Origin of the sequence: Marinobacter sp. MDS2 (genome assembly GCF_030718085.1) — a bacterium.
Taxonomy (GTDB): domain Bacteria; phylum Pseudomonadota; class Gammaproteobacteria; order Pseudomonadales; family Oleiphilaceae; genus Marinobacter.
Window position 1 is genome coordinate 57672 of sequence record NZ_JAVAJF010000001.1, and the last position, 55980, is coordinate 113651.

At 52.5% G+C, this 55980-nt stretch carries 56 protein-coding genes, 1 tRNA gene, 1 pseudogene and 1 riboswitch (2 of these 59 running past the window's edge); of the genes and pseudogenes, 33 read left to right on the plus strand and 25 right to left on the minus strand.

Annotated features, from left to right (window positions below; all coding sequences use genetic code 11):
- Both Q9245_RS00250 and Q9245_RS00255 read right to left on the minus strand, forming a co-directional pair.
- On the minus strand, positions 1 to 154 hold the start of the coding sequence (locus Q9245_RS00250) for a beta-ketoacyl-ACP synthase III (protein WP_305895283.1). It extends 815 nt beyond the left edge of the window; 154 of the gene's 969 nt are visible here — the first part of the coding sequence; it begins with the start codon at positions 152 to 154; its stop codon lies off the left edge, out of view.
- An 81-nt stretch (positions 155 to 235) separates the two neighbouring features.
- Positions 236 to 1291, minus strand: a complete 1056-nt coding sequence (locus Q9245_RS00255) for an NAD(P)-dependent alcohol dehydrogenase (RefSeq protein ID WP_305895284.1) — start codon at positions 1289 to 1291, stop codon at positions 236 to 238.
- A gap of 118 nt (positions 1292 to 1409) precedes the next feature.
- Here Q9245_RS00255 and Q9245_RS00260 point away from each other — a divergent pair, with 118 nt between their 5' ends.
- Together Q9245_RS00260 and Q9245_RS00265 are read left to right on the plus strand one after the other, a co-directional pair.
- Positions 1410 to 1991, plus strand: coding sequence for a hypothetical protein (locus tag Q9245_RS00260; RefSeq protein WP_305895285.1), 582 nt, complete (start codon positions 1410 to 1412; stop codon positions 1989 to 1991).
- A gap of 117 nt (positions 1992 to 2108) precedes the next feature.
- On the plus strand, positions 2109 to 3578 hold the full coding sequence (locus tag Q9245_RS00265; RefSeq protein ID WP_305895286.1) for a malate:quinone oxidoreductase: 1470 nt from the start codon (positions 2109 to 2111) through the stop codon (positions 3576 to 3578).
- 39 nt (positions 3579 to 3617) lie between these two features.
- Here Q9245_RS00265 and Q9245_RS00270 read toward each other — a convergent pair whose 3' ends face one another.
- Together Q9245_RS00270 and Q9245_RS00275 are read right to left on the minus strand one after the other, a co-directional pair.
- A complete protein-coding gene (locus Q9245_RS00270) occupies positions 3618 to 4946 on the minus strand; it encodes an ATP-binding protein (protein ID WP_305895287.1) in 1329 nt (442 codons plus the stop codon).
- Positions 4933 to 5598 carry a response regulator transcription factor gene (locus Q9245_RS00275; protein ID WP_305895288.1) on the minus strand — a complete coding sequence of 222 codons (666 nt, stop codon included), beginning with the start codon at positions 5596 to 5598 and terminating at the stop codon, positions 4933 to 4935. Before Q9245_RS00275 ends, Q9245_RS00270 begins: the two co-directional genes overlap by 14 nt.
- A gap of 170 nt (positions 5599 to 5768) precedes the next feature.
- Between Q9245_RS00275 and Q9245_RS00280 the strand changes: the two genes are divergently transcribed.
- The 3 genes from Q9245_RS00280 to Q9245_RS00290 are packed head-to-tail and all read left to right on the plus strand — an operon-like array spanning position 5769 to position 8793.
- Positions 5769 to 6296 carry a cupredoxin domain-containing protein gene (locus Q9245_RS00280; protein WP_305895289.1) on the plus strand — a complete coding sequence of 176 codons (528 nt, stop codon included), beginning with the start codon at positions 5769 to 5771 and terminating at the stop codon, positions 6294 to 6296.
- A gap of 41 nt (positions 6297 to 6337) precedes the next feature.
- Entirely contained in the window at positions 6338 to 8047 is a 1710-nt protein-coding gene (locus Q9245_RS00285) for a copper resistance system multicopper oxidase (RefSeq protein ID WP_305895290.1), read from the plus strand.
- Positions 8048 to 8094: 47 nt separating this feature from the next.
- A complete protein-coding gene (locus Q9245_RS00290; protein ID WP_305897138.1) occupies positions 8095 to 8793 on the plus strand; it encodes a copper resistance protein B in 699 nt (232 codons plus the stop codon).
- 7 nt (positions 8794 to 8800) lie between these two features.
- Here the strand turns inward: Q9245_RS00290 and Q9245_RS00295 are convergent, their stop codons facing one another.
- Positions 8801 to 10072, minus strand: a complete 1272-nt coding sequence (locus tag Q9245_RS00295; RefSeq protein ID WP_305895291.1) for a tyrosine-type recombinase/integrase — start codon at positions 10070 to 10072, stop codon at positions 8801 to 8803.
- Between the two features lie 242 nt (positions 10073 to 10314).
- Between Q9245_RS00295 and Q9245_RS00300 the strand changes: the two genes are divergently transcribed.
- Positions 10315 to 12030 carry a YdiU family protein gene (locus Q9245_RS00300; RefSeq protein WP_305895292.1) on the plus strand — a complete coding sequence of 572 codons (1716 nt, stop codon included), beginning with the start codon at positions 10315 to 10317 and terminating at the stop codon, positions 12028 to 12030.
- A gap of 82 nt (positions 12031 to 12112) precedes the next feature.
- On the opposite strand, the pseudogene Q9245_RS00305 reads toward Q9245_RS00300, so the two are convergent.
- Positions 12113 to 12376: pseudogene (locus Q9245_RS00305) on the minus strand (MFS sugar transporter); the annotation flags it as partial.
- 135 nt (positions 12377 to 12511) lie between these two features.
- Between Q9245_RS00305 and Q9245_RS00310 the strand changes: the two are divergent.
- The 3 genes from Q9245_RS00310 (at position 12512) to Q9245_RS00320 (ending at position 14492) form a co-directional block, all read left to right on the plus strand.
- Positions 12512 to 13153, plus strand: a complete 642-nt coding sequence (locus Q9245_RS00310; protein ID WP_305895293.1) for an AraC family transcriptional regulator — start codon at positions 12512 to 12514, stop codon at positions 13151 to 13153.
- A gap of 85 nt (positions 13154 to 13238) precedes the next feature.
- Positions 13239 to 14138, plus strand: coding sequence for a DMT family transporter (locus tag Q9245_RS00315; RefSeq protein ID WP_305895294.1), 900 nt, complete (start codon positions 13239 to 13241; stop codon positions 14136 to 14138).
- Between the two features lie 21 nt (positions 14139 to 14159).
- Positions 14160 to 14492, plus strand: a complete 333-nt coding sequence (locus Q9245_RS00320; RefSeq protein WP_305895295.1) for a tRNA-binding protein — start codon at positions 14160 to 14162, stop codon at positions 14490 to 14492.
- A gap of 53 nt (positions 14493 to 14545) precedes the next feature.
- On the opposite strand, the gene Q9245_RS00325 is transcribed toward Q9245_RS00320, so the two are convergent.
- Complete coding sequence (locus Q9245_RS00325; RefSeq protein ID WP_305895296.1) at positions 14546 to 15421, minus strand: LysR substrate-binding domain-containing protein; 876 nt, start codon at positions 15419 to 15421, stop codon at positions 14546 to 14548.
- A 118-nt stretch (positions 15422 to 15539) separates the two neighbouring features.
- Between Q9245_RS00325 and Q9245_RS00330 the strand changes: the two genes are divergently transcribed.
- Positions 15540 to 15806 (plus strand): DUF6552 family protein, encoded by a 267-nt coding sequence (locus Q9245_RS00330; RefSeq protein WP_305895297.1) that lies wholly within the window; start codon positions 15540 to 15542, stop codon positions 15804 to 15806.
- Between the two features lie 641 nt (positions 15807 to 16447).
- Here Q9245_RS00330 and Q9245_RS00335 read toward each other — a convergent pair.
- From Q9245_RS00335 to Q9245_RS00350, 4 genes are all read right to left on the minus strand, one after another.
- The gene (locus Q9245_RS00335) at positions 16448 to 16897 is read right to left on the minus strand and encodes a DUF1499 domain-containing protein (RefSeq protein WP_305895298.1); all 450 of its coding nucleotides are present in this window, start codon (positions 16895 to 16897) and stop codon (positions 16448 to 16450) included.
- Between the two features lie 183 nt (positions 16898 to 17080).
- A complete protein-coding gene (locus Q9245_RS00340) occupies positions 17081 to 17821 on the minus strand; it encodes an RNA polymerase sigma factor (protein ID WP_305895299.1) in 741 nt (246 codons plus the stop codon).
- The gene (locus Q9245_RS00345; RefSeq protein ID WP_305895300.1) at positions 17818 to 18261 is read right to left on the minus strand and encodes a plastocyanin/azurin family copper-binding protein; all 444 of its coding nucleotides are present in this window, start codon (positions 18259 to 18261) and stop codon (positions 17818 to 17820) included. Before Q9245_RS00345 ends, Q9245_RS00340 begins: the two co-directional genes overlap by 4 nt.
- A gap of 86 nt (positions 18262 to 18347) precedes the next feature.
- Positions 18348 to 18761, minus strand: a complete 414-nt coding sequence (locus tag Q9245_RS00350; protein ID WP_305895301.1) for a hypothetical protein — start codon at positions 18759 to 18761, stop codon at positions 18348 to 18350.
- Positions 18762 to 18871: 110 nt separating this feature from the next.
- Positions 18872 to 19010: riboswitch (yybP-ykoY riboswitch) on the plus strand.
- A 38-nt stretch (positions 19011 to 19048) separates the two neighbouring features.
- On the opposite strand from Q9245_RS00350, the gene Q9245_RS00355 reads away from it, so the two are divergent.
- Entirely contained in the window at positions 19049 to 19606 is a 558-nt protein-coding gene (locus Q9245_RS00355; protein ID WP_305895302.1) for a manganese efflux pump MntP family protein, read from the plus strand.
- Between the two features lie 13 nt (positions 19607 to 19619).
- Here Q9245_RS00355 and Q9245_RS00360 read toward each other — a convergent pair whose 3' ends face one another.
- Positions 19620 to 20477, minus strand: coding sequence for a DMT family transporter (locus Q9245_RS00360; RefSeq protein ID WP_305897139.1), 858 nt, complete (start codon positions 20475 to 20477; stop codon positions 19620 to 19622).
- 287 nt (positions 20478 to 20764) lie between these two features.
- On the opposite strand from Q9245_RS00360, the gene Q9245_RS00365 reads away from it, so the two are divergent.
- Genes Q9245_RS00365 through Q9245_RS00385 form a run of 5 tightly spaced genes read left to right on the plus strand, consistent with a single transcriptional unit; the run spans position 20765 to position 26688 of the window.
- The gene (locus Q9245_RS00365) at positions 20765 to 22873 is read left to right on the plus strand and encodes a TonB-dependent siderophore receptor (protein ID WP_305895303.1); all 2109 of its coding nucleotides are present in this window, start codon (positions 20765 to 20767) and stop codon (positions 22871 to 22873) included.
- Positions 22873 to 23799 carry an ABC transporter substrate-binding protein gene (locus Q9245_RS00370; RefSeq protein WP_305895304.1) on the plus strand — a complete coding sequence of 309 codons (927 nt, stop codon included), beginning with the start codon at positions 22873 to 22875 and terminating at the stop codon, positions 23797 to 23799. The genes Q9245_RS00365 and Q9245_RS00370 overlap by 1 nt, the downstream gene beginning before the upstream one ends.
- The gene (locus tag Q9245_RS00375; protein WP_305895305.1) at positions 23799 to 24800 is read left to right on the plus strand and encodes an iron ABC transporter permease; all 1002 of its coding nucleotides are present in this window, start codon (positions 23799 to 23801) and stop codon (positions 24798 to 24800) included. The genes Q9245_RS00370 and Q9245_RS00375 overlap by 1 nt, the downstream gene beginning before the upstream one ends.
- A 4-nt stretch (positions 24801 to 24804) precedes the next feature.
- Positions 24805 to 25851, plus strand: coding sequence for an iron ABC transporter permease (locus Q9245_RS00380; RefSeq protein WP_305895306.1), 1047 nt, complete (start codon positions 24805 to 24807; stop codon positions 25849 to 25851).
- 6 nt (positions 25852 to 25857) lie between these two features.
- A complete protein-coding gene (locus Q9245_RS00385) occupies positions 25858 to 26688 on the plus strand; it encodes an ABC transporter ATP-binding protein (RefSeq protein WP_305895307.1) in 831 nt (276 codons plus the stop codon).
- Positions 26689 to 26739: 51 nt separating this feature from the next.
- On the opposite strand, the gene Q9245_RS00390 is transcribed toward Q9245_RS00385, so the two are convergent.
- Entirely contained in the window at positions 26740 to 27291 is a 552-nt protein-coding gene (locus tag Q9245_RS00390) for a porin family protein (RefSeq protein WP_305895308.1), read from the minus strand.
- Between the two features lie 242 nt (positions 27292 to 27533).
- Between Q9245_RS00390 and Q9245_RS00395 the strand changes: the two genes are divergently transcribed.
- Positions 27534 to 28952, plus strand: coding sequence for a TrkH family potassium uptake protein (locus Q9245_RS00395; protein WP_305895309.1), 1419 nt, complete (start codon positions 27534 to 27536; stop codon positions 28950 to 28952).
- 22 nt (positions 28953 to 28974) lie between these two features.
- On the opposite strand, the gene Q9245_RS00400 is transcribed toward Q9245_RS00395, so the two are convergent.
- A complete protein-coding gene (locus tag Q9245_RS00400) occupies positions 28975 to 30180 on the minus strand; it encodes a 1-acyl-sn-glycerol-3-phosphate acyltransferase (protein ID WP_305895310.1) in 1206 nt (401 codons plus the stop codon).
- 171 nt (positions 30181 to 30351) lie between these two features.
- Between Q9245_RS00400 and recQ the strand changes: the two genes are divergently transcribed.
- On the plus strand, positions 30352 to 32220 hold the full coding sequence (gene recQ / locus Q9245_RS00405) for a DNA helicase RecQ (protein WP_305895311.1): 1869 nt from the start codon (positions 30352 to 30354) through the stop codon (positions 32218 to 32220).
- Here the strand turns inward: recQ and Q9245_RS00410 are convergent.
- Positions 32211 to 32765: a YiiD C-terminal domain-containing protein gene (locus Q9245_RS00410; RefSeq protein WP_305895312.1), complete on the minus strand. Its 555-nt coding sequence runs from the start codon at positions 32763 to 32765 to the stop codon at positions 32211 to 32213. The genes recQ and Q9245_RS00410 overlap by 10 nt on opposite strands.
- Before the next feature lie 172 nt (positions 32766 to 32937).
- On the opposite strand from Q9245_RS00410, the gene Q9245_RS00415 reads away from it, so the two are divergent.
- Positions 32938 to 33867 carry a hypothetical protein gene (locus Q9245_RS00415; protein WP_305895313.1) on the plus strand — a complete coding sequence of 310 codons (930 nt, stop codon included), beginning with the start codon at positions 32938 to 32940 and terminating at the stop codon, positions 33865 to 33867.
- Between the two features lie 43 nt (positions 33868 to 33910).
- Here Q9245_RS00415 and Q9245_RS00420 read toward each other — a convergent pair whose 3' ends face one another.
- The gene (locus tag Q9245_RS00420) at positions 33911 to 35800 is read right to left on the minus strand and encodes a methyl-accepting chemotaxis protein (protein WP_305895314.1); all 1890 of its coding nucleotides are present in this window, start codon (positions 35798 to 35800) and stop codon (positions 33911 to 33913) included.
- Between the two features lie 187 nt (positions 35801 to 35987).
- Here Q9245_RS00420 and Q9245_RS00425 point away from each other — a divergent pair, with 187 nt between their 5' ends.
- From Q9245_RS00425 to Q9245_RS00435, 3 genes are all read left to right on the plus strand, one after another.
- The gene (locus tag Q9245_RS00425; RefSeq protein ID WP_305895315.1) at positions 35988 to 37526 is read left to right on the plus strand and encodes a bifunctional GNAT family N-acetyltransferase/carbon-nitrogen hydrolase family protein; all 1539 of its coding nucleotides are present in this window, start codon (positions 35988 to 35990) and stop codon (positions 37524 to 37526) included.
- Between the two features lie 212 nt (positions 37527 to 37738).
- A complete protein-coding gene (locus Q9245_RS00430; protein ID WP_348425030.1) occupies positions 37739 to 38026 on the plus strand; it encodes a hypothetical protein in 288 nt (95 codons plus the stop codon).
- 41 nt (positions 38027 to 38067) lie between these two features.
- Positions 38068 to 38700 (plus strand): helix-hairpin-helix domain-containing protein, encoded by a 633-nt coding sequence (locus Q9245_RS00435; RefSeq protein WP_305895317.1) that lies wholly within the window; start codon positions 38068 to 38070, stop codon positions 38698 to 38700.
- Here Q9245_RS00435 and senB read toward each other — a convergent pair.
- Positions 38697 to 39668 carry a selenoneine biosynthesis selenosugar synthase SenB gene (gene senB, locus Q9245_RS00440; RefSeq protein WP_305895318.1) on the minus strand — a complete coding sequence of 324 codons (972 nt, stop codon included), beginning with the start codon at positions 39666 to 39668 and terminating at the stop codon, positions 38697 to 38699. The genes Q9245_RS00435 and senB overlap by 4 nt on opposite strands.
- Positions 39669 to 39832: 164 nt before the next feature.
- On the opposite strand from senB, the gene Q9245_RS00445 reads away from it, so the two are divergent.
- The 4 genes from Q9245_RS00445 (at position 39833) to Q9245_RS00460 (ending at position 43586) form a co-directional block, all read left to right on the plus strand.
- A complete protein-coding gene (locus Q9245_RS00445) occupies positions 39833 to 40711 on the plus strand; it encodes a putative selenate ABC transporter substrate-binding protein (protein WP_305895319.1) in 879 nt (292 codons plus the stop codon).
- On the plus strand, positions 40711 to 41361 hold the full coding sequence (locus Q9245_RS00450; protein ID WP_305895320.1) for an ATP-binding cassette domain-containing protein: 651 nt from the start codon (positions 40711 to 40713) through the stop codon (positions 41359 to 41361). The genes Q9245_RS00445 and Q9245_RS00450 overlap by 1 nt, the downstream gene beginning before the upstream one ends.
- A 16-nt stretch (positions 41362 to 41377) precedes the next feature.
- A complete protein-coding gene (locus Q9245_RS00455; RefSeq protein WP_305897140.1) occupies positions 41378 to 42844 on the plus strand; it encodes an ABC transporter permease in 1467 nt (488 codons plus the stop codon).
- Positions 42845 to 43070: 226 nt separating this feature from the next.
- On the plus strand, positions 43071 to 43586 hold the full coding sequence (locus tag Q9245_RS00460) for a hypothetical protein (protein WP_305895321.1): 516 nt from the start codon (positions 43071 to 43073) through the stop codon (positions 43584 to 43586).
- Between the two features lie 51 nt (positions 43587 to 43637).
- Here the strand turns inward: Q9245_RS00460 and Q9245_RS00465 are convergent, their stop codons facing one another.
- Positions 43638 to 44054: a hypothetical protein gene (locus tag Q9245_RS00465; RefSeq protein WP_305895322.1), complete on the minus strand. Its 417-nt coding sequence runs from the start codon at positions 44052 to 44054 to the stop codon at positions 43638 to 43640.
- Positions 44055 to 44223: 169 nt separating this feature from the next.
- On the opposite strand from Q9245_RS00465, the gene Q9245_RS00470 reads away from it, so the two are divergent.
- From Q9245_RS00470 to Q9245_RS00480, 3 genes are read left to right on the plus strand one after another with little or no spacing between them, the layout of a single operon-like run.
- On the plus strand, positions 44224 to 45144 hold the full coding sequence (locus tag Q9245_RS00470; protein WP_305895323.1) for an ABC transporter ATP-binding protein: 921 nt from the start codon (positions 44224 to 44226) through the stop codon (positions 45142 to 45144).
- 24 nt (positions 45145 to 45168) lie between these two features.
- Positions 45169 to 45930, plus strand: a complete 762-nt coding sequence (locus Q9245_RS00475; protein WP_199007110.1) for an ABC transporter permease — start codon at positions 45169 to 45171, stop codon at positions 45928 to 45930.
- A complete protein-coding gene (locus tag Q9245_RS00480; protein WP_305895324.1) occupies positions 45927 to 46430 on the plus strand; it encodes a DUF192 domain-containing protein in 504 nt (167 codons plus the stop codon). The genes Q9245_RS00475 and Q9245_RS00480 overlap by 4 nt, the downstream gene beginning before the upstream one ends.
- Here the strand turns inward: Q9245_RS00480 and Q9245_RS00485 are convergent, their stop codons facing one another.
- Positions 46431 to 47213 carry an enoyl-CoA hydratase gene (locus Q9245_RS00485; RefSeq protein ID WP_305895325.1) on the minus strand — a complete coding sequence of 261 codons (783 nt, stop codon included), beginning with the start codon at positions 47211 to 47213 and terminating at the stop codon, positions 46431 to 46433. It lies immediately after the preceding gene.
- Positions 47214 to 47396: 183 nt separating this feature from the next.
- Here Q9245_RS00485 and Q9245_RS00490 point away from each other — a divergent pair, with 183 nt between their 5' ends.
- The 3 genes from Q9245_RS00490 (at position 47397) to Q9245_RS00500 (ending at position 51011) form a co-directional block, all read left to right on the plus strand.
- Positions 47397 to 48788 (plus strand): hypothetical protein, encoded by a 1392-nt coding sequence (locus Q9245_RS00490; protein ID WP_305895326.1) that lies wholly within the window; start codon positions 47397 to 47399, stop codon positions 48786 to 48788.
- Positions 48789 to 48796: 8 nt separating this feature from the next.
- A complete protein-coding gene (locus tag Q9245_RS00495; protein ID WP_305895327.1) occupies positions 48797 to 49972 on the plus strand; it encodes a GGDEF domain-containing protein in 1176 nt (391 codons plus the stop codon).
- A gap of 106 nt (positions 49973 to 50078) precedes the next feature.
- Entirely contained in the window at positions 50079 to 51011 is a 933-nt protein-coding gene (locus tag Q9245_RS00500) for a formate/nitrite transporter family protein (RefSeq protein WP_305895328.1), read from the plus strand.
- Between the two features lie 53 nt (positions 51012 to 51064).
- Here Q9245_RS00500 and Q9245_RS00505 read toward each other — a convergent pair whose 3' ends face one another.
- The 6 genes from Q9245_RS00505 to Q9245_RS00530 form a co-directional block, all read right to left on the minus strand.
- On the minus strand, positions 51065 to 51397 hold the full coding sequence (locus Q9245_RS00505) for a YnfA family protein (RefSeq protein WP_305895329.1): 333 nt from the start codon (positions 51395 to 51397) through the stop codon (positions 51065 to 51067).
- Positions 51398 to 51499: 102 nt separating this feature from the next.
- Complete coding sequence (locus Q9245_RS00510; protein WP_305895330.1) at positions 51500 to 51865, minus strand: glyoxalase superfamily protein; 366 nt, start codon at positions 51863 to 51865, stop codon at positions 51500 to 51502.
- A 106-nt stretch (positions 51866 to 51971) separates the two neighbouring features.
- On the minus strand, positions 51972 to 52460 hold the full coding sequence (locus tag Q9245_RS00515; protein ID WP_305895331.1) for a hypothetical protein: 489 nt from the start codon (positions 52458 to 52460) through the stop codon (positions 51972 to 51974).
- Between the two features lie 45 nt (positions 52461 to 52505).
- A complete protein-coding gene (locus Q9245_RS00520; RefSeq protein ID WP_305895332.1) occupies positions 52506 to 53339 on the minus strand; it encodes a hypothetical protein in 834 nt (277 codons plus the stop codon).
- Between the two features lie 422 nt (positions 53340 to 53761).
- Positions 53762 to 53848: transfer RNA gene (locus Q9245_RS00525), tRNA-Leu, on the minus strand.
- A gap of 106 nt (positions 53849 to 53954) precedes the next feature.
- The gene (locus tag Q9245_RS00530) at positions 53955 to 54581 is read right to left on the minus strand and encodes a class I SAM-dependent methyltransferase (RefSeq protein WP_305895333.1); all 627 of its coding nucleotides are present in this window, start codon (positions 54579 to 54581) and stop codon (positions 53955 to 53957) included.
- Between the two features lie 188 nt (positions 54582 to 54769).
- Here Q9245_RS00530 and Q9245_RS00535 point away from each other — a divergent pair, with 188 nt between their 5' ends.
- Positions 54770 to 55980, plus strand: partial view of a cytochrome ubiquinol oxidase subunit I gene (locus tag Q9245_RS00535; RefSeq protein WP_305895334.1) — the 5' portion only. Its footprint extends 235 nt past the window's final position; 1211 of the gene's 1446 nt are visible here — the first part of the coding sequence; it begins with the start codon at positions 54770 to 54772; the stop codon falls past the right edge of the window.

Here is a 55980-nt window from a genome sequence, read left to right on the forward strand (position 1 = left end):
TCGTTTGGCCGGGCAGGGCAATGTAACGTTGCTCGATACCGGTACGTTCGCGAATCCACTGGTCGGAGGTCTCTACCTTCTTTTCCAGATCGAGATTAGTGACAACGTTGTCCGGCAAGTAAGAGCCGGTTCCGGCGATGCGTGCGTAAGTCATGGGTGGCGTCCAAGGTCAAAAGCGATCATTAATGACCTCATGCTAACCTTGCGCCACCGGAATGGTTATTAGCGGTTCGTCTCAGCCCGATTTCAGGGTGTTCATGTCAATCACAAAGCGGTATTTCACATCGCCTTTCTTCATTCGCTCGTAAGCATCGTTAATGTTGCGAATATCCAGCATCTCCACATCGCAGCTGATGTCGTGCTCCGCACAGAAGTCCAGAACCTCCTGGGTTTCCGGCATTCCGCCGATTAAAGACCCGGCAATCACCCTCCGTTTAAGCAGCAATAGTCCAGCGTTTACCGGCGGCTCAATGGCGGAAAGAAGCCCCACAAGAATGTGGGTGCCATCGTGTTTCAGGCACTTCAGGTACGGGTTCAGGTCGTGGGCAACGGGAATCGTGTCGAGCAAGAAATCGAACGAATTTGACACCGCTTTCATCTGGCTGCGATCGGTTGAAACCACCACGTGGTCGGCACCTTGTTTTTTGGCTTCGGCGACTTTGCTTTCAGACCGGGTGAACAACGTCACTTCAGCTCCGAGCGCTTTGGCAAATTTTACGCCCATGTGCCCGAGACCGCCCATGCCGAGAACGCCCACCTTATGACCTTTGCCGACCTTGAAGTGCTTGAGGGGGGAGTAGGTGGTGACGCCGGCACACAGTATGGGAGCTGCGCTGGCCGCGTTCAGCTTTTCCGGAACGCGAACCACAAATCGTTCACTGACAATAATGTTGTCGGAATAGCCGCCCATGGTGACCGAACCGTCTTGGCGGTCGATGCCGCCATAGGTTGCGGTCATACCTTCATCGCAATACTGCTCAAGCCCGGAATCGCATGCCGAGCAGGTGCGGCAACTGTCAACCATGCAACCAACACCGACAAGATCGCCGGCTTTGTAGGACGTCACTTCAGAACCGACAGCGGAAACTCGTCCGATAATTTCATGGCCGGGGACCACTGGATATTGTGAGCCGCCCCAATCGTTCTCAACAACGTGAACATCGCTGTGACACACACCGCAGTAGTCAATTTCGATGGCAACATCGTCGTTTCGAAGAGAACGGCGCTCGAAATTGTAAGGTGCCAATCCGGAATCCGCCGATTGGGCCGCGTAGGCGCGTGTGTTAGCCATGAAAATCTCCTCATTAATTGTAAGTTTTTCTACCGAGCGCACGGTACTCGCATTCGAATATAGATACCGTCACATGTAACAGAATGTAATTTCACTCTATAGTTTCTTCAGGAATGAGATGATGAGAGCCCATCTGCCACCTATGACAACCAAATTTGCTGCGTTTTGCGCCGCCTGCACATTCATGCTGACCGGGTGTATGCCCGGAACCATCGCCACGACTGTCGGCACTGGATACGTGTATGAGCAAAAACAAGATCAGAAATATAAGCATGATGTAGAGCGGGCTGTCGATCAATACCAGCAAGATCACGCCAATTCGCCCTGTCAGCATGGCGAAGACCGCGTTATGGAACCGGCCATCAAGATCATCAAAGAACACCGTTTAACCGGTATGAACGAAGTAATTGAGCGTTTGGGTACGATCTACCAGGATCAAACACTGGCAGACAACGTCCGTGCCGGCGCGCTGTACAATATTGCCGTGTTGGAGTCCCGCCGAAAACCCGCCAACAAGGCCAAAGCCCGCGACCACTACAAGCAACTGTATGCCGAGTTCCCGAACGAATACCGTTGCATCTTCGAAGAGTCGCAGTGGCGGGATGAGATGATAAAAAAACAACTGTTGCTACCGGGGGAAAGCGTGGATTCGTTTCTGGAGGATGCCCGCCGAGATGCCGAGCGTCGCCGAATGCCGTAAATGTTCTTGAATGCCGGCACAACCTCCGCTGACCGGCAGGGCGAACGGTTCCGTGCTACTTTTGAAAGAGATGGCTGAAAAATCAAGCCTGTAAACTCAACTGTAGCGAGTGGAATTATGAACCTGATCATCATCGGTGCCGGCATTATGGGAACCACCCTTGCGGTGCTGGCCAAAGAGATGGTTCCCAATCTGGAAGTGACGATTCTTGAACGGCTAGATAGCCCGGGAGCAGGCAATTCCTGGGCTTTTAACAACGCCGGAACCGGGCACGAGGCAAATTGCGAGCTGAACTACACCCCGGTCGATGAAGAGGTTATCTCTGTTGAGAAAGCGTTGAAAATTCACGCTCAGTTTAATGTGGCCAAACAGTTTTGGGCCTATCTGGTTCGAAAAGGCGCCATCGACGATCCGACATCTTTCATCAATCCTACCAAGCATTGCACCATCGTTTCCGAACCCGCGATAGAGATGCTGAGACTGCGCTTCAAGGAAATGTCGGGCCATCATTTTTTCGAGCAGATGAAGTTCTCGGAAGACTTCGACGAAATCAAAAGCTGGATTCCCTTCACCATGGAAGGGAGATCCCGGGATGAAAAAATGGCCGCAACCGCCATTGAAACGGGTACCGACGTTAATTTCGGTGCGTTGACCGAACAAATCGCAGCCTACGCGGTGCGTGAGCTAGGTGTTCAAATTGAGTTTGGCACCCATGTACGACGAGTGCATAGAAGCCCGGCTGGCCAATGGTTAATCGAAGCGCAGAATGACGCGGGGCCAATTCAGCACAAGGCGGATGTGCTGTTTGTAGGAGCGGGCGGTGGTGCCTTCCCGATTCTCAAGAAAAGCCTGATGCCGTTCCGCAGCCGATTCACCGGGTTTCCAGTAGGTGGGCGTTTCCTGCAGGCACCGATCACATCGGAGCAAGCCCAACAATACCGCGCGAAAACCTACGGTAAAGCAGAAGTGGGCGCGCCTCCCATGTCCGTGCCGCACCTGGATTTGCGGTTGGTGGATGGCCAGCATTATCTGTTGTTTGGGCCTTTTGCTTCCTTTAAGCCAGTACTTGAGAAAGGCCGCGGCTTTTTCGATTACCTATCTTCGTTGCGGTTGCACGACATTCCCGGGCTTCTAAACGTCACTCTCGACCACTTTCCGTTAGTGAAGTATCTGGTATCCGAGAGCTTTAAAGGCAAGAAAAGCATGTTCGCCGAGCTTGAAAAGTTTGCGCCCGGGCTGGGTGACAAATTCGACTGGGCACCAATAGAGGCAGGTCAGCGCGTGCAAATAATTAAAGACGGCGCTCTGCAGATGGGAACAGAGATTATCGTTTCTACCGACAAAACCTACTCTACATTGCTGGGTGCGTCGCCGGGTGCGTCGGTTTCGCCAGAGGTTATGCTGCGCTGTTTGGAACGTTTATTTCCCTCACTTTGTGAAGAAGATGAGGCTGTTCGCAAGAAATCGGAAATATTCCCCGAGGACGACCTTGAAGTGCTGGCTCACAAACCGGATCGATATCGGGAAATTCGCGATTCGGTCAACCAGACACTGGGAATCATCGCACCAGAAACACAGGGAATTTAAGTGCCAACAGTCTAAGTCACGCGATGGGCGCTCAACGGGTTAAAACGTTACCCGTACCTGCAGGCCCGCTTGTGCGTTTGATGAGAAACTAATGTCACCGCTGTAGCGATCGACGATATCTCGAACAATAGCCAACCCCAAGCCATGGCCTGGGGTTTGTTCGTCCAACCTGAGGCCTCGTTTTCCGAGGTTAGCAAGCGCTTCTTCATGAACTCCTGGCCCGTCATCGGTCACCGATATATGTGGCCGTCCTTCGGGCTGTTCCAAAGAAAGCTCAACGAAACTTGTCGACCACTTTCCGGCATTATCCAGGAGGTTGCCCAAGATCTCGTTGAGATCGTGTTCCTCAATGGCCCATTGGCAACCCTCAGGTAGCGAGCTTGATAACTCAAACGACTTGTCCGGGTATAGCCGGCCCAGCATCCATAGCAAGTCCCGCGCTTGTTTTAGTGGATCAGCCCTTTTCCCGATTTGGGGGCCGGCGAATCGACTCCGGCGCATCTCCGCCTCAAGTTGAGTGTCGATGACGTCTAGACGGTTGGCCATCTGTTTTCGCAATTCCCGATCCATAGGGCGATCGGTATCTTCGAGGATTTGCCGAACGGCGGCGATCGGTGTTTTTACACTGTGAGACAGGTTGGCGAGAGCATCTCGTGATTTCTCAAGCCGCTGATCAAGGGAATCGAGTAGTTGGTTAAGTTGTTTCACTAGAGGGTCGAACTCTTCCGGGGCCTGCATCTCGATGCGTTTGATTTGGCCATCCTGGAGGCGAGTTAAAGCACTTTTGAGCTTGGTGACAGGGCGCATGGCCATATTGATACCAAGCCATATTACGGCGACTAACATCAGTATCAAGACAATAGAAACAACCGCAGTCCAAACGTGCAGTTCCATTTGACTGTGTTTCAACGACCCGAAATCTTCCGAAACAATCACAACAATCGGCATTTCATTAACCAAAAAAGCCTTTCGGTAGGCCAGCATATCCGAGGTCGCCTTAGACCCGTTATGGATCTGGACGCGAATTGCCCCACTTTCACTATGATCCAGTAATGGGGTTAAGATTGATTGCCAACTATCTGGCAATACGAGGGTTTTTGATGGTGTTTGGATAGCGAATGCATGATGAAATACGTCCTGAAAATAATCCCCGGTGTTTAGCAGGTTAACGTTGCCGTTTGTTCTTCGTATTTGATGCTCCAGAAAAGCCACTTCATCTCTAAGCCGATCTTCCACGAACTCCCGGGACATCCTGTCGAGTAAATATCCGTGAACAATCCAAGCAAGCGCCATCAGACTGATGCCCGCTGGCAGCAAACAAATGAGCAGGGTGTTTTTTACCGACAAAGGCTTCTCAAACAACGTCATTAAACAGATACCCCTGGCCGCGCCTCGTTAGGATGGAGTTGGCTCCCACGAGCTTTCTAAGCCTTCGAATGTATGCTTCGATAACGTTTTCATTTGGGGTGTCATTCAGACTGTAGAGCTGTTCCATTAACTGGTCTTTGGAATAGACTTGGCCCGGGCGACTCATCAGGCAGCGTAATAGCCGAAACTCGGTACCCGTTAGACTATGTTCGGTGCCGTCGGCCGTTTTTAGAATCTGGCGATTTTCATCGAGCTCCAAACGCCCGGCTTTGAGTGTGGAATCCACGCGACCTTCGCTGCGCCGTATGATCGCGTTCAGGCGGGCGACGAGCTCCTCCGTTTGGAAGGGTTTTCCGAGGTAGTCATCCGCACCTGCTTTCAGGCCGCTGACCTTGTCCTGCCAATCACCTCGAGCTGTAAGAATCAGCACCGGAAAGCTGACGTGGTTACCCCTCCAGGTTTTAAGGACTTCAAACCCATTCCCGTCTGGTAATCCAAGATCCAGTACCACTGCTCGATAATCCTCCTGCACACCCAAGCTTGTGGCATCTTTGGCGGTTTTCGCCCAATCGACACGAAATCCCGCTTTTTCGAGTTGGCCAATAAGTCCGTCGGCTAATAAATGATCATCTTCTACCAACAGTAGGCGCATGGCTTGAGTCTTACTCCGTGAGAATGGTTGGCCGAGAGTATGAGGCAGCTACCTGAATCGGGCCTGAATGGTAAAACATCTTCAATTTTCAGCAAGGATTCAGGTTGGTAAGGGACAGTATGAACGCATCAAGCCGCTTACCCTTCAACCCCCTTGAAAGGAGAATAGTTATGACTTTGGCAAAAAACATGATTTTGGTAACCGCCGTCGCATTGTCGGCGCCAGTCTTTGCAGGTGGGACACATAGTCATGGGCATGGATTCCCTGTCGGCGAACCGGGAGCAGCTGCGGAAGCCACTCGCACAATTACTGTCGAGCTGCACGATAACTACTACGAGCCGGAACAGATCGAGGTGAGTGCAGGGGAGACCGTTCGGTTCGTCTTGGAGAACAAGGGTAATTTGGTGCATGAGTTCAATATTGGCACACCATCCATGCACGAAGCGCATCAAGAAGAAATGATGATGATGGTCGAGCACGGTGTCATTCAGGGTGGCAAGCTAAATCACCACATGATGGAAATGGACATGGGAAATGGCCACACCATGAAGCATGACGACCCCAACAGCGCGCTGCTTGAGCCCGGGAAAAGCGGGGAGATCACTTGGACGTTCAATAAAGAAGGCAACATCGAGTTTGCCTGCAACGTACCCGGCCACTATCAGGCAGGGATGTATGGAGACGTGAAGTTCAAGTAAGTCGCCCGCTAATTTGCTAACGAATGTACGGAGTGTTTCCCATGAACAAACGCCTTTTGGCGGGGCTTTTAGGCCTTTTTCTCCCGGCGCTTCTGTGCGCTGGAGAATATAACCTGACAGTAGATCGTGTCACGATTGATACCGGTGATTTCGTGAAAAAGGGTATCGGATATAACGGCAAATCCCCAGGCCCGGTGCTGAGATTCAAAGAAGGGGAAAACGTTAAAATCAATGTCACGAACAATTTGGATGAAATGACCTCTATCCATTGGCATGGCCTTATTCTGCCTTTCCAGCAGGATGGCGTGCCGGGGATCAGTTTCCCGGGCATTAAAGCGGGCGAGACTTTTACCTACGAATTTCCTGTGGTGCAGGCCGGCACCTACTGGTTCCACAGTCACTCAGGCTTTCAGGAACCTGACGGCGCGTTCGGCTCGATCATTATTGAGCCAAAAGGGCGCGAGCCATTTCGCTATGACCGGGAATACGTTATCCAGTTAACGGACAAACACCCCCACACTGGAGACCGGATCATGCGCAATCTGAAAATGATGCCGGATTACTACAATCGTGAGCAGCAAACGGTTGGTGAATTTTTCAGCGATGCCAAGACGAACGGTCTGGCGAACACCATTAAGGACCGGATGGCTTGGGGAGACATGCGCATGATGAAGGCGGATGTCGAAGACGTTCAAGGGTTTACCGGCATGATTAATGGCAAGGGCCCGAACCAGAACTGGACCGGGCTGTTTGATCCGGGTGAGCGTGTCCGCTTGCGCTTCATTAACTCCTCTGCGATGACCTACTTTGACGTTCGTATTCCAGGATTGAACATGACCGTGGTTCAGGCCGATGGCAACAACGTGCAGCCGGTTAACGTGGACGAATTCCGCATCGGGGTTGCTGAGACCTACGATGTCATCGTTCGGCCGCGCGACGCGCAGGCTTATACGATTTTTGCCGAGTCCATGGGGCGATCTGGGTATGCTCGCGCAACGTTAGCCCCGAAAGAAGGAATGGAAGCGGCAGTTCCAACTATGCGGAAGCCAGCCCGACTCACTATGGCCGACATGGGTGGCATGCACGACATGGACCACGGAGATATGAATCATGGCGCCATGAGCGAGATGGATCACAGTGGGATGCCAGGCATGGATCATGGTTCGATGGCGACTATGGATCACTCCGCCCATGGCAGCAAGGACTCCGACAAGAAGAAACCAGACGATCCGTTCTACGCCAAAGGCAGCGGCATCATGCCTGAAGCCGCCAATGGCGGAAAGTTTCTGTCTTACGCAGATCTCAAGGCCCAAAAACCTTTGTATGAGGAACGCGAGCCAACCCGTGAGATTGAACTCCGCCTGACCGGCAATATGGAGCGTTATACCTGGAGCATCAACGGCGTTAAATACGAAGATGCGGACCCCATCCGGCTGCAATACGGCGAGCGTGTCCGGTTTAAGTTCGTCAACGAAACCATGATGACGCACCCGATGCACCTTCATGGTATGTGGTCCATCCTTGACGTTGGTGCAGGTCAATGGAACCCTGTTAAGCATACAGTGAGTGTTCAACCGGGCACGACTGTGTTCATGGAGACTGAAGTGGATGCACCGGGCCAATGGGCATTCCATTGCCATCTTTCGTACCACGCCGCTGCTGGTATGTTCCGGAAAGTCGTGGTGGAAGGCGCTCCGCAGTCCTCTCAGGCTTCCGCCGAGTTGGTGACGAACGAAGGAGGTGGCGCATGAGCTTTTCTCGCTTCTGGTTTACAGCTGGCTTCGTCGGCTCGGTACTAATGCCAGGTTTGGCTATCGCTCAGGGAATGATGGAAGACACCACGGAACGCAAACAGCCGCTCAAGATCTGGGGTATCCAGTTCGAAGAACTTGAATACCGCTACAGCGATGACGATGAAGAGCTCGGCGTCTGGAACGGTGATTTCTCTTACGGAACTGACGATCTGAAAGTCCGGTGGCTCACTAAGGGCGAGTACGCCATAGACGGACAAGCGTACGAAGGCTTGGAGAACCAACTGGTAGGTCAGATTCCAATCTCAACCTTTTTCGATGCTAAAGCGGGTGTTCGCTTTGATACGCCGGAAGGTCCTGATCGCACTTATGCCGTTTTGGGCGTTTCCGGACTGGCACCTCAATGGTTTGAGGTGGACGCAAACCTGTATGTCAGCGACGAAGGTGACACCTCTGCCGAGGTAGACGCCGAATACGAGCTGCTATTGACCAATTACTGGATTCTGGCTGCTACGCTCGATGCCACTATTGCCTTTAGCGAGGACCGGGAGATCGGTATCGGCAAGGGGCTGGTTTCCACGGAAACGGGCTTGAGGCTGAGCTATGATTTGATCGACCGATCTTTCTCTCCCTATTTAGGCGTTGTGCACGAGCGAAAGTATGGCGATTCGGCTGATTTCGCAGAATCGGCCGGCGGGAGAACCGAAGATTGGTTCGCGGTTGTAGGTGGTAGGATCTCTTTCTAACTTCGCCTTACACCCGTCGCTTTCGTCCAGCAAAACGCCGCATGGCCTGATCCGAATTAACGTATACCGATTCGGTAAAGGCCGCGCTGGCATGCCCAAGTTCTTCACTGATATGACGGATGTCGGCGCCCGCCTCAATCGCTTGGCTGGCACCGGTATGACGGAGATAGTGCGTTTCTGTCTTGATACTCTCAAGTTGGCGCGCTTCTTCCGTGCGGCCCTCGGCATCCAATCTTTCGACTGTGAGCATGATTGCCTGTTCATACACCCGCTGGATCTGGCGCTTACTCAAGGCGCCACCTTTGGCCGAGGGCAGAATAGGGTGGTTGTCGCCCTGAACTGGCATCGCCGTCAAGCATCCAAGGTGTTCCCGCCAGCGCCGCAGATAGGGCAGGTATTCGTCTGGCAGGGTAATCGTACGATCCTTGTCACCTTTACTGAACACGTAATAGGCCCAGTACTCTTCACCTTGCACGAACTTTCGTTTGAAATCGCCAAATACCGGCGTTCTGGTTGACCCATTCTGTCTTTGCCTTGGCGCCAATTCGCTTACCCGCAGAAATAACGATTTCATGGTGACGACAACAAACAGGTGACGTTCGTATTTCCGGTTTTCTTCAGCTGCCAACAGTAGCGACTCCAGTAGGTAAGCCCACTGCATATCCGAAAGCCGGCGAACATCGGTTTCTGTATCCACATCGTTGATGGTCTGAACCTTCTGATCTCGCTTGCGCATGCCGATCATCGGATTTTTCTGGATGTAGTCTTGTATCAGCAGATACTTGAAAAAGGTTTGCAGGGCCGTCTTGCTGGCATTAAGAGAGGCCTGCGTAATTGCGTATTTTGCGGGTTCGCCAGACGTTGTTTGCTTGGACAGCATCGCAAAAGGACGCCACTGCGAGTTGGGTAACCGTAGCCCCTGACGATCCTGGAACGCGGAATAGATTCCCGTGCTGATCCAGCTTTTGGGCGGCATGGTCAGGGTTTTGAAATACGCCGTCACCACGTCGGAATCTGTTTGTGCCAAGCTACGTTTTGAAGTAACCCAAAGATAATTCAGAAAGCGCTGCACCTCGGAACGGAAGCGAACGAAGGTGCCTGACACATCCGAATATTTCAGCAAAAATTGGCGGGTGATTTCATAGTCTGCACGCACCAATTCCTCTGAAACTCTCAAGGAATTAAAAAACTCGGGTATAGAGGGATGGCGATGGAAATCCCCCTGATCTTCCAGATTTTCGGCAGTATCGAAAAGCGGGTGGCCTGGAAATGATCGCATCTGGAGCCTGGTTGAATTCGTGTGGAAGCAATGGGAAGTCGTAATCTTTAAACTTCATTATTTAACAAATTACGCAATAATAAAAGCCACTTAGAAAATATATTTAAATCAAATTCTAGGAGTGAAGGAACGATTCCGGAGCTTCCTCGAAGCGCTCAATTTGGTGGATGCCGATACTCATGTTAGAAGGGACAGGTAGAATGCTCAGATTCCCGCCAACGTTTATTATCCAAGGAGCCTAAATGACAATGCGACGCCACGGTGATACATCCGCAATGGTATCAACGCTCGCCGATTTGGCACCGTTGGCGGACTATTCCTTTGTAGACACGATGAACCGCGACCCCGAAGGAAAAGAAAACGGCGCCGATCACGAGCCTCGGCAAGTGTTCTCTGGCCACTATGTTCCGGTTAAGCCTACGCCGATTGAACACCCCGAATACGTTGCTCACGGCAAAGAACTGTTTCAGGAACTTGGGTTAGCGAGCGATCTGGCGAAGTCTGAAGACTTCATGCGGATGTTCTCCGGGGATCTATCTCAGGTTCAGGAGCCGCTGCGCAACGTTGGATGGGCCTGTGGCTATGCACTTTCAATCTACGGTAATGAGTTTTACAGGCAATGCCCATTCCAGACCGGCAATGGTTACGGCGATGGCCGCGCGATTTCGGTGTTAGAGGCTGTTATCAACGGACAGCGCTGGGAAATGCAGTTGAAAGGGGGAGGGCGTACACCCTACTGCCGAGGTGCGGACGGCCGCGCCGTTCTGAGGTCCAGTGTAAGAGAGTTCCTGGCCCAAGAGCACATGCACGCCCTCGGCGTGCCCACCTCAAGATCTTTAAGCCTGTACGTATCTAAAAGCGAGACCGTTCGGCGGCCCTGGTATTCGCAAGGTTCCCGCTCCGTCGATCCCGATATTCTGGTGTCCGAACCCGTGGCCATCACCACCCGTGTAGCACCATCGTTCATTCGGGTGGGCCAGCTTGAGCTGTTTGGTCGTCGCGCCCGAAAGCAAGAACACCCTCGGGCGATGGAAGAGCTCGAAAAACTTGTCTTGCATCTGATTGAGCGGGAGTACGGCAACGAGATCGACCCGTCATTGCCTACTCGCGACAAGGTTGTTCTGCTTGCTCATGAGTTTCGCAGCCGACTGACGTCTCTTGTTGCGAACTGGGTTCGTGTTGGTTACTGCCAGGGCAACTTCAACAGCGACAACTGTGCGGCCGGTGGTTTCACGCTTGACTATGGCCCATTTGGCTTCTGCAATGTGTTTGATCCGCACTACCAACCCTGGACGGGCGGCGGTCAACACTTCGCGTTTCTGAATCAACCGGCAGCAGCAGAACGCAATTTTCATTCGTTTTGCGGCGCAATCCGGCCTTTACTGGAAGGGCATCCTGACTGTTTACGGCAGCTGGAGGAAATTCAACGTGATTTCCCAGAGGTCATGCAAACTCAAATGGAACACATGTGGGCGGCCAAACTTGGTCTTGAACGTTTTGATTCAGATCTGTTTTCTGAGCTGGCTAAGTTGATGGTGAAAACGCCTGTCGATTACACGATGTTCTTCCGAGAGCTTTCGTCGTTGCCAGAGAGCATTGAAGCACTGAAGAAAAGCTTCTACGCAAGCCAGGCCGATGCCGCAGATTCCCAAGCGCTAAACGATCGTTGGTCTGTGTGGTTCGAAAAATGGAACACGCTCATTGACTCCGATAATCGAGAGCAGCTCTCCAGTCACATGAAGCGGGTGAACCCTAAGTACAGCTTGAAAGACTGGTACGTGGTGCCCGCCTATCAGCAGGCGGCTGCGGGCGATTACACGTTGCTTCGAGAATTGCAGGATGTGATGACGCAGCCATACGCTGAGCAAACGGATGATATCGAAGCGAAATACTACCGACTAAAGCCATTGGAGCTTTTTGATGTCGGTGGATGGTCGCACTATAGCTGTTCATCGTGATTGGGTGGATAACTACAGAAGGCGCTAGAACGTCTTATACCACACATCAACGGGCCTCCTTTTCAGCAGGCCCGGGGTGGGGTCAGGCCGTAATCGGCTCGCGGTTATCCAGTGTTGAAGAAACCCGGGTCAGGAGCAGGGCGCTCAGTACAATTACCCCACCAATCCAGGGCGTGTTCATCAGCCCCATATCCTCGACCACGTGCCCACCGAGCCAGGCGCCGCCGGCAATACCGATGTTGAATGCAGCGATGTTCAGTCCGGATGCAACGTCAACGGAATGGGGCGTATAGCGCTCGGCGAGTTGAACCACGTAGACCTGCAGGCCGGGCACGTTGCCGAAGGCAAAGGTTCTGTGTGACTCTCCTGTGTTTCTGATTATACTGGTCGCATGAAGCACTCTGAGATCGGCTTGCACATACGAACGTACGATGATGAGGGGAAAAGTCACTCCCACGACCATCACCAACTGGTACTGCCCTTGGCAGGAACATTATCTCTGTCAGTAGATGCCAAGCAAGGCGAGGTTGCTCAGCGTCGAGCGGCAATCATACCCGCAGGAAGTGGCCATGGGTTCGCTGCGACCGACGATAACCAATTTTTGGTTGCAGACGTCCCCGAAGGCCTGGCCCCGGCGCTAGACAAGCTACCTTGTTTCGTAGACCTCGATCCAGCATTGCTCCATTACGTCCAGTTCCTTCACGCACAGCTCCAAAATGGGACTGAGTCGGATTTTACCCAGCATCAAATGCTGCTCCTGCTTATTCAGTTACTTCAGGAACGCCATGGAAGTCAATTGAAGCTGGATAGCCGGGTCCACGCCGCGAAACAGTTTCTGGATGAACACTTCAGTCAACCGATTTCCTTGGTCGAGACTGCTGCCATGGCACATTTGAGCACTCGGCAATTGAACGATCTGTTCCGGCGCCAGGTTGGTATGACGCCGCATCAATACCTCACAGAGTTGCGAATGAAGGAAGCCTGGCGGCTTTTGGAGCAGTCGGGGCTCAGTGTTCAGCGCGTTGCTGACGCTGTCGGTTATTCTTCGCTATCAGCCTTCAGCAATCGTTTCAGAGGCCACTTTGGTAAAGCGCCCAGCCACTTCCGCCGTATTTCGAAATAAATCCGCCACGATTTGAAAGTACCTCTTCTCCGCACTGGATATCCTTCAGAAATCATTCACGGGTGAGAATTTCGAGGAGGGTTACATGGCATCCGTTAACGCCGCAACTTGGATCGGGTCGATTTCCGTTCTGTTATGGGGCACTTTGGCATTGCTGACCAAGCTTTCCAGTGGCGAGATTCCAGAGTTTCAGCTCATGGCCATGACCTTCGGCATCGCTTTCATGTTGATGGGCGGCCGCTGGGTCCTCTCGGGGCATTCCGGCGTGCGTTATTTACGGCAATCGCCACTTGCATGGTGCATCGGCATCGTTGGTTTGTTCGGTTATCACTTTGCTTACTTCAAGGCCATGACACTGGCCCCTGCTGTTGAAGTCAGCCTTCTGGCTTACCTCTGGCCGCTGCTGATCGTCCTGCTGTCGGCCTTCCTGCCGGGCGAGAAACTACGACCTCAGTACATCGTTGGAGCCCTGGTTGCCCTGGCAGGATGTTGGTTGTTGATCAGCCGTAATGCCGACGGATTTGCCTGGGAGAACCTGCCGGGTTACCTGGTGGCTCTGTCCTGCGCTCTGATCTGGTCATCTTATTCTGTTCTTAGCAGATTGGTTCGCTCGGTACCGACCGATGCCGTGGGCTGGTTCTGCGGTGTAACGGCCATACTGGCGTTGGTTTGCCACCTTTTGTGGGAAGAAACGGTATGGCCGGCGGGCGCAACGGAATGGATTGCCGTGGTCGGGCTGGGGCTTGGGCCGGTGGGTGTCGCGTTTTTCACTTGGGACTATGGTGTCAAACACGGAAACATCCAGTTACTGGGAACCCTTGCATACAGTGCGCCACTGCTTTCAGTGATCCTGTTGATCCTTGCTGGCTACGGCGAGGCTACGGTTGCCGTGTTGAGTGCCAGCATCCTGATCGTCATTGGTTCTTTGATCGCCGGCCGTGCGAAAAGTCGGACGGTCGCCGAGTCAGAATTGTTAACAGACTAACTACGTCGAAGGAGCTGTGAGATGATTACTTGGGACGATTTCGAGAAGGTTGAACTACGGATCGGGACTATCATTGACGTAATGGATTTTCCTGAGGCGCGCAAACCTGCTTATAAAATGCGAGTGGATTTCGGGGCGGACATTGGTATTCGTAAATCGAGTGCACAGATTACGAACCTCTATAGCAAGGAGGAGCTCATCGGCAAGCAGGTTCTGGCCGTCACCAATTTTCCGGCCAAACAGATCGGCCCTTTTTTGTCGGAGTGTCTGGTCACTGGCGTGCAAACGGAGAAGGGCGCAGTTACCTTGGTAAGGCCGGACGTGCAGGTAGATAACGGGGAGCGCTTGTTCTAAGATTCGGCGGCTTACACATCACAAGCCAGCCGAAGCGAACATTTACGCCCCTTTTAACCCGAACATTTAAGCCAGTCACAGACCTTCGTAGCCGCTGCCGACACATGTTGGCGCGGAGCTAAGAGGTAAAAACCCTGATCCCCCCGGAGGATCTTCGGAACGAACTGGACCAGTCGGCCTTCGGCAAGGTCACGTTCAACCAGAAACCGGCTGGCCAAGGCAACGCCTTGCCCAGCAAGAGCGGCGTCGATACAGAGTGTTGTCTGGCTGAAGCGCAGCCCTTTATTTATTTCTGTTTTTACTCCTTCGTGCTCTTGCAAGAAAAGAGGCCATAAATCGTGTGTGTCGTGAATCAGGGGCAAACTTGAGAGCGCAGTTTCACTCAACGGTGCAGCCCGGTCTCTGAGTAGGCCCGGCGAGCAAATGGCAATGATGTCCTGGCGAAACAGGAGGTCGGCTGTCAAATGGGCGCTTGAGGGTGGCTGCCCCTGCCGCACGGCCAGATCAATGCCATCCGTATGGAAGCTCAGAACTCTCTCTGTTGCCGTTATGCGCAGATCAATGTCTGGATGGTTGCGGGTGAATTCAGGAAGTCTTGGGATTAACCATTTCGATGCGAATGTCGGCGTCACACTTATGGTTACGCTTGTAGGTGAGGGCCTCAGCCGTTCGGTCGAGTTCGAGATTTGCAGCAGTGCGCGCGATACAGCAGCGTGGTAGTCATACCCTTCGGCGGTAAACGCCAGACCCCGAGACTCTCTTCGAAACAGTCGCAAACCGAGGTCATTCTCCAGTCCGCGCACCTGTTGAGCCACAGCGCCCTGGGTTACGTCGAGCTCCTCCGCCGCAGCGCGAAACGTAAGGTGTCTTCCCGCAGATTCAAAGGCACGTAAACCATTCATTGAGGGTAGATTGAGTTTTTTCGACACAGTAGATTTTCTCCAGTCTGGAAGCAGCTCCCATGGATCGCTCAGTTCTCCATAGCATCGTAAAATGAGCTTCAAGTCCTGGCAACGGAAACAAGTAAGTTTATCGATGGAGGCTCTTATGACTGTAGAAAAAATTGTGCATCGTGTATTTAGAGGAGAGGGTCGGGAATCGCTGGCCTTCGGCGTAAAGTGGGTTTCATCAATCATCCAGATACTCGGTTACGCCGCGACAGGGTTCGGCTGGACGCCCTGGAATCTGTACCTGTTTGTTATTGGAGTGGTTGGATGGTTTGTTGTGGGTGTTTTCTGGAATGACAAAGCAATTATGTTGATTCACTCGGTTGCCCTAGGTTCGATGACCGTGGGTATGATCAGCCAGTCATAAACCGGATGCTTTATTAGACCGAAGTACCGGCAGTCATGAGTTAGTTGTTGCGGCGGAAGATTCCACCACCATCTTTACGGAAAAACTCGGGTCTTCTGCCAACAGGCCTTGGGTTATTGTGGTTCGGTAGTTCGTCTTTAGCCAGCAATCCTGGCTTCACGGTTTTGCAGTTAAAGTAGTCGATTAACACCGTGTGTCTTGAGTGCGCATTGATGGCACCCGGGAGTCGTTGGAACCTATGTATAGTGGGGCAGGGAAGCTATGCGGCACTATCAACAAGCCTCATGACAAGTGAGCTAAATCAGGCAAGCAAACCAGTGGCATACAAGGGGCGTTTGAACCGTGATACTGAATGCGCTCCAAAGTTTTTTCGTTTGCTGCACTAATTTGTACCGAGCATCCTGTAACGTTTCCTTCAGGAAATTCATCCGTAGATGAACGTTGTTGCCGGATGACACATGGCCAACGATTTGTCCAAGTCTAAGGAACGCGAAACCAAGCGGACGCACATAATGTCCAATACACCTAAATATTGGACATTCCTAAAGCGCTTGTCCGAAGGGCTTTTAGCGCAGTCTTTCAGCGCGAGTAATTTTGACTTCTGGTACCTACACTTGTGCACGCAAGCACCACACTTGCTGTTAATCGACCGCAATACCACGTTCAACCAGCTGACTTCGCAACCGCTCAACTCGGAGCCGGTTCACACCCATATCGTAAAACCCGAGGCGCGACTGCGACCGAACGTTCAACTGCTGCTTGCCAGCATCAATCAACAGCTCCAGATAATCCGGGAAACCAAGCCCGTCGCTGTAGCAGGTGATATTCACGTAACCGTATCGAGCCTCGTTTAATGAAGCACCTGGCAACTCGAGAGCTTCGGCTTTGATAGCGGCCCAAGCTGATTCGCTCAACGGCTCTATTAATTGAATCGGTTCGATACCGTGATAATTTGTGGTGGACGACGTCGAGACGCAGTTCCAAAACGGCGGGCATTCATCCAGCACGAAATCGGTGCCCGTTGGCGGTACGTTTTCGGTAGAGGCACATCCGGTCAGAAGCACGATTAATAGAACAATAAAGTGGCGCACGTTGTTAGGAGCTCTTTTTAAAAGTTTGGGTTGGCAAGAATAAGGCGGAGATTCTCCACCTCTGGTTTTCGAAAGTATAGCGTTCCTGCCAATCCACCGCTGCGCATAATGTATATTATGTTAAATTCAGTATTGGCATTGATAAACGATGTTGGTGATTTGCAGTCTCCTACGTTGTTCTTATCACTCTGATCGTGTCGTCCGGAAAACATCAGCGAGCAGCTCGACCACAGAATCCGCCATATGAGCACAACGAGCGCCATCAAATGGATACACGTTTTCAAAACCTCCCTGTATATGTGACTCAAACAACTTTTTCAGATGTCGCCTGGCACGGAAAAGGCGCGTTTTGACCGTCATAACGGTAATACCAAGATCCGCTGCTATGTCGGCTATCGCCATGCCTTCTGCCTCCCTGAGAACAAACACAATCCGAAGATTGCTTGGCAACTCAGAGACCGCTGATTCCACCCACTCTCGAAACTGCGTAACTCCGTGCTCACTTTCCGGCGATCGCTGTGACGCACTCGGAAACGCTATCACAGACGCTGTCTGGTGAAGCTGCTCCGAAACCGAATCATATTCCTGAGTTGGATGGCGTTTGCGCAATCTCATTTTGGCTGCGTTCAACGCAATTTTGGTGATCCAGGTCGAGAGTTTGGAGTCGCCGCGAAACTCTTCAATTCGGGTAAAAGCAACCAGATAGGTTTCCTGGACGATTTCCTCGGCCTCGGCACTGTTATCCAAAATACCCCGAGCGATACGAAACAGACGAGGATTCAGTCTTCGAATGATCTCTCGTACGGCGACTTCTTCTCCCTGCTGGGCAAGTTTGACGAGCTCTTCTTCAGAAGTTTGCGGGTCTACGCTGGTTTTAGGTGATAAAGAGTCAACAGGGCTTTTCATAAGCATGCCTTTTGTCATCTTGCATTGAAGATATCGCGGACTGAAGGGAATTGTGCACTGACATCTCCCCTCACTCCCCCCGCACCCAACGCGGATTCATCCCAGTCTTCTAATGCTGGTGATCCAACGATAATTCGCCCAACCATAGCCGCCATCTCATGCGGGACACAGTAATAGTCATACACTCCAGGAACCGTCAGAGTTAGGCTGAACGTTTGGCCAGGAAGTAAATAGCCGCTATCAAATGGTTTAGCTGCTTTCGGAATCCGTCGAACACGATCAAAAATTTCAGGGTGATAAGCAGTAACGGTGTGGGAGTTACCCGGATCCCGATTAATGAAAGTAACGGTTGTGCCCGGCTCTATTGCAACACCTTTCGGCTCAAACCAAACTCTTTCACCCCGATGTGTGCCTTTCATGGTGATAACGACATCGTTATCACCATGAACCTCGTTCACTACACAGCTTAAAAGTAGGAGCGAGCCCGACAACCTCAGCAATCTACGTCTTGAACAGTTCATAGTATGATCGCCAGTTACAGTGCCTATTTGGCCAAGCGGTCTTTGGCCCTCTTATCGTGGAAGAGCACGACGTGCGCGTGTGGACTCTCGACTCCGGGATGCCCAGCGTTGTAGTAGATATCGACAGCCGTAACCTCATGAGATCCAACCGCCAGATCGTCGTAAGCAACGCCGTTTTTGAGTTCCTCAAGAGGTGTCATATAAACGGTAGCAGACAGCTTTCCATCACGGTCGTAGCTTAAGAATGGGCCGGCGGGCAAGGTATCCGGATCGACGAAGAGTATTCCAAGGCCCGGCAGAAATGCAGGCAGCGGTAACACATCGCTCACCTGCACGTACGGTCCTTCCGGAGGCATTTGGGCAAGCTTGCCTTCATCATGGGCCAGTACGCCCGCCGCCAGACTCATGCCCAACAACCCGATCAGTAACGTTTTCATAGCCATTCCCCTTTCGCGAATAATTAATGTGGCAATGAAACAGATGCAGTTCCGGCGGAAAGGTTTCAGAATTTTTATCGATTGATATCGGACTAACACGCTGGTAAATTACCATCCTCTTTGGGGAGTAGCCTGCTTCCGTTCCTCGGAAGAGTTCGCATCAACATACTTGGCCACATGCCATGGTGCGGACACCACTTCGGTTGGCGAGACCATCGATATACCCATGCCTTTGGTCGGGCGTGTGGCTATATCGTGGACTCAACAAGCCCGGCCGGAGTTAAAGAATGAACCCAGTAGCCCTCATTTTACTTGCCTTTGCCATGTCCACCGATGCCTTTGCCGCTGCTATTGGTAAAGGAGCAACCCTCAGAAATCCGCGATTCTTTGACGCCCTGCGCATGGGCCTGATTTTTGGAACTATCGAAGCAATCACGCCACTTATAGGCTGGCTGATTGGCCGCACTGCCTCCAGTTATGTTGAAGCTTGGGCTCATTGGATTGCGTTCTTCTTGCTCGTGGGCTTAGGCGCTCACATGATTTATGAAGGCCTGAAGCCAGGTACTGAAGACGTCGAAAAACCCACCAGCCACTCTCCATTAAAAGTGTGCCTGACCGCAGTTGGCACCAGTATTGATGCCTTGGCTGTGGGTGTTGGCCTGGCGTTCATCAACGTCAACATCTGGATAGCGGCCGGCTTGATAGGTGCAGCGACCACTCTCATGGTAACCATGGGCGTTCTGCTGGGTAGGACAGTTGGCTCCCTACTCGGCCATCGGGCTGAAGTCTTTGGCGGCCTCACGCTTGCGGGCGTGGGAGTGTGGATATTGGCTACGAATTTATAGCCCGGTTGTGTGATTAGTTGTTTTTCTTAATAACGACCAGCGCCACGCCCAAAACCGCTAGCAGGCCACCGCATAATGCGATCAATCCTAGTCGCTCATCGAACAGAATATAGGCCTGCAAGGCGGTCACCGGAGGCACGAGATAAAACAAACTCGCAACGTTCGACGCAGCACCACGGCGAATCAATTGCATCAGAAGAAGAATGGCGCCCACGGATAAGCCCAGGACCAGCCAGCCTGTTGCCAATATGAGCTGAATGTTCCACGACACCTCGCGCGATTCAAACGCGAAAGCCCCCAGAGCAAACAGAACCGACGCCGCGCAGTACTGAATAAAGGCGCCCGGAACCAAATCGACTCCCTGGCAAAAACGCTTTTGATACACCGTACCGATCGAAATACCTGCAAGTGCGATCAACGTCCAAAGCAATGCCGAGACGGGAAAGCCTGAAACCTGGCTCGTACCCCCAATTTTCTCCAATATAACCAAACTGACGCCGATAAGTCCCAGCACCAACCCTGACCACTGACGCATGCTGATAGATTCCCGCAGAACCACAACAGCCACCGCTGCAGTGACCAAAGGCTGCAGACCGACAATGATGGAAACCACGCCCGCGGGCATCCCATCGTCAATCGCATAAAACACACCGCCCAGATAGAGTCTATGTACGAGCAAACCAGTTGTCGCTGTGTGTACCATTCCGGTAACTGACGGCCATTTCGATTTTAGCCACCACGCAATCAGGCCCAGCACGACCAAAGTGGACAGCATTCGGTATAACAACAATGTAAAAGGTTCGGCGTACGGGAGCCCGTACTTTGCACCGATAAAGCCGGTGCTCCACAACCACACGAAAACTGCCGGCATCAAACTAACTGTGAAAGGTCCAGTACCGTTAAGTGATTTGTTGCCTGAACGGCTGGTAAAAGTGGTCAATCCAAGTTTCCTGATCAGAGCGGCTTGCGTGTCCCGGGGAACGTGGCGTTACAGCTAACTTGTGTCTTTGTCAGTCAGTGGCCGGAGTGTATCCGCAAAAAACGCAACATGGTACATGTGATCATTAGATAGCTCACCATCTCGCTCTCTATAGATTGTAATGAGAACGCTTCTCAGTATAATGCGCATCTTCTTTCCCTGAAGTGCTGGAGCCCCCAATGTCAAAACGAGAAGCTAAGAAGCCGCTCAACCGCCACCCACTGGCCGTCGCCATTTCATTGATCCCTGTGTCGTTTTTGGCAATCGGCGCAATGCCTGCAATGGCACAAGCCAAAGGAAACAGCTCTACCCTGCTACCGGGTATAACCGTAACAGCGGATTGGTTAGGGGCTCCGACTAAAGAATCCGAAAAAACCTACACCGGTGCACGCACGGTCGTTGAAAACGATCAGCTGCAAAATTCTGGTGCGTTGAATCTTGAAGATGCGCTGCGCCCCGTCGCAGGGGTAACCGTGTTAGACGAAACCGGCACCGGTATATTGCCAAACATTGGCGTTCGGGGGTTGAACCCGTTAAGAAGTGAACGGTTGCAACTGTTGGTTGATGGTTACCCAATCGCGATAGGGCCATACAGCAACGTAGGGGTTTCTTTGTTCCCGGTCACCCTTCCCAGCCTGGAAGTGGTGGACATTGTTCGTGGTGGTGCTTCGGTGCATTACGGCCCTAATAACGTGGGTGGCGTGGTCAACATGGTGACTAAGCCCATCCCTGCAGAAACCACGCAAACACTGCGCGAGCGCATCACAATCGCTGAAGAAACCGGTAATGTGTTCACAGACACTTATTACCGTATTGGGGGCCGGGCAACCGATAAGCTCGATTTACAGCTTCAGGCCAACATTCAACGGGGCGACGGCTTCCGCGACCACTCCGATACTGAAGTAGACAATCTGATTCTGGATGCACGTTATTACCTGAATGATCAACACGAACTGGCATCACAACTGCAGTATTATCGGGTAGAGGCCGACCTGCCTGGCGCCCTCTCTCCAAAAGCCTATAAAGATGATCGCACGCAAAGTCAGCGCCCCTATGATGGCTACGAAGCCGACATGACCCGTGCAACCTTTACGTGGACCTATACGCCATCCGACAACATTGAATTTCAATGGCGCAACTTCGTCCACGATGCCGATCGTACGTTCTTCTTTGGCCAGAACTTCAGCAGTGGCGGCCACTGGGCAGATCCTGCAGAAGATTCCACGCTTGTTGCTGATTCCCCGCGCCTGTTCACGGTTTACAGCACCGAGCCCAGATTGGCGATCAAGCACGGCCGACATGACATCACCGTTGGCGCGCGTTTCGTCAGCGAAGACGTTGAATTCGACGTTAACCGGCTGACCCTGGCAAACAACGAGCGAAATGTTGCTCGCGACTGGCACCTGGACACCCGTGCCATGGCGTTTTATCTCAGCGATACTGTGTCGTTTCTGGATGATCGCCTGACTGTAACACCTGGCATTCGTTACGAAGACGTTGCCATGGATTTTCAGGATAATCTGAACAACCAAAAAGAAAAGAATAACGCAGAAGAGTGGCTTCCTGGGCTGACCGTTGGCCTGCAAGCATCGGATGACCTCTTCGTATTTGCCAACAGCCAGCGCTCACTCGTACCCGTACAGATCGCCCAAACCACCCGTGAAGGCGAAGTTGCCAACGAAACCGCATGGAACCACGAGCTGGGCGCCCGCTTCCAGGTAACGCCGGACCTTCTATCCTCAGCGACGCTATTCCGAATCGACTACGAAGACCAGATTCAGTTCAATCGCGCGAACAGCCGGTACGAGAACCTTGGCGAAACCCGTCATCAGGGTATCGAACTGTCGAACCGCTTATATTTGAACAACGCTTGGGAATTGGGGCTTGGTTACACGTTCCTCGATACCGAACAACTGACCGGCGACAACGAAGGCAATGAACTGCCTAACGCGCCTCGCCACAAAGTGAGTGCCGATGCGGTCTATAACTACCAGGCGTGGGATGCCCGAGTGAACTGGGTGTACGTTAGCTCAAGCTACAGCGATGCTGACAACACCGAACAGGAAACCGACAACGGAAGCGCCGGAAAGCTGCCGCACTACCACCTGGTGAATGCGCGTGTTGGTCGAGATTTCGCGATGGGTAGCGGCAACGTGCTGAACCTCGGCTTAGCGGTCAACAACTTGTTGGATGAAGATTATTACTTCCGCGGCGTAGACGTTAGCCCGGTTGGGCGCGTGCCGCAGCCGGGCCGAAGCTTTGTTCTTGAAGCACAGCTTGATTTCTGATGTTTGAATTGCGGAATCTGGCATTAGCCATACTCTTTGCTCTGGTTGTGCCGGCCGTTTTGGCGAGCGACCAGAGTATAGAGCTGACCGATGACCGCGGGGCCACCCTGCGGCTATCGGCAGCGGCGACCCAACCGGCCGCGATTTCAACCTTCGGGGCAGATGTGTCGCTGGCCCTTGGAGTCGTGCCGGTCGCGGTGACGGATTATGGGCTTAAAGGTGTGCCGGACTATTTGTCCGATCAGCTGAAAGGGGTCCCAACGCTGGGGCCTCGGCATCAACCGAATCTGGAAATACTGTCAAAACTTGCACCAGATCTGGTTATTGCCATTCGTCGATACACCGAGAAAGATGGAGCTCATATTGAATCCATCGCCCCCCTACTCGCTCTGGATCTCATCTCGTTATCAGACAGCCTTCGGGCGGTCGAATTGGCGGGGCGAGCATTGGGAGCCCGCGAGAAGGCGATTCAGTTAAATGCGGACTTCTTGGACAAGATTGATGAGCTTGCGGCACTTAGAAAAGGAAAGCCCGCAAAAACCATTGCCTTGCTGACCAGTGGCAGCGAAACCCCCTTCATCTACTACGATCATTTTCTAGCGACCGCGCTGCTGGAAAAACTCGGCTTCAATAGCGTTGGCGGTGCGCTTGCAAATCCCGAAGAAAGCATTCCATTGGGCTACCGGGTCAGTCTGGAGGCGTTGCTGGAATTGAACCCGGACATCATCCTGATGCTACCGACGAGTCGGCAGCGCGCCTTTACGATGAATCCGGTCTGGCCATACTTGAAAGCCGTGCAAAATGAGCGAGTGTTTGAGGTACCGCACTACTGGAAAGAAGGTGCAGGCCCTATCGCTCGGGAGCGCATTCTTGATGACATCGAGCGATTACTGCTTAACAACCCTGCAACCAGTTCAGAGAACTAATGGCTAACAAACCAAGCGTGCCACTATACAGAGCATACGGAACCGCATTTTTGATACTGACGGTTTTGTTTATGCTGGGTTTAATGGCCGGTTCCCGATGGGTGTCGCCTTCCTCTTTATGGACTGTATTGCACGGTGGCGGAGATATACTAACGAAAGTCAGTGTGATGGAGCTGCGGCTGCCCCGAAACCTCCTCGGCATGCTCGGTGGTGCCGCGCTTGGTATGGCGGGCGCTGTCATGCAAGGGGTTACCCGCAACCCGCTCGCGTCTCCGGGCCTGACCGGCGTAATTGCATCCGCGGCACTGGCGGTGGTTTCTCTTAGAACACTGGCCAATCCCGATGCGTTCTGGCTTCCGTTAATGGCACTTGCCGGAGGCTTGCTTGGCGGCGCGCTGACCTTCGTGATTGCCGGCAGGCGCCAGCTACAACCCGAGCGTGTTGTGCTCGCGGGCATCGCCGTTACATCCTTGGCGACTGCCGTAACCACAGGCTTATTATTGGTATCCGGTGCGGAAGCGGCCGAGCTGTATTATTGGCTGGCCGGGAGCTTGATGGGCCGCGGCTGGGTTCAGCTCGAATTGGTGTTGCCTTGGCTTGTGTTGCCAATGGCCGCGCTGTTGGCCATGCACCGCCCGTTCAAACTACTTCAGCTCGACGACGACCTTGCACTCGCAATGGGCCTGGCTGTCGGGCGCTGGCGCCTTATTTTCTTGCTATTCGCGCTACTCATTGCTGCCGCACTCGTCGCGTTTACCGGCCCTATCGTTTTCATCGGGCTGGTGGCGCCGCACATTGCCAGACGCATAATCGGAAGTGAGATCAAACATTGGTTACCTCTAACCGCACTCCTTGGTGCTCTGCTTTTATTATCCGCTGACATACTCGCACGACAGCTGGCTTTCCCCCAGGAATTACCCGTGGGTATGTTGACGGCGCTGATTGGGGCCCCATGGCTAATCTACTTGCTGAATAACAAAACATCAGTCCGGAGCGCATAGAGCGATGGCAACCGAAACTGCACCACTGCATCCCTCCAGCCGCGTCGCTTCAGGCCTGATATTGGGCGCGGTCGGGCTAATTCTGGCAGTGGCTACCGGTATTCAGGCGGGGGCCGTCGATCTTTCATGGCCACAAATATGGTCAGTCTTCGCCGGAGACAGCACTGAACACGTTCACCGGGTTGTTTTCGATATTCGATTGCCAAGAACGTTGGTGGGGCTATTGATCGGTGTTCATTTTGCGCTGTCTGGTTGGTTGTTGCAGTTGCTCAGCCGAAACCCATTGGCCGAACCCGGTATTCTGGGCATCTCAGCCGGGGCCAGTCTGGTGGCTGTGATCGCCTTCATCGTTGGGGACTGGCTGTTTTCCAGCGGAAATCCCTACAACAACGTGTCTCCCGCATTAGACTACTTGCCACTATTCGCGATGGCCGGTGGCATGGTCGCGGCTGTGGCGGTGTATTTTCTGGGTTTGAGCAATGGCCGATTATCTCCCCTGAAGATGACGTTAATCGGCGCCGTCATCGCCGGTATGTTGCACGCATTAACCACCGGCACGCTGGCCTTTTGGGGACATGCTCATACCGAACTAGTGGCGCAATGGCTGGCTGGTTCTCTGTATGGCGCGAAATGGAGTCACCTCAGCTCACTGTTACCCTGGACAATCATTGGGATCGCCGGCGTAGGGCTGCTCCTACGCCCTCTGAAAGTGATGCAATTGGACGATCAGCACGTTCAAACACTCGGGTTGCCGCTTAACCGCTGGCGAGCGTTTGCTCTGTTGATCGCGACTCTGATGGCGGCCAGCGCCGTTGGCGTTGCCGGCCCCGTAGGTTTCATCGGGCTATTGATTCCACACATTAGCCGCAAGCTCGCCGGGCCCGGTCTTTCGGCACAACTGCTGCTGTGCGTGGTGCTCGGAGCTCTACTCACCGTGGGAGCCGATGTGCTCGGGCGAACGTTATTTTCACCCTATGAAGTACCTGTAGGTGTAGTGTCGGCTATTCTGGGCGTGCCCTTCTTTCTTTATCTGTTATCACGGCAATCCTGAGACACCATGATACAAACTGAAAATCTATCATTAGCTTATGGCGCGACTCCGGTTGTAAACAATGTGTCGCTGGCGATTCCTGAAGGGGCGATCACCTGCTTATTAGGGCCTAATGGCTCTGGGAAGAGCACCTTACTCAAAAGTTTCGCTGGCTTGTTGCCAGCCCGCTCCGGGCGCGTATTACTGGATAGGCAACCGCTAAATCAATGGGACCGTCAACGGCTGGCATTGCGTCTCGCCATGTTGCCGCAAAAACCCATCGTTCCGGATGGTATTCTGGTGAAAGATCTGGTGACTCTGGGCCGCTTTCCCCATCGCAAATGGTGGCAAAAGAATCAGGCCGAGGATAATCGAATCGCCCATGATTCGATGACGATGACAGGCGTAGACGAACTGGCTGATCGGCCGGTGGAAGCACTCTCGGGGGGCCAACAGCAACGGGTGTGGATCGCTATGGCGTTGGCACAGGAAACCAGTATTTTGTTGCTGGATGAACCCACCACGTTTCTGGATTGGGGGTATCAGCTGGAGGTGTTGGAGCTGTTAGCCAAGCTTAACCGTGAGCACGGGTTAACCGTGGTTATGTCATTGCACGATCTGAACCAGGCAGCACAGTTTGCAGACCAAATTGCAGTGATGGCCGAAGGCGAATTACAAACCATGGGAAGCCCGGGCGACGTGATTACCGAATCATTGATCCGGCGAGTCTTTCGTGTAGAAACCAAGGTCACCGTTGAGGAAAACGGCAGGCCTTTCTGTTCAGGGTATGCTTCTGCGCATAAAGGAAGTAGATCGTTAGCGGATGAACATCTAAATCGCACCGCCTCTTACGCATAAAAAAGCCCGGGAGCAGCACACTCCCGGGCTTTTTTGCAGGCATTATCAACGTTAGAAATTAAACTGAACGCCTAAGCCAATACCGTCTACGGTCACGTCGTCATCATCGTAGTAACGCATGTATTCGAGGTTGCCTGATACATTCTGCGCCATTTCGAAGTTGATGCCGGCGCCGTAAGAGAAATCAGAGTCGTCGTCCGAGTCTGAGCCGAAAGCAGTGTCCACTTCAAGTTCCGCACGGGTGAAACCGATCACAGCGTATGGCGTGATGGGGCTTTCATTCACCATATTGAAGGTTGCGTAGCCGCCAAAGAAGTTATCTACTTCAACATCTGCTACTCCCCCAATATTGTCATCATTCACACCAAAGCCAGCACGAGCTTCAAAGCCAACGTATTCGTTAGCCATCACGCCAACTTTGCCAGATAGCGTGCCTACATCTGCGTCTTCGCCATCAAAGTCCAGGTTCATAAATGTATAATTCAGACCTGCATAGAGAGCCCCAACTCCAGACTTATACATGTCTGCAGCTGATGCGGTACTAGCCATAGCCAAACCGGCAGTTGCGATAGATGCAATCAGTAAATTTTTTCTAATAGTCATCAGCGTTCTCCTCAGCATGAACAGAGTTGTTTTTGCTTCTCCTTTTAACTTGGACGATCATCGTGAATATATCCATAGTTAAAACTGAAATTTAACGTCTTTTAATTTCCCGTTAATACTCTCTGTAACGCCCTGTTTCCTTGCGGTTGCACGGCACGGGGGGTATCCTTCCGCATCTCACTGTTAGCTGTTTTGGGCGTCTCTTGAGAAACCTTAGTCCTGTCATCTTAATCGTCAGCATCATGTTTATACTTCTTAGTGTATTCATGACGTTACCGGTCGCTTTGCTTTTTTTTACACCCGATGGTGCGCCCAATGCCACGGCATTCGCGGAATCCGCAGCCCTGGTCTTTTTGCTTGGTGTGATCGGCGTGCTAAGCACCCGGCACCGCTCCAGAGACCTCAAGCCGCGCTACATGTTCGTGCTGACCGTCTCCAGCTGGTTTATTATTTCCGCATTATCCGCAGTACCTTTCTATCTGAGCGACAACGGGCTATCCCTTGCGGATGCTTTTTTTGAAGGCACCTCCGGGATAACCACCACCGGTGCAACAGTATTAACCGGGCTCGACGATTTCGATAAAGATCTGCTGCTTTGGCGTTCGATTCTTCAGTGGCTGGGCGGCATTGGTATCATCGGCATGTTCGTTGCCGTGCTGCCATTCCTGCGTGTCGGCGGTATGCGCCTGTTCGCGACGGAATCCTCTGAGTGGACAGACAAAGCGCTTCCCCGCATGAAAACCCTGAGCCGGGGCCTGCTGATTGTCTATGTGGTACTCACCACCGTTGCGGTGCTCACCTACTGGGCATCGGGCATGTCGTTGTTCGATGCGTTTAACCACGGTTTAACGAGTATCGCGACCGGCGGGTTTTCAACGTCTGATTTCTCGATGGGCAAGTTCAACGATCTGATTCTGGCAGAAGCCACTTTGTTCATGGTCCTTGGCAGCCTGCCATTCTTCCTGTTTGTTCGGGAAATGCATGGCCAGCACTTTGCCCTGTTCCGGGATCAGCAAGTTCGGCTCTTCCTGACAATCTTGCTTACGGTTCCCGCGCTTTTAACACTTTACCGCTGGTGGGTGGCGGAGGATTATTTTGACCCGCTGCACAACTACATTTCAGTGCTGTTTAACGTAACGTCGGTGATCAGTACGTCCGGTTATGCCTCCGAAGACTATTCCGCTTGGGGGCCCTTGGCGTTTGTATTGTTTTTCTTCCTGATGTTTGTAGGCGGGTGTTCAGGGTCAACCGCAGGTGGCATGAAGATCTTCCGATTCCAGCTGTCATTGATGGTTCTACGTGAGCAGTTGTTGAGGCTCTTACACCCTCGCGCGGTGTTCACCCGAAACTACAACGGCAGATCGGTCAGTGACGAAATCATCTCATCGATGATTGCCTACACCTTTATGTTCTTGCTCTGCTTGCTGCTGATCACCGTGCTGCTGGCTTCCTTGCAATTGGACTTCATCACGTCGTTGTCCGGTGCTTTGACATCGCTGACCAACGTTGGCCCGGGCCTCGGCGACATCATCGGCCCAGCCGGAACGTTCGAACCGCTGCCAGACGCAGCAAAATGGATTCTGGCGGTGGGTATGTTGATGGGGCGGCTGGAAATTCTAAGCGTGGTGATCGTGCTGTCACCGGGGTTCTGGCGCGGCTGATCGTGCCGCGCCAGATACTCGCTTAATCAGATTCTGTTTCCATACTTTCTGTATGCCGGCGCGCAGCCAAAGCGTTAACCACCGGATTGGCATACATATCCAGCAAATACTTACGGCCAGCTGTATCGCAGGCATTCAGGCGCTTGGAAATTTCAGCCTTGGCCTCTTCTCGCTCTTCGTTCGAATAAGCGCCCGCTGAAATGGCGTCAATACCTAAGCGATTGGCCGTTTCCGGTGTCTCAACCTGCAAGTTACGCATTTCATACGCTGCCAGGTTGGATGCATGGAGATGGTAATTTGCGTGCATTTCGTGATCAATGTGCGCGGCAAGCTCTTTAGGAGTGTTCGGCGCTTTGGATATGGGTGCCCCGAAGTGCACGTGTACGTGCCCTTTGGGCCCGGTTAGCCCTTTCATGATTTGCTCGGAATCTTCTCCCTCAGCCTTCTGGTAATCGCCAGTGCGTTCACGAATCTCTAACTCTCTGGCTTTATCAACATCACACGGGTCGTATTCGTAAGAAATAGACACCGGCACGATATGCAAACGACTAAGCGCCTCGTCAAAACCCAAGCCGGACTTTTTCTTGCTCATATAGAACATCTTGATGATGGCCGGGTCTGTGGCGTCAATCCCGTCTTTCGCGCGGCCCTCACGCTGAGCAATCCACACACTGTGATTGGTGTCGATACTGTGATTGATAAACCCGGAAAGGGTTAAATACGCATCGCGCATCTCCCGGGGGCTGGTGATGTTCCGGCGCACCAGAAAGCTCTTGTTCAGCTTCATCATTTCGGCAAACACACGGTTGGACAACAGGTTGTCCCCGATAGCAATCCGGGTAGTCTGGAACCCGTTCTGGAACAACAGATAATTAACGATCATCGGATCAAACACAATGTCTCGATGGTTCGAGATAAAAAGATGAGCATTGGTTTTGCTGAGGTTCTCGAGGCCACTGTGAGTGACTTTCAGCGTAGTGCTTTCAACCAACTCTCCGACATACCCCGACAAACTCGTTTGCAGGTCATCGACCGACTTGATATGCCCGAAGCGTTTCAATAACCAGTGGCGAATATAGAACCGCAAAGGCGCCGGTGCCCAAGCGGCCAAACGCGGCGACCTGAAACGGCCGATCATATTCAGGAATTCAGAATCATTAACCAGGCGCTGGATAGTGGGAGCAGTTTCTTCGTCCGAGTAAGGTCGAATTGAGTCAAATTCCTGCATGCGGGCCCTGTTGTTGTTCGCGGATGTTAATCGGATTTTTGAACGGTGCGATATTGTAGCCGGTCTATGACCGGTTTTCCTCCACCTAATCGCCTTGGACATCCTTCAGAAGCCTATATCTGGTATGATTCCCAGCCTGAAATTTACCCTGTCCAAAGGCCTGCGCCCATCATGTACCACGATCATGACTTCGAGCAATTAGCCAAAGAGCGCCCATCGGTTTCTGAAAAGAGCCCGGAACAGGTGCTGCACGAGGTTTTTGGCTACGAAAGCTTCCGCCCGTTACAGGGTGATATCGTTCGGGAAGTGATTAATGGCGGCGACGCATTGGTACTCATGCCGACAGGGGGTGGTAAGTCGCTTTGCTATCAGGTGCCCGCACTGGTTCGAACCGGCACTGCCATTGTGATCTCGCCGCTGATTGCGTTGATGCAAGATCAGGTTAACGCCTTGCGTGAACTGGGTGTGAAAGCAGCCTTCCTGAATTCCTCGATGGATTTCGAGCAAGCTCGCGCTACAGAATACGCATTGATGACCGGTGAGTTGGATCTGCTTTATTGTGCCCCAGAACGCCTGATTCAACCTCGTATTATTGAGCTGCTGCACAACGCATCACTTTTGATGTTTGCAATTGATGAAGCTCACTGCGTGTCTCAGTGGGGACATGATTTCCGGTCGGATTACCTGCAACTCAGCATGTTGGCCGAAGAATTCCCCGGCGTACCCCGCATCGCGCTGACGGCCACCGCCGATGAGCGCACCCGAAAAGAGATTGCCGAGCGCCTTTCACTCACGAACGCCAGGCATTTTGTCAGCGGCTTTGATCGCCCAAACATCCAATACCGTATCACCCCTAAAACAAATGCAAACAGACAGTTATTGGATTTTATTAAAGCAGAGCATCAAGGTGATTGCGGCATCGTGTATTGCCTATCCCGGAACAAAGTAGACGCTACCGCCAAGCTATTGTCCGATAAAGGCTATACCGCTCTCCCCTACCATGCAGGCTTGTCCAGCGAGGAACGGTCACGGAATCAGGAACGCTTTCTAAGGGAAGATGGGGTTATTGTGGTGGCGACAATTGCCTTTGGTATGGGCATCGACAAGCCGGATGTACGGTTTGTCGCGCATCTTGATTTGCCGAAAAGTCTGGAGGCTTATTATCAGGAAACCGGCCGGGCGGGTCGTGATGGCAAACCCTCCACCGCCTGGATGGTGTATGGCTTGCAAGACGTGATCAAACTGCGCCAAATGCTGGAAACCTCTCAAGGCAACGATCAATTCAAACGCGTTGAACGCCAAAAACTGGATGCCATGCTGGGATTGTGCGAAGTCACCCAGTGTCGTCGCCAGGTATTGCTTCGCTACTTTGGGGATACTCTGGAAGAACCCTGCGGCAACTGTGACACCTGCCTGACCCCGCCAGAAACATGGGATGGCACGGTAGCTGTCCAGAAAGCGCTATCTTGCGTGTTCCGTACCGGTCAGCGATACGGCGTCACCTATCTGATTGACGTGCTGAGAGGCTCAAGCAACGAACGCATCCTGCAGGCCGGGCATCAAGCCATCTCCACCTTCGGGATTGGCACCGAGCTTTCGGCCAATGAATGGAAATCAGTCTTCCGGCAATTGGTCGCCAATGGCTACCTGAGGGCTGATCCAGACGGCTACGGCGCGCTTCAGTTAACAGAAATCTGTCGCCCGTTACTGAAAGGGCAGCAGAAGATCGAACTCAGAAAAGATCCGGTGGTGAAGAAAACGTCTGGTACCGGTCCCGGCAAGCGCAGCGGCGCCAATGTGAAAGACCAAATCACCGATCAGGCCGGCTGGGATGCCTTACGGGCTTGCCGAAAGGAGCTGGCGGACAAACAAGGGGTACCGCCCTACGTGATTTTCCACGACACCACCTTGTTCGACATGCTGGAACGTCGGCCAAAATCGTTGGAAGAGCTGGCTGAAGTCAGCGGAGTGGGCGCAGCGAAGCTAGAAAAATACGGAGATATTTTCCTGCAAACGCTGCAGGAGATTGCTCAACCCTGAGGCTTGAAGCCCTTCTTTCGCACCCGGTACTGAGCGAAAGACGTGGCAACATGGTTGCCGTCTTTGTCTCTTAACACCCCTTCCAGAGTGAACTTGCCTCGCCCGGTCGCATTGGCTTCGGCCAAGACCGCGGCAACGGTTTCTTCCGGAAGAGTGAACTCAACCTCCACATCTGAATCAGCGGGCTGCAAAAATTCCAGGGTCATGCTTTTCAAGATCGGCGTGTAAGCCGGGCCCAGATCAAACAATGCCAGAATACCGCCGGGAATTTCAGCCACCAGGAAGTACGCACCCGCATACAAACTGCCAAAGTGATTCTTGTTGCCCTTCAACTTCACCTTCGCGCGCACATAGCCCGGGCGAACTTCCTGCACCGAAAAGCCGTTGCGAGTCGTAAACGGAATGGCCATGCCGACAATACGATTAATCGCGGTGTAACTGCCGGTTTTTTTAATCCACTCCAATGGGTGTAACAAGGTTGCATTTGCATCGGTATGTCCTACCCACTGCCCTGCAGTGCCTATGAGCTTATCAATAACGGCCATGGTGTGGCTCCTCTGATTGTTGAGGCGAGAATGATTGCAATACTGCTGCATAGGTTCAAGAAACTTCGCGAATTATCACGTAAATTTCGTGCAAATCACGCAATTTACGCTAATCTTTCAACCGCGCATTGGCTGTATGACTGTGCTATCGGCTAAAAGAAGGACTTTAAGCTTGCCACCTCTCGCCAGGATTCATCGACTGAAATCGCGAAGTTTGTTGGGGCTTCTACCCATTCTGATTGGATTGCAACTCACCGCAGAGTCAGCCATTGCGGCTGAACCCAACGATTACATTCTCTGGTACCGAAATTACGACAACCCGGCCATTCACACGCTGGTTGAGCTGGCATTCAATAAAACTCCCGAATACGGCGGCTTCCGGCTGATCCGGAGTGAGGAGTTAAGCCAAGGCCGAGTACTCCGAGAGCTTGCCGGTAACAATTCTGAACTGGTCGATATCGCCAACGTGGCCACATCACCTGAACGGGAAACCGCACTTACCCCCGTTCCGATTCCCGTCGATGGCGGACTTCTGGGGTTCCGCGTTTGCTTGGTGTTACCGGAAAACCTCAGAAAATTTCATGGCATCACCAATATCGAAGACCTCTACTCGCGCAATATCCGGATTGGTCAAGGCGCTCACTGGCCAGATACACCTATTCTCAAGAGCAATGGCGTAAGCGTGATCACCCATACCCGATACGAAATCCTTTTTGGCATGCTCCAGAATCGGAGATTCGAATGTTTCGCGAGGGGCATCAGCGAGGTGATGTTTGAGCTGGAGCGCGATGACGCGAAGGGGCTGGTTGTTGAACCCACGCTTCTCTTGGCCTATCCGATGCCTTCGTATTTGTTTGTGGCGCCGGCTGATCATGAAACAGCCCACAGATTACAACTGGGTCTGGAGCGTGCCATCAAAGACGGTAGTTTTGCGGCCTATCTAAAACATTCATTTGGAGAGAGCGTGGCCCGCCTGAATCTTAATCGGCGAACGGTGATCTCTTTAGATAACCCTCACCTGACGGAAGATTCCGGGTACGTTGCCAGACGCATTCTGGACAACCTAGAACGGAGAATTGACTACCTGACCGGCAACCACTAACACTGCGCAAAGCCATCCTTGGCCTTGCCATATAACGATCAGATTAATCGACTTTAAACCGGCTCACTCTTTCGTTAAGAGTATGCCCGATGCTTTCAATCTGACTGCTGTACACGTCATTTTCACTGGTGGCTTCCGCCGCAGCCTGGCCTTGTTCGGCAATGCGTGTGATCGACGCATTCAACTCTTCAGTAACAGACGTCTGTTCTTCTGACGCCGTCGCAATCTGCGACGTCATCTGACTGATTGACGTAATGGCCTCAGCAATCCGATTCAAAGACTCCATCGCATCCTGAGCCTTCTCCATACTCACATTGGAAACCGCAGTGGATGCTTTCATCACATCAACCGCATCGTTAGCACCTTTCTGAAGGCGCTCGATCATGTTGTTGATTTCCTCTGTGGATGCGCGGGTGCGCTGTGCCAGATTGCGAACCTCGTCAGCAACCACAGCAAAACCACGGCCAGCTTCGCCCGCCCGTGCTGCTTCGATTGCAGCGTTCAGAGCAAGCAGGTTGGTTTGCTCGGCAATACCTTGAATCACCTCAAGAACCGTAGTGATTGAAGAAACGTCCTGACCAAGCTTATCGATGACCTCGGCCGCCGCCGTGATCTCATGAGACAGTTTTTGCACCGCATCCCGAGACGCAGCAACGGTTTCCCGGGAGCCAAGGCTTTCGTGGTCTGCCTGTTCGGCGGCTTCCGCCGTCTGTTGGGCACTCTGAGCAATTTCATTCGCCGCCGCAGACATCTCGTTAATGGCCGTCGCCACCATATTGATTTCGCCCTGCTGTCCTTCCACGCTGTTGCGACTGTTGCTGGAAGTTTGTCGAAGTGAGGTCACGTTCTGAGACAGCTCTTCACTACCTTCTTTCACCTCACTCACAACTTGCTGAATGTTTGATACAAACTTATTGAAGTTGCTTGCGAGAAGTCCAAACTCGTCACTGCCACTGTCATCAAGGCGCTGGGTAAGATCGGCATCGCCGGACGCAATGTCGGACATGGCATCATTCAACCTGCGCACCGGTGCCATCAACGCGCGAATACCAAAGTGAAGGATGATCAGAGCTAAAATCAAGCCAACAAAGGCAATGGTCAGGCTGGCCATTCTTGCGTCTACAACGGGTTGGGTGATTTGGTCCCAGTTCACCACCGAGCCAATATACCAATCCACGCCTCGGGCATCGGAGATCGGGAAAAACGCGACACTCCACTCTGTCCCGTTTCGCTCGTATCGCTTAGGCGTGCCATCCTTTGCGGGTGCATACCCCAGGAAATCCCGGGCACTCTTGCCGATCAACGACGGATCCGGGTGAAACAGGATGGTTCCGTCACCGTCCATCAACATGGCATAGCCCGCGTCACCAAGGGTGATTGCGGCCAGCAGTTCCTGGATTACGTTAAGGCTGATATCCATACCGGCCACGCCTTCAAACCTGCCGGAAGACACCGGAGCGATGGCCGAGATCAAGGTCTCGCCGGTCTGGGCATCCTGATAAATCCCGGTAAAAGAGGCTCTGCCTTCCGCGCGCGCCTGCTTGTACCAAGGTCGTTCCCGTGGATCGAAGCTGGCACCCAAAGCCTGCTCAGAAGCCATGGAGCGCATAATCATTCGGCCATCGGTGGTACCCACGTAGACATCTTTCGCGTTACCGCCCTCTGTCATACTGTTCAGCAGAACCCGTGCTTGTTCGTCTGTTTCCGTGTTGCCCAGAGCTTTCGCCGCCGCACTGGTCATATCCAAACGGGTGTTCAGCCAGCCAGCAATACTCGCAGTGCTCTGCTCAATGGCCCCATCTAACATGGCAAACACATAAGTGTCTGTGGTTTTCTGAATCTGGCGATCCGAAGTAAACGCGAAAACAGCCATGATGACGGCGATCAGAACGCCGACAGCAACCAGCAGTTTCTGCCCGAATGTAAGTTGCACGATGAAAGTTCCTCCAAGGAATAAGCGGTGCGCGAGTTTAATCCAGTTGTCTGAAAGGCACAGTTACCAAGTGTATCGGCGGCCGCTACCGGTTCTTTAGGTGAACGTGTAGGTGCCTGCATACTCTGCTAATATTCGACGCACTATCGTCTTTTGCCGATGCGGAAACCCAACGGAGAGAGCTTGCATGGCCCACGAAGATCTACACCTGAATCTGCGAAACCTCACCCTCGATGATTACAGCGAATTGCAGGCACTGATGGACGATGTTTATGACGACATCGGCGGAGCGTGGCCAAAAGACACTATCAAGACCCTGGTGGAGCAGTTTCCAGACGGACAAGTTTGTATTGAGGAAAGCGGCAAACTGGTGGCCGTTGCCCTTACCGTGTGTGTGAAGTACGAAAGATTCAGCAACCCTCACGCCTACGACGACCTGATTCTTCGTAACGAAAAAATTTGGCACAACCCCAACGGCGACTCGTTATACGGTCTGGATGTATTCATTCACCCGGAATACCGCGGTTACCGATTGGGGCGCCGCCTTTATGAGGCCCGCAAAGAACTTTGCCGGTCCATGAACCTGAGGGCGATTCTCGCCGGTGGCCGAATACCTAATTACTTCAAATATGCCGAACAATATACGCCGGAAGAGTACATTCAACGGGTAGATCGAAAAGAGATCTACGACCCCATCCTGAGCTTTCAGCTTTCCAACGATTTTCAGGTCACCCGGCTCATGCACAAATACCTGCCAGAGGATGAGAAATCCCTTGGCTATGCCACCTTGCTGGAATGGCGAAACATCCTTTACCTGCCCCCCACCTCCGTTCTGGACGTGAAGAAGACCCAGGTTAGGATGGGAGCTGTACAGTGGCAAATGCGAGAGTTCACCTCTGTAGAAGAAGTACTCAAGCAAGTCGAATACTTTGTGGACGCCCTTTCAGACTACAAAAGTGATTTCGCACTTTTCCCGGAATTTTTTAATGCCCCCCTAATGGGCTTGACCGACCAGCTGGATCAAACGCGGGCCATCCGTTTTCTCGCGGGCTTTACAGAGCAGTTCCGTAATGAAATGTCGGATATGGCAGTCAGCTACAACATCAACATCATCACCGGGTCTATGCCCCTGATTGAAGATGACCGCGTGTACAACGTTTCGTACTTGTGTCACCGGGATGGCCGGGTTGATGAACAGCGAAAAATTCATATCACCCCGCACGAGCGTCGCGACTGGGTGATTGAGGGCGGTCACGAATTTGAAGTGTTTGAGACCGATGCTGGCCGTGTTGCCATTCTCATTTGTTACGACATTGAGTTTCCTGAGCTAGGCCGGATTGCCGCCGAAAAGGAAGTCGATATTATTTGCGTGCCTTTCTGGACAGATACCAAAAACGGCTACCTCAGAGTAAGGCATTGCGCGCAGGCTCGTGCCATTGAAAACGAATGCTATGTTGTTATTACCGGCAGTGTTGGTAACCTGCCGAAGGTGGAGAATCTGGACGTTCAATACGCCCAGTCATCCGTGTTTTCGCCGTCTGACTTTGCCTTTCCGCACGATGCAGTGATGGCAGAGACAACACCTAATACAGAAATGATCATGTTTTCCGACATGGATCTCGACAAACTCAAGCTGGTCCGCAACGAAGGTTCGGTCACCAATCTGTTGGATCGTCGAGTAGATCTGTATCAAATAAAAACACGAAAGCCAGCGGTAGAATCATAAACAGGGATAAATGGGTGTCATTGCCAAACGGACACAGTCCGTCTATTGTTCAAATTACGCCCATTACAAGTGATCGCCATTAAGAGCAGAGAACAGGTTTCATGAAGAGCGCACTACCGGATCTTGTCGCCCACTTCCGTTATCGGCATGGTTTCTTCCGTCGAGAAGAGGTTCATGCCCGGTTGTACGAGCTGGACAGCTTTGGGTGCATCATGAAAACCGATAAACCTTTCGAACCTGGCGATACGGTCACGCTTGATCTTGTGATGAAAATGCCTCTCGATGACATTTGGGCCAAGGGCATATCCGGCTTGGTCACCGAGAAAAGAAAACACTGTAGCAACTTCTTTTACTCGATTGATTTCATTCAACCTGATTCGAATGAAAACTCTCCGTTAAGTGAAAAACTACGGCGCATCCGGGAGGTGCTTTACAAAAAGCAAACCCTTAGATCGCGCAGGGCTGCTGGCCCAACAACCTGGTCACGGCAAACAGCCTGAATTGTTTTCTAACGAAGCCTATCCCGCAAGGAGACAGCCTGATGGCAAAGAAATCCAAGCCAAGCATCGAAGCAATCGTAAAGTCAGTGAATAAAGAATTTGATAAAGCATCCACGCAAATTGAAGGCTTGATCAATGATGCCCTCAAACAGCTGGATCAGCTGCAAAGTCAGGTTCAGGAACCGGTTCGCAAACTACTGAAAGAGGTAGAAGAACTGCGGGAGCGGGAAATCGGCCGCTTTAACGACGAGCTGGAGCGCCGTATGAATGATTTCCACGAGCTGCAAACCAGCTTGCTGGAGAAACTGGGCATCGCCTCTAAAGAAGTGGAAACCGACGTTAAAAAGGCAGCAAAGACCACAGTCAAAAAGGCAAAGACCGCTGCACAGCCCGCCAAACCTGCGGCCAAAAAGCCAGCCGCAAAAAAGGCTCCAGCCAAGAAACCTGCCGCTAAGAAACCCGCGGCAAAAAAAGCAGCCAAGCCAGCCGACAAATCAGACCTGACCTTGGTTAAAGGCATTGGCCCTGCAACAGCCAAAAAAATGAAAGATGCCGGCATCACGTCGATTGAGCAAATCGCCAACCCGAGCGACGCCGACAAGAAAAAACTGGAAGCGTTCAAGAGCGTTAAAGGCTTCGATAGTCTTTCCAGTGAAGCGAAGAAAGTACTTTAACTGTCCGCACTTACAACGAGCGCCAGAGCCCTCTCCAGGCTCTGGCGCTCTTGTTCAGGCTGGAAGGTATCGGCCAGCTCCACTACCCTTCTCTTAAGCTCCGCCAAGAACTCACTGTCGTTTTCAGCGCGAGCCATCAGATCGGCCAAGGCGCGATCATCTTTTGCCGGAAAATAGCCCGGATAATCATCGCCCAGCAAACCTCTGTTACCCGGAATATCCGACGCCAGTATCGGCAGTTCAGCCCGACAGGCTTCGGAAATGACGTTCGCACCACCCTCCATAACCGAGCTGATCACCATCACGCTGCTGACCGCCACCAAATTGGCCAGTTCCGGGCGGTTCAACTCTCCCAGCCAGCGGAACCGGGGGTTGCTTCGGCCTTCCTGCAGGGCTAGTTCTCGCCATTCATCGCTGTACGGCTTGCCGGCGCAGGACACTATAACGTTCGAATGCTCTGGCAGATGGCGGCTGGCAATAGCAGCTCTAAGAGAGTCTTTCTCTTCTCTGAGATGCCCCAAAACGCAGATATGAAACTGCCCGGGTTCCAGCCGAGATCCCCCGAAAGCTGCAGGCTTATCCGCAGACTGGCGCAGGGTCAGCAATTTACCTGCGTAGCGCTCGGGAATGTCCTGAGCGACCAGATCATGCAAGCCGATCAGCAAATCTGAAAGGTCCATCGACTCGTAAGTTACATCAGGGAATTCATGCTGGTGGTGATAGATATCCGTGCCTGTAAGCACCACAATCAACGGAGTTTCCGGCCAGGCAGCCTTGAACGCTTTAATGACGTTCGCGCTGCGCCAGGCATGAAGAGCAATGAGCAGATCGCATTGCTCACCCTGATACTCAGTTTCAACCGCAACCTGATGCCCGGATTGCTGAAGCAATTGTTGCCATCGTACCGCGGTTGCCCGGTTGCCAGCTTTGGACTCTGGCCCTGCCGGGGTAATAATGATGATATCCATAATCGCCACATTCGGAGGTTTCAAAGATTCTGCATGGGTAGTTGCGTTAGGTAAAGTATTGACTTGGAAAGCGGTTCATCAATCACGTAATTCAAGGTATCCTGAAACGGATATTGGCACCCGCCTTTCCCTCGCTGACCAGAAATAACAAAGGAATGAATTCCATGGCGATGAAACAATTGCGCAAGTGGTTAGCCACTGGCCTTATCTCAATGTCTGTGTTTTCAGCAGCTCAAGCCGAAACCTTTATTTTCACCGCAATCCCTGACGAAGACGAAACCAAACTGGTTGAGCGCTTTCGTGGCGTCGCGGATTATCTGGAAGAGAAACTGGATGTAGAGGTTCGCTACATCCCGGTTAAATCCTATGCCGCTGCCGTATCGGCATTCCGAAACAATCAAGTACAGCTGGCATGGTTTGGCGGCCTGTCTGGCGTGCAGGCGCGTCGTTTGGTGGATGGATCCGAAGCCATCGCCCAAGGCGTTGAAGACGAAGCCTTCGAGACTTATTTCATCGCCAATACCGAAACCGGTATCGAGCCTTCCGATTCTCTGGAAAGCCTGGAAGACCAACTTCGCGGCAAAACCTTTACGTTTGGCTCTAAAGGCTCCACCTCTGGGCGCTTGATGCCGGAATTCTACATTCGTGACACCTTTAACGAAGCCCCGGACTCCGTGTTCTCCCGCGTCGGGTTCAGCGGTAACCACACCCGCACGTTGCGCTTGGTAGAAGCCGGCACCTATGAAGTTGGCGCTCTGAACTTCCAGGTTTGGGAGAAAGAACTGGCCAACGGCAATATTGATACCGATGCCGTGCAGGTTATCTGGAAAACACCTGCCTACCCCGACTACCAGTGGACCATCCGAGGCGATGTTAACGAAACCTTCGGCGAAGGTTTCAAAGACCGTGTAACCGAAGCTCTGCTGGAGCTGGACGACCCTGCCCTGCTGGAAAGCTTTCCCCGGTCCGGGTTTATTCCTGCGTCTAACGACGATTACGAGCCGATCCGTAAGACAGCCGTTAACATTGGAATCCTGGATTAATGTCAGAGTTTGATTTTCATGGCCTGACAGCCAGCTTTGAAGGACAGCGGGTGATTGGCCCGCTGTCACTTCACATGAACGAAGGTGAGCACATCGCGTTGGTCGGTAAAAGTGGTGCGGGGAAATCAACACTGATCAAAGTGCTTTACGAACGCCTGCAGCAGCAAGCATCTCTGATTCCGCAAGGGTTAGGGCTAGTCAATGCGTTGCCGGTATTCCATAACGTATTTATGGGCCAGCTTGACCATCACCCGACCTGGTATAACACGCTGACGTTATTGCGCCCCTTTTCAAAAGACAAGAACACCGTTAAAGCTCTGCTCGATGAGCTCTCGATTTCGGAAAAGCTATGGATACCAGCGGCAACACTGTCGGGTGGCCAACGCCAACGGGTAGCCATTGCCCGTGCACTTTATCGGCAAGCGCCGATACTGTTAGCTGACGAACCCATTTCAGCTCTGGATGGCCCTATGGCGCATGCCGCCATGCAATTGCTGACCGGCCGCTTCAACACCAGCATTGTTGCACTCCACGACGTAGAGATGGCGCTCGCCTACTGCGACCGGATTATCGGCATTCAAGACGGCCAGATAGCGCTGGATGAACCAGCGAAAAATCTGGTAGCGTCAGACATTGCTTCGATCTACTGACTGGCCGATCAAAACCATGTTCGCCTACCCTACCGTCCGCACCAGCTTCATTTTCCTGGCTATCGCCTTAGCGGGACTGTTGGTGGCCGACATTGCCATTACCACCGCAAATCCCTGGCAGGATTTGGGCCGGCTGTTTTGGGGGGTCGTAACGCCTAACTTCTTCAGCACCGAAGGCTTGCTGACAGCACTGCTTCGCACAGTCGCATTTGCGTTTGTCGGCGTGGCCCTTGGCAGCGTATGCGGATTCGCTCTCTCGCTGGTGTACCGATTCTTACCCGTACGCATGTTCTGCGCGTTCATTCGCTCTATTCATGAACTGTTCTGGGCCCTGATCTTTCTCCAGTTTTTCGGCTTTCATCCGCTCACCGGTGTATTGGCCATCGCCATTCCCTACGCCGGCATTTTTGCCAAGGTGTATTCAGAGATCTTTGAAGAATCCGACCCAGAGCCCGGCCGGCTTCTGCCGCCCGGCACCTCAGCCATTTCGGCGTTTCTCTACGCCAAAATTCCGGACTGCTGGGTACAGCTCAGAACCTACACCGCCTACCGCCTTGAGTGCGGCATGCGCTCTTCAGCCATTCTCGGGTTTGTTGGCCTGCCCACGCTGGGTTTCTATCTGGAATCGTCCTTCTCTCAAGGGCTGTATTCCGACGCCGGCGCCATGCTGGTGCTGTTTTACGTTCTGATTGCCACCATGCCCCTTTGGGTTCGCCCCAAGCTGCTTCCGGCCTACATTTTAGCAGCGCCGTTTTTTCTGGGTGATGGCATGCCCATTATCTGGGGCAATGTAAAGCGCTTCTTTACCGAAGACATTGTTCCGGCCCCCCTGCGCAACGGCGAGGGTTTGATCGGGCTTTCCGAATGGATGGCCGATGTATGGGTTAACGAGGCGCTGCCCGGCATTTGGAACACCGTAGTCCTCACCCAGATTGCTCTGGTCGCCACCGGCATTTTGTCGCTGCTGGCTTTCCCGCTCATCTCCAGACACTTTGGCGGGCCGGTCCGGCGCACTTCTGGTCACATTCTTTTGGTCATCGCCCGCTCTACACCCGAATACATCCTCGCGTATATCTTGCTTCAGCTCTGGGGGCCTTCCATGCTCCCGGCGGTGGTTGCACTGGCGCTGCATAATGGCGGCATTATCGGCCATCTGATTGGTCGGCAAACCAATACCATCGAACTGCGCCCTGACGCACCAACCGGCCTGTCCCGGTACAGCTGGGAATTGCTGCCCCGCGTATACCGCTCTTTCCTGGCGTTTCTGTTTTACCGGTGGGAAATCATCATGCGGGAGACCGCCATTCTAGGGATTCTGGGCATATACACTCTGGGCTTTTATGTAGACAGTGCTATCCAGAACATCCGCTTTGACCGGGCGATGGTGCTGATTCTGATTACGGCGCTACTGAACATTGGCGTGGATGCCCTCGGCCGTTACATTCGGCGAAAACTTGCCCTCAAAACCATGCCCACCTGCTGAATTTCCCCAAAACCATTGGGACAAGCGTCACAGATCAACAAGCCCACGTGCAATCCACCACGAACTGTGGAGTGGGTTGCACCGAACCGCAGTTACTCAATGTTACACTTCCTGCCATCGAGCAACGCATCAACAATGTTTTCAGGAACTTAGCGCAATGGTCTACGGGGTGGTGGCAATAACTCAAATCGGGCTTCTGTTATTGCTCGGCCTGCTGGGGGTGCGAATGTACAGTTTAAGCCGGCGGGAAGTTGCTGAGCCTCATGGCCCTGTTGCATTCATTAATAGTGATTGGCCTTACACGTCCGGCAAACGCACCCGCGCACCAGCGAAAGATACAGTCCCTATGGCTTTGGACCGAGCTGATTTGTGCTCAAAGCTGCATATTCTTGCCGGGTTACAAGAGCGGGATTGCCATTTGAAGGGGTTATCGATCGCTGAAGCCCCGCCTGCCGTGAGGGCCTACGCGACCGCCTGGCTTTACGGGGCTAGTTGTTCATTGTGCCCGAAAGCTGCACGCCATTCTGACGGATTAGCCGTAATTGTTGCGGGCATTGCCAGCCGGAAAACCGGCATGCGCCAAACCGAAGCGATACAAGCCATTGCCACACTCACCTCCAACAACATCTTGCTCGCCTGTTATCGGGCTGGGCTTGAAGGTGCGGAATTCTGGGAAGACAACCACCACGTGCCCTCATCAGCAAGCTTGTATGAAGCCGTTACAAGCAATGCCTTTATCTGAACCGGTCTTGTTTCCAGTCGATACGGCGCGAGACAACAATTAAAAAACCAACTACATCTTTGCCTGAAAGAACAGGATGGGCGACACACTTCCCAATGGTTGCTGGCCACTTTGCAAATCGATCTGCCACACCATCTCAGACCCGGTCGCACATAAGGGGGCTTCAAATTCTGCCTGGAAGTGGGTGGCAGATTCTTGTTTCAATGGCACGGGGTACTCGCCCATGTACATCGAACGGCCTCGCAATACGGCAAGAAAGCGATCAGGCGCATTCGGGGTTTCGACGGTCAAAGCATAAAGGTGCTGTCCGGCCTTGCCCACCTGAGGCGTCAGGCTAACCTGCCATTGCCCTTCGGGCGTACTCCAGTTGCAAGGGCCTGCCAGAAGATCACATTCCGGGCGCGCAACTTCCTCCTCTGCGTCTTCGGGATATTTCAGCGCCCAAAAGGCCGTCCCGATTACTGTCATCAGAACAACCGCTACTCCTAGAACACGTAACATCATCGGCCTCAGTTTGTATGCAAGCTCACATTATGGGGATATGTGCGCACAAGGCAAAGGTTTCTAAACTGCCGCCACCGTGAGAAAATGTGCGGCTTTCTGGTTTGAGTCACCCACATAAACAGGACACATAGCCGTGCAGCCGGATATCTCCATAAAGAACCTGAACAAGATTTATGAAGGTGGTTTTCAGGCGCTCAATGATATCAATCTGGACATCTACCCGGGGGAAATTTTTGCTCTGCTAGGCCCCAACGGTGCCGGCAAAACAACGCTCATCTCCATTATCTGTGGCATCGTCAACAAATCCAGCGGGCACGCGACCGCAGCGGGCTACGACATCGTTAAAGAATACCGCAAAGCCCGTGAAGCCATAGGCTTGGTGCCCCAGGAACTCAATACCGACTCGTTCGAAACGGTATGGCATGCGGTTTCTTTCAGTCGAGGTCTATTTGGCAAAGCCCCGAAACCCAGCCACATCGAAAAAGTGCTCAAAGACCTTTCCTTGTGGGATAAACGCGACAACCGAATTATGTCGCTATCGGGGGGCATGAAGCGCCGTGTGATGATCGCCAAAGCCCTGTCCCACGAACCCCGCATCCTGTTTTTGGACGAGCCCACCGCAGGCGTGGATGTGGAGCTGCGCCGCGACATGTGGGAGATGGTTCGAAAACTCCGCGAGAACGGCACCACCGTGATTCTGACAACCCACTACATCGAAGAAGCCGAAGAAATGGCCGACCGCATCGGCGTGATACGGCAGGGCCAGATCATTTTGGTTGAAGAAAAAGACCGTCTGATGTCTAAGCTGGGCAAGAAAGAGCTGCGCCTGCATCTGCAAAACAAACTGGAAGCCGTACCTGGAGAGCTGACGCTCGAACCTGTAGAACTGTCAGAAGATGGCTACCAACTGATTTATACCTTCGACTCCCAGAAACAACAGGCCGGCGTTGCCCGGTTGCTCCGCACTTTGGGTGATTTGGGCATTGAATACCGTGACCTTCAAACACGGGAAAGCTCTCTCGAAGAGATTTTTGTTGGTCTAGTTAACGAGTAAAACCGCGCCCGCACGGAGATGGAAATGAATTTGTACGGTGTAAAAGCAATTTATAAGTTTGAAATGGCGCGTATGCGGCGCACGCTGATGCAAAGCGTGTTGTCGCCGGTGATCTCCACTTGCCTGTATTTCGTGGTGTTCGGTTCAGCCATTGGTTCCCGCATGGGTGATATTGACAGCATCAGCTACGGGGCCTACATCATCCCCGGACTGGTCATGCTCTCGCTACTGATGCAAAGCATCTCTAACGCCTCGTTTGGTATCTACATGCCGAAATTCTCCGGCACTATTTACGAAGTGCTGTCTGCACCGGTGTCCTATTTCGAAATCGTCTTGGGTTATGTGGGTGCGGCCGCTACCAAATCGGTTTTGCTTGGTTTGATCATCCTGGCTACCGCCCGTTTGTTCGTTGACTACTCGGTTCTGCACCCGTTCTGGATGGTAGCGTTCCTCTCCCTGACCGCTGTCACTTTCAGTTTGTTTGGGTTCATCATTGGTATCTGGGCAGATGGTTTCGAGAAGCTGCAGATCGTACCCATGATGATCGTAACCCCACTCGTTTTTCTGGGCGGCACGTTTTACTCCATCGATATGCTCCCTGAAATCTGGCAAACCATCAGCTTATTCAACCCGGTGGTGTATCTGATCAGCGGCTTCCGATGGGCGTTTTATGGCGTTTCAGACGTGCACATCGGCGTGAGTGTGGGCATGACTCTGATGTTCCTCGCCATGTGCCTGACCACCATCTGGTGGATCTTCAAGACCGGTTATCGTTTGCGGTCATGAACATCATAACCGCTTTAATTCCCTTCTGCGCGCTGGCTCTGGCGGGCTGCGGCGCTGCCGAAGCCGGTAAAACAACCGAGCCGGTCAAGCTGCAACAGGTACAAGCCTGTTTTGCGAGTGGTGGTGAGGGGTATCCGGTCACGGTTGAAATCGCCAGCGACCCGGAAGAACGCAAGAAGGGGCTTATGGGCCGGCGTGATTTGGATGAAAACGCCGGAATGGTGTTTGAATATCAGGAAGACCGCCCTGCCCGGTATGGCTTCTGGATGTACAAAACCCTCATACCGCTCGACATCGCATTTCTCGACGAGCGCGGCGTAATCGTCAGCGTCCGCCATATGCTGCCATGCACATCGTCCCGGAGTTCAGACTGCCCCATTTACCCGGCCGGAAAACCGTTTCGGAATGCCGTGGAAATGAATGCCGGTTACTTCAAAGCTCATCGTATTGATGAGGGTGACCGGCTCATCTGGCCTTCAGAAGGTACCTGCCCGCCCTGATTATGAGTGGCGCCACTCGGGCTGGCGCTTATCCAAAAAGGCAGAGATGCCTTCTTTTGCATCGTGCGAAACCACATTGCTGGCCATTACTTCTGCGGTGTAGTCGTAAGCTTCGTTGAGCGGCATTTCCAGCTGGCGGTAGAACGCTGTTTTACCCACGTTGAGAGTGTGGGCGGATTTCCCCGCAATGGTCGCGGCCATGCTGTATACCGTCTCATCCAGCAACTCCGGCTCCACAACTCGGTTAACCAGCCCCATCTGCTCTGCTCGTTCCGCATCAATCATGTTTCCTGTCAGCAGCATCTCCATTGAATGCTTGCGAGACACGTTCCGAGACAACGCAACCATCGGTGTGGAGCAAAACAAACCGATATTCACCCCCGGTGTCGCAAACCTCGCCCCGGCTTCTGCAACGGCCAGATCACAGCTGGCCACCAGCTGACAGCCAGCCGCTGTGGCCACGCCTGCCACTCGAGCGATCACCGGTTGCGGCAGGTTCACGATTTGCTGCATCACTTCACTGCATTTCTCGAACAGCTCTTTTTGAAACGCATGGCTATCGAACTGGCTACGAATCTCCTTGAGATCGTGGCCCGCACAGAACACATGGCCCGCTGCCGACAGCACAACCACTCGCGACGAACCATTCGTCGCGATATCCGAAAGAGCATCGCCTAATGCCTGCAGCATTTTCAGAGAGAGACTATTGCGCCGCTCCGGCTGGTTCAAGGTCAGCGTCGTGATGCCTTGGTCATCCGTGGTGAGTGTCAGTAATTCTGCCATGTCGATATCTCCGAAACGCTTATTTATTAGGATGCGCCCAGTATCAGACAACTTGCTACGACTGTCGAATACTAGCGGCAACACAAGGTTTTCCTATACTCTAAGACGTAGCTAGATCCTTGAAAAATCGCCGGATTCACCAAGGTATACTCTGAAGCGAGCATTGGTTGCTGGGAGAGCAATGTGTTTTTGATGAAACGCAAAGGTAATCATCGCCTGCAGCTGACTCGCACTGTGTCAGAGCCGGGGCGTTATCAGGTAGACCTTTACCTGTTCACCCCGCACGAAGACACCCTGACCTCCTGGACGCTTTCCGAACAGCAGTTCCTGTTCACCTCAATCGAACACCGGTTCAGTTTGCTGGGCCTGCCCGAACAGGATCGTATCGGCAAATCCAACCAGGCATTCGCCCTGCTCTCACCTCACTACGAAATCACCTTCGGCTCGTGGCTGTTTCAGTATCGCGCCTCCATGGAGCGGCTGCGCCAGCAAATTGAAAGTTCCGGTCTGAGTGTTGATTTGATCAAACGCGCTCTGCGCCTAAGCCGCAACTTTGCTCAGCGTTTGCGCAACTCCTCGCCAGCCAAAAGCAGCCAGCAACGCTACTACCGTTTAGCCGACATTTACTACTCCTGGCATACCGAGCAGTTTTTGCTGGAATGCCTGGCGATGGACGGCTTTGATGAGCTGGGCGAAGAGATTCGCGAATCGGTGATCGAGTTTCTGGAACGGGAATACCTGCACCGCCAGGAACACGAATACAAAAGCAGTTTCAAAGGCAATGCCACGCGGGTATGGAACAGGATGGGTCTTTATCACCGCCTGCTTGAATACCCGGTACTACTCAGGCCGAAAGTGATCGAGCTGGGCGAAGGCACCCGCAAAATGGTGAAGGCCGTTTCAACCACGCTCATTATGGCGCTGTTCACCTACATCTTGTTCAACACCCGCACCATCAGCGAGCAGCTGTCGCTCAGCCTGTTGTTCGGCATTGCGCTCATTTACGCCGTTCGGGACTTGCTGCGCGACGACATGATTAGCGCCATCACTCGCTGGCTGCGCAAAGGAAAACCACGCTGGAAAATTCGCCTATTAACGCCCTACACCAACAAACCCTTCGCGGGAAAGCGCGTGTGGCTGGATTACCGTAAACGCGCAGACCTCCCCCAACAGGTGAAAGAAAGCTCCGGCAAATGGGTCACGAACGAAGCACAACAAATCGTGTGCTACCGCTCGGTTACCTACTTTGATCACTCGGCTCTGGAAAAGAGCCACCTGCAGGAACGCCTGAGCCTGGATTGCGATGCCCTGTGCGAAATGATTCAGCCCACAACCAACAAGCTGTACGCCTGGAGTGAAAAAGACGACCTCACATCCGAGATCAAAGCACACCCCATTGAAAAGCAGCACGATTACGACCTGCTTCTGGTGTACTCCCAGCCCGGCCAACAACACCTATCCGCACAACGCTGGAGCTTGAGGTTAAGTAGCAGCGGGATTGTGGAGTGCGAAAAGAAAAAGGCAAACTGGCCCAAGCCGGACGGTGAAGAAAGCGAAAAGAAAAAGAACCTATAGGAAAGTTCATGTCTATCCAACTTGATTTTCGCACCCTCAGCCTGACGTTGATGCTGTTTAGCATCGTGTTCGGGTTGGGCATGTTTGCCTATTCCAGAGAGCATCCCAAGTTCTTTGGCATAAAAACCATCGGTCTAGGCTATTTTCTGATTGGCGGCGGCTGTGTTTTGCTCGGCCTGCGTCATTTTATTCATGATTTTGCCTCCATAGTGATTTCCAACCTGGCGATCATTATGGGCGTAGTGCTGACCTATCGGGGCCTGTTTCGTTTTCTTGGTATCTCATTGCCTCTTGAGCGTTGGCTGAGCCCCGCCCTTTTGATGCTGCTTGCATCTGTGTTGTACTTTTATACATTCCATACCCCAGATTTGATCCCGCGTATTCAGGCTTTCTCAACCGCATTTGCGATCGCATCCTTCATCGGCGCTTACGGGCTATTGCAGCACACTGACATCCGTAGCCGTATGGTCGTCAAAATGCTTATTGGCATGTTTTTGCTGGTAGGTGCCTTTTTTGTCTTCCGTTTGCTCTGGTCGTTCTATCAGGTAGCGCCGGATGATTTCATGAACGCAGGGTTGCTCAGCTCTTTGGCGGTCATTGCCGGCGAGTTTTTGGTGATCTTATCTTCGTTTGCCACGATCTGGATGGCTTCCGATGAGCTGCAAGATGAACTCTCGGAGATGGCTCGGGTTGACCCTTTGACGGGAGTCTACAACCGGCGGGCGTTCGACGAATGTTGTGAAATCGAATTCAGCCGAGCACTGCGCTCTGGCAGCTCTTTCGCCATCATAATGTGCGATTTGGATCACTTTAAAAAAGTAAACGACCAGCACGGCCATCATGTAGGTGACGAGGTGTTGAGACGCTTCGCCGGCATCCTCAAAAGCAGAGTGCGGCAGCATGATGTGGTTGCGCGCTTTGGCGGTGAAGAGTTTGTATTGCTTTTACCCAACAATAACGCTGACCAAGGCGCACAGGTAGCGGAAGATCTCAGAGCTAAAACCGCCGAAACGCAGATAGCAATCCCCCCTAAAACCGATCTGGCCGTTTCAGCAAGTTTCGGCGTGGCACAGTATTGCGCCGGTGACCGCGATTGGAGCGCAGTACTGCATCGTGCGGACAATGCACTTTACGCCGCCAAAAAACAGGGGCGTGATCGAGTTGTTGTGGTGGCTTCTGGTTGAATGAGTGTGCGGGTCATGTGGTGCGTCGCTCAAACATGATAGGTGTAATATCTTCCGATGTTAGCCAGGCACCAAAAACGTCTTTGGATAGCTAAAGGATAGTTGAATGAGCGACGGGAAAACTAACCGGGATACCACCTCCGAAAAGAACACCAAGGAGGACGCACACGCGCAAGATTCGAGCGCCAAAGCCGGGGATCGCGAAGCTCGCGAACAGACACCAACGCCGACCGAAAAATCACTGACGTCACAAGAGCGTGATAACGTCTCCCAAAATCGCAGCTTGTCGTCGCTAGCTGTTTATTCCGTCATCCTTCGAGAGGGCAAAGAGGAACTGGAGCGCCCGAAAATCTCGCTCTGGTGGTCCGGCGTGGCAGCAGGGCTTGGGATTTCCACCTCAGTACTCGCCGAAGGCATTATCCACGCCAACCTAGGCCCTGACCATCCCTATCTAACGTTGATTGCAAGCCTGGGCTATTCATTCGGGTTTGTCTTGGTGATTCTGTCTCGGCTGCAACTGTTCACCGAGAACACCATCACCGTTGTGCTGCCAGTTCTGGCCCAGCCGACGCGCAACGGGTTTTACTGCAGTGCCCGCCTCTGGGGAATAGTGCTTGCGGCCAATTTGTGTGGCACGTTTATCACCGCTGCCATCTTCGTCCACGGGGGCATCCTTCCCGCAGACACCCTAACGGCGATCCTTGAGATTTCGCGCCACCTAGCAACGCTGACTCCGGCCGAAACCCTATTACGCGGGATTCCATCGGGCTTTTTCATTGCGGCAATTGTTTGGATGCTGCCATCGGCGAAGAGATCCGAAGTGCTGGTTATCGTCATGTTTACCTGGCTGATCGCGGCGGGTGATTTTACCCATGTGATCGCCGGGGCCAACGAAATATTCGCTCTGGTGGTCAATGGAGAAATGACGATCTTTAACGCCCTGCTCTACCACATATCCCCAGTGCTGATCGGAAACATTCTCGGCGGTACAGGTTTATTCGCGATGCTCGCCTATGGGCAGGTTCAGGAAGAAATGTGAGGCGCCCGACTAGGGCAAGGCTCCTCTTGGCCGGAACAACTTCAATGCACTGGTTATGTGGTGCGAGGCGCAAACATGATGATTGCCATTCCTACCAAAGCAACGGCTGAGCCAACCAGGTCCCAAACAGTGGGGCGGATGCCATCCACTGCCCAAAGCCAAAGTATTGCCATGAAGATATAAACGCCACCATACGCGGCATAGACCCTGCCAGCGGCTGTCGGATGCAACGAAAGCAACCAAGCGAATGCCGCTAGACTCAGCGCACCCGGCACCAGAAGCCAGACAGTCTTACCCTCGCGAAGCCAGAGATAGGGCAAATAACAGCCGACAATTTCCGCCAATGCGGTAACGAGGAAAAGGCCAATAGTTTTCAATTCAGGCATAAAGACCCACTCCTTGGCCGTAACACATAATGCTGCCAGCATCCGCCACTTCGTATGGAAGGCGAAGCCGCAACGAAAAAGGCGTCGCCGCACTTGACCTTTTTATGTAGTGCAGGGTTCATCGAATAATATTTTGTTTGAAAACGGATCTATCACTTCGAATACCCTGTCGCCCCAGGGTGCAGTGGTAATTTGCGGTCGAGAATATTTGTACTCTTGCATTGTGACTTCCTTATACAAAGCCTCAATGTCATCGATACTCACGAACGTTTTAGAGCCGGGAGTACAATCTCCAGAATGTTCACTCAAGTGAAAGACCAGATCTCCTCTAGAAACTTGCATATAAATAGGCGAATCCGGCTCAAAGCGATGCTCCCAATCCAACGACATACCGAGAAATTCGAGGTAGAACTCCTTGGCCTTTTCCTCATCGAAAATCCGAAAAATCGGAATGGCTTTAAATTGCATCTATGCTCTCCTTACGCATAACGCTTGCAGCATGCGCACCTACGAAATGGAGCCGAAAGCGCAATGTAGTAGGCGTCGCCGTGCCTGCATTGGTTAAAACCTACCATCAGGAACCTATAGGGTTAGCCAGCCGCACCGCAACGTTGTTGTGTTGCGATCCAGTTTCGTTCTCATGCTGTGAGCCGAAAAGGTTGACCCACTGCCCCTGAACCAACAGCAACTCCCCGTTGCCAGCACTCCTCCCATTGCTTGTAGTGTAATTGCCAGCATAGTTGAACTGAAATTGGTCGGACGAGCCCATGATTGGCTTGAGTTCATAACCTATGGACAACTCACTGGAAGAGGCAAAGCCTTTATCCTTGCTCGATACGCTAACCCTTAAAAGTCTCGACTCCTCCAGAAAGCTTGGCAATATATCAGAGGGTAAGCTATCCGGTTTTGTAGCCTGACACTCACAATACCGAACCTCCAACACCAGCGGTTTATTAGCGAGATAGTCTTCAGGGGTCGAGTTGTCGGCAAGGACAATGCTAGGGATCAAGGATAGGAAGATCAGATTAACCGGCAGAGTAATTTGTGATGCGATCCGTTGCATGTAACCTCCTGTATTTACATTTTAACGCGCAAAACAGCGACGCATTTATGCGTCCGACTGCTTTTGATTGTTAGTTTTTGGATCGGCTTGCTCAATCGTCTCCGAGGGTTTCTCCTCTTCGGAATCGATTGCGGCATATGCGTTGTAGCCGAGTTGTCCCACCGAATACAGGACCGCAATTAGAGCAAGTATCTTTGCGGGCAGAGACTCAAGGGCTTGGTTTATCTTTGCCCGCCAGTTAGAGCGTGCGGTCTTAAGCTTCCTTGCTGACAGCTTATGGAAAACTGAATTGAAGAAGTACACCTTGCACATGGTTGACTTGTGTAGCTTTAGATACTCCTTTCTTTCAAAGGCTTCAACCTCTTCTGCCCCTGTAAGAAAATCCCGTGGCTTGCCACCATTGACCTCCATGAGATTGGGCATTTTCGGGTGGTCGACGTAGTCTTTGCCATAAATATCGGAAACGAGAGACGACAAATTGTATTTCTTTGAGTCATCCACCTTAGGCGGGGTTTTATCAGTTAAAACACGATACCTATGCTCGATCGTCTCGAAACCAAAGTTGATATTGGTCATATTCCAATGGAGCCAATAATGGTCTTGGTGCGACTGAACAAACCGGTAAAAATCTTCAAGCATCACAGCTTCTAGCTCGTCGTAACGACCGTCAATATCGTCTCGTGATATTTTTTTGATTTCTGCAATCAAATGGATAGAAAAGCTGTGCATTGTTGAACTGCCAACATGGAAGACAGCTATTGACGTAATTCTTGGCGAGAAGCCCTCATTGTTGTCATTAAGGTTCTGACACGAATAATGGATAACCAGCAACGAGTTGACGTTATTCTTAAGAAACTTTACTTGGCTTGGTGCATCCATTTATTCACAGTCCTCTTTAAAACTAACAGCAATTAGACCGCGTTCCACGATATGGCAAAAAAGTGCGTTCTAGATAACTCCGCACCCCCCTTTCCTTTCGGGCACTCAATTTACTAACCTAAACAGTAGCTTAGTTTATTGCAGTTTTGGCAACAAGTAATCGCGTGACCTCTCATTTCTGCTCATTCAATAATGCCTGGTTGCGCGTCGGCGCGGCTAAGGATCGGCAAAGCCGAGGAGAGCACAGATCTCACAAGGGAATCATTGGGCAACATGGATAGAACAGGTTACGTTCGACGGGGCAGAAGAACGCAGGCTTAGGTTCCGTAAGAAAACACAGCCGAAGCGGTCTACATTAGGTCTGTTTAGCGAGAGCGAAGACGGTTAACCTAGGAGGAAGTCGGCTAACTTATTGATTTAAATGGTGCCCGGAGCCGGAATCGAACCGGCACGACCTAACGGTCGAGAGATTTTAAGTCTCTTGTGTCTACCAATTTCACCATCCGGGCATAGGAGGGGAAAATCTGAAGGCCGAGATTGTATAAGGCTCCGTTGCCTAACGCAATTCCGATCTTTAACTTCCTGCCCAAGCTGTTCATTTCGCGCACAATCCAGTTAGTTTTTCGGGTTTGTCGCAATGCCCTTGTAGATGTAGCCGGCGATTCTCGGTGCTTTGGGGATGTACAAATTCTCGAGTTCCTGGATGTCGAATCCGCCTTGCTTGAGCAGCTCAGCGATGTTGCGATTCAGATGACAGCCTCCGGCCAGTTTTTTCCAGCCTGGGGTGATCCGGTGTTGCCATTTGCAGATACTTTCATCAGAGGATTCACCGTGCTCCAGAAACAACAGCTCCCCGCCCGGCTTGAGTACCCGCTTCATTTGTTCAAGCGCGGCTTGCCAGTCCGGGATGGTACACAGAGTAAATGTCAGCAGAATGGTGTCTACGGAGTTATTTTCCAGCGGTATTTTCTCGCCAGGAAGTCCTAACCATTCTACTTTGATAGACGAGCGGTTGAGGTTTGCCTGGGCTTTTCGGCGCATCCCCTCAGACGGTTCCAGTCCGTACACCATTTCTACACGGTCAGGATCGTAGAATTCGAGGTTGATGCCAGAGCCCATGCCAACTTCCAGAACACGACCTTTGGCACGGGGAACCACCTGGCTGCGAAGCTTCATCACCTGTCCCATTGAACAGGCTTTGTCGATGATGTGAGGCAGAATGCGGTTTTCGTAAAAACTCATTGGTTCACCGTGGTTGGCTCGTTTTGTTGTTGTGATATGTCAAGAGTGCTACAAAATGTCTCGCGTTTCTCTGGTATGATCACGTTAGCATTACCGTAACCGCTGGTAATAACAATATTACAAAATGCACCACGCTGTTGCTGTGCGGGCGATGCCCTTTTGTAAGCATGTCATTGCTGGAGGTTCCTATGGAGCTAGATCCCCTCATCCTATCGCGAATCCAGTTCGCGTTTGTCGTGTCATTTCACGCCATTTTCCCGGTGTTCTCTATCGGGCTTGCATCCTTTATCGCACTGCTTGAAGGCCTTGGCTATAAAACCAAAAACCCGGTCTGGATCACCCTATCCGCGTTCTGGACCAAGGTGTTTGCGGTGGTGTTCGGTATGGGCGTGGTGTCGGGCATCGTTATGTCGTTCCAATTTGGAACCAACTGGAGTAATTTCGCGCAGGCATCAGCCAATTTCCTGGGCCCTATCCTCAGCTACGAAGTGCTAACGGCGTTCTTTCTGGAAGCCGCTTTCCTCGGGGTTCTGCTGTTTGGCCGCGACAGAGTCCCGCCCGGGGCACATCTGTTTTCCGCCATTATGGTCGCCATCGGTACTCTCATATCAACGTTCTGGATTCTCTCTGCAAACAGCTGGATGCAAACACCGGCCGGCACGGAATTCAGAGACGGTGCGTTCCACATCTTGTCGTGGGGCGAGGCCATTTTTAATCCTTCCTTTAAGTTCCGCCTGATGCACATGGTGCTGGCGTCTTTTCTGACGGGTAGTTTCGTGGTTGCCGGTGTAAGTGCCTGGTACCTGCTCAAAGGGCGCGAAGTGGAGGCGAACAAGAAAGCGCTGTCTATGTGTTTGTGGCTGCTGCTGTTCATCGCACCGGCGCAAGCGGTTGTGGGTGATTTCCACGGCCTGAACACGCTGGAGCACCAGCCAATGAAGGTGGCGGCGATGGAAGGCCATTGGGAAACATCCACCAATGTACCTCTTTTGCTATTTGCTATTCCCGATCAGGAAAACCAGACCAACCATTTCGAGATTGGCATTCCCAGTCTCGCCAGTTTGATTCTTACTCACGATTTTGATGGTGAGATTCTTGGCCTAAACGAGGTGCCGGTTGAAGAACAGCCGCCGGTCGCGATTGTGTTCTGGTCGTTCCGGATTATGGTCGGCCTTGGCATGCTGATGATCTTGTTTGCCATTACCGGTCTGGTTCTGCGTAAAGGTGGCCGTTTGTATAAAGCCCGCTGGTACCTGCAAGGGCTTCGGGCCATGAGTGTAGCGCCATTCCTTGCCGTGCTCACCGGCTGGTTTGTCACCGAAACAGGCCGTGCACCCTGGTTGGTGTACGGCATGATGACGCAGGCCGAATCGGTGACTCCGTCGCTCACCGGTGGCAT

Excerpts from the sequence above, each read along its gene's own strand:
- Q9245_RS00300 (WP_305895292.1), top strand. The coding sequence starts at position 10,315 with ATGACAATGCGACGCCACGGTGATACATCCGCAATGGTATCAACGCTC.
- Q9245_RS00485 (WP_305895325.1), bottom strand. The coding sequence starts at position 47,213 with ATGGCAGAATTACTGACACTCACCACGGATGACCAAGGCATCACGACG.
- Q9245_RS00285 (WP_305895290.1), top strand. The coding sequence starts at position 6,338 with ATGAACAAACGCCTTTTGGCGGGGCTTTTAGGCCTTTTTCTCCCGGCG.
- Q9245_RS00275 (WP_305895288.1), bottom strand. The coding sequence starts at position 5,598 with ATGCGCCTACTGTTGGTAGAAGATGATCATTTATTAGCCGACGGACTT.
- Q9245_RS00445 (WP_305895319.1), top strand. The coding sequence starts at position 39,833 with ATGGCGATGAAACAATTGCGCAAGTGGTTAGCCACTGGCCTTATCTCA.
- Q9245_RS00510 (WP_305895330.1), bottom strand. The coding sequence starts at position 51,865 with ATGCAATTTAAAGCCATTCCGATTTTTCGGATTTTCGATGAGGAAAAG.
- Q9245_RS00330 (WP_305895297.1), top strand. The coding sequence starts at position 15,540 with ATGACTGTAGAAAAAATTGTGCATCGTGTATTTAGAGGAGAGGGTCGG.
- Q9245_RS00425 (WP_305895315.1), top strand. The coding sequence starts at position 35,988 with ATGGCCCACGAAGATCTACACCTGAATCTGCGAAACCTCACCCTCGAT.
- Q9245_RS00500 (WP_305895328.1), top strand. The coding sequence starts at position 50,079 with ATGAGCGACGGGAAAACTAACCGGGATACCACCTCCGAAAAGAACACC.
- Q9245_RS00270 (WP_305895287.1), bottom strand. The coding sequence starts at position 4,946 with ATGACGTTGTTTGAGAAGCCTTTGTCGGTAAAAAACACCCTGCTCATT.
- Q9245_RS00375 (WP_305895305.1), top strand. The coding sequence starts at position 23,799 with ATGGCTAACAAACCAAGCGTGCCACTATACAGAGCATACGGAACCGCA.
- Q9245_RS00520 (WP_305895332.1), bottom strand. The coding sequence starts at position 53,339 with ATGGATGCACCAAGCCAAGTAAAGTTTCTTAAGAATAACGTCAACTCG.
- Q9245_RS00255 (WP_305895284.1), bottom strand. The coding sequence starts at position 1,291 with ATGGCTAACACACGCGCCTACGCGGCCCAATCGGCGGATTCCGGATTG.
- senB (WP_305895318.1), bottom strand. The coding sequence starts at position 39,668 with ATGGATATCATCATTATTACCCCGGCAGGGCCAGAGTCCAAAGCTGGC.
- Q9245_RS00465 (WP_305895322.1), bottom strand. The coding sequence starts at position 44,054 with ATGACAGTAATCGGGACGGCCTTTTGGGCGCTGAAATATCCCGAAGAC.
- Q9245_RS00480 (WP_305895324.1), top strand. The coding sequence starts at position 45,927 with ATGAACATCATAACCGCTTTAATTCCCTTCTGCGCGCTGGCTCTGGCG.
- Q9245_RS00410 (WP_305895312.1), bottom strand. The coding sequence starts at position 32,765 with ATGGCCGTTATTGATAAGCTCATAGGCACTGCAGGGCAGTGGGTAGGA.
- Q9245_RS00390 (WP_305895308.1), bottom strand. The coding sequence starts at position 27,291 with ATGACTATTAGAAAAAATTTACTGATTGCATCTATCGCAACTGCCGGT.
- Q9245_RS00290 (WP_305897138.1), top strand. The coding sequence starts at position 8,095 with ATGCCAGGTTTGGCTATCGCTCAGGGAATGATGGAAGACACCACGGAA.
- Q9245_RS00385 (WP_305895307.1), top strand. The coding sequence starts at position 25,858 with ATGATACAAACTGAAAATCTATCATTAGCTTATGGCGCGACTCCGGTT.
- Q9245_RS00455 (WP_305897140.1), top strand. The coding sequence starts at position 41,378 with ATGTTCGCCTACCCTACCGTCCGCACCAGCTTCATTTTCCTGGCTATC.
- Q9245_RS00260 (WP_305895285.1), top strand. The coding sequence starts at position 1,410 with ATGATGAGAGCCCATCTGCCACCTATGACAACCAAATTTGCTGCGTTT.
- Q9245_RS00475 (WP_199007110.1), top strand. The coding sequence starts at position 45,169 with ATGAATTTGTACGGTGTAAAAGCAATTTATAAGTTTGAAATGGCGCGT.
- Q9245_RS00320 (WP_305895295.1), top strand. The coding sequence starts at position 14,160 with ATGATTACTTGGGACGATTTCGAGAAGGTTGAACTACGGATCGGGACT.
- Q9245_RS00380 (WP_305895306.1), top strand. The coding sequence starts at position 24,805 with ATGGCAACCGAAACTGCACCACTGCATCCCTCCAGCCGCGTCGCTTCA.
- Q9245_RS00460 (WP_305895321.1), top strand. The coding sequence starts at position 43,071 with ATGTACAGTTTAAGCCGGCGGGAAGTTGCTGAGCCTCATGGCCCTGTT.
- Q9245_RS00265 (WP_305895286.1), top strand. The coding sequence starts at position 2,109 with ATGAACCTGATCATCATCGGTGCCGGCATTATGGGAACCACCCTTGCG.
- Q9245_RS00450 (WP_305895320.1), top strand. The coding sequence starts at position 40,711 with ATGTCAGAGTTTGATTTTCATGGCCTGACAGCCAGCTTTGAAGGACAG.
- Q9245_RS00430 (WP_348425030.1), top strand. The coding sequence starts at position 37,739 with ATGAAAACCGATAAACCTTTCGAACCTGGCGATACGGTCACGCTTGAT.
- Q9245_RS00505 (WP_305895329.1), bottom strand. The coding sequence starts at position 51,397 with ATGCCTGAATTGAAAACTATTGGCCTTTTCCTCGTTACCGCATTGGCG.
- Q9245_RS00295 (WP_305895291.1), bottom strand. The coding sequence starts at position 10,072 with ATGCGATCATTTCCAGGCCACCCGCTTTTCGATACTGCCGAAAATCTG.
- recQ (WP_305895311.1), top strand. The coding sequence starts at position 30,352 with ATGTACCACGATCATGACTTCGAGCAATTAGCCAAAGAGCGCCCATCG.
- Q9245_RS00360 (WP_305897139.1), bottom strand. The coding sequence starts at position 20,477 with ATGCCGGCAGTTTTCGTGTGGTTGTGGAGCACCGGCTTTATCGGTGCA.
- Q9245_RS00515 (WP_305895331.1), bottom strand. The coding sequence starts at position 52,460 with ATGCAACGGATCGCATCACAAATTACTCTGCCGGTTAATCTGATCTTC.
- Q9245_RS00400 (WP_305895310.1), bottom strand. The coding sequence starts at position 30,180 with ATGCAGGAATTTGACTCAATTCGACCTTACTCGGACGAAGAAACTGCT.
- Q9245_RS00315 (WP_305895294.1), top strand. The coding sequence starts at position 13,239 with ATGGCATCCGTTAACGCCGCAACTTGGATCGGGTCGATTTCCGTTCTG.
- Q9245_RS00395 (WP_305895309.1), top strand. The coding sequence starts at position 27,534 with ATGTTTATACTTCTTAGTGTATTCATGACGTTACCGGTCGCTTTGCTT.
- Q9245_RS00370 (WP_305895304.1), top strand. The coding sequence starts at position 22,873 with ATGTTTGAATTGCGGAATCTGGCATTAGCCATACTCTTTGCTCTGGTT.
- Q9245_RS00340 (WP_305895299.1), bottom strand. The coding sequence starts at position 17,821 with ATGACAAAAGGCATGCTTATGAAAAGCCCTGTTGACTCTTTATCACCT.
- Q9245_RS00355 (WP_305895302.1), top strand. The coding sequence starts at position 19,049 with ATGAACCCAGTAGCCCTCATTTTACTTGCCTTTGCCATGTCCACCGAT.
- Q9245_RS00530 (WP_305895333.1), bottom strand. The coding sequence starts at position 54,581 with ATGAGTTTTTACGAAAACCGCATTCTGCCTCACATCATCGACAAAGCC.
- Q9245_RS00350 (WP_305895301.1), bottom strand. The coding sequence starts at position 18,761 with ATGAAAACGTTACTGATCGGGTTGTTGGGCATGAGTCTGGCGGCGGGC.
- Q9245_RS00280 (WP_305895289.1), top strand. The coding sequence starts at position 5,769 with ATGACTTTGGCAAAAAACATGATTTTGGTAACCGCCGTCGCATTGTCG.
- Q9245_RS00495 (WP_305895327.1), top strand. The coding sequence starts at position 48,797 with ATGTCTATCCAACTTGATTTTCGCACCCTCAGCCTGACGTTGATGCTG.
- Q9245_RS00365 (WP_305895303.1), top strand. The coding sequence starts at position 20,765 with ATGTCAAAACGAGAAGCTAAGAAGCCGCTCAACCGCCACCCACTGGCC.
- Q9245_RS00435 (WP_305895317.1), top strand. The coding sequence starts at position 38,068 with ATGGCAAAGAAATCCAAGCCAAGCATCGAAGCAATCGTAAAGTCAGTG.